Here is a 43723-nt window from a genome sequence, read left to right as displayed (position 1 = left end):
ATGCCGAACACGGAAGTTAAGCGCTTCAGCGCCGAAAGTAGTTGGGGGTCTCCCCCTGTGAGGATAGGACGTTGCCAGGCCAACGCGAAAGACGATCAAGCATCCGCTTGGTCGTCTCTTTTTGTATATATATGTCGTATTTAATTCGGATGGGAAGGTGTCTAAATGACTCGAAAACCTAAACATAATCCTTTTACATTTATGGAGACGCTTGAGCAACATGTGCGAGAAGGACGGGTTTCTTTTCATGTACCTGGCCATCACAATGGAACGGTGAGAGATGAAAAGCTTCCGACGGCCTTCCAAAAAATTATGCCATATGACTTAACAGAGCTTGGTCACTTGGATGATTTACACCATGCGGAAGGTATTATTTTAGAAGGTGAAAAGGCATTAGGATCCCTTTACCAGAGTAAAAGCAAATGGTTGGTAAATGGCTCTACTGCAGGGAATTGGAGTCTATTAGCAGCAACCGTAAAACGGGGAGAACGAGTGTATGTACAACGTAATTCCCACAAATCGGTTTGGAACGCCATTGAGTGGCTTGGTCTAGAACCGATTTTACTCACACCGGAATTAGACAGAGGAAGTAGTCTGCCTACTGTCATTTCACTAGAAACAATTCAGGATGCTGTCTTGCAGTATCCTGGAGGAAAAGCGCTCCTCCTAACGTCTCCCACTTATTACGGAGACATGGCAAACATTCAGCAAATCAGTGCTTACTTGCGTCCGTTAAATATTCCCCTATTAGTAGATGAAGCACACGGCGCTCATTTGATTCATCCTACATTTCCAAAGCGATCAGCTATCTTCGAGGGGGCTAGCGCAGTCGTACAATCAGCCCACAAAACATTGCCCGCTCTCACGATGGGGGCATGGATTCATTATAAAGAAGAAATCGATGAAAAACGTCTCTTTCATGCGCTTTCATCTTTCCAAACATCTAGCCCATCTTACTTGATTATGGCCTCGCTTGATTACGCCCGAGAGTACCTCGAAAACTTGAGTGACCGAGACTGGACTCATATTCAAACGAGTCATTTTTCATTCATCATGGAAATGAGACGTGTTGGGTTTTCAATCAAAGTGGGCGATGACTTCACCAAGATGACTGTGTTAACATACCCTAAAAATGGTCTGATCTTTAGCCAGCATTTAGCGTCAATCGGTATTGACGTGGAACTGGCTGCAGAAGATCACGTGTTATTCTGCTTGCCGTTAAGGGAATTAAAAAGCCAAGAGATTCAACATTGGGTCAAACTGATTAAAAATGCATCGCAGCACGTCCCGCTCATTGTTGAAGATGAGACAATCTATCCTTACCCGATGACTGAACGCGTTTCGTTGTTGCGTTCTATATCGGACGACGCTGATATTGAACGTCTACCGTTTGAGCAAGCGATTGGTTCTGTTGCGGCAGAGACCGTTATTCCGTATCCGCCTGGGATTCCTTGGATTCTAAGAGGAGAAGTCATCACAGACGAGAAAATCCGAGTTTTGAATGAATGGATTTCATTAGGACGGAACCTGCAGGCAAGTAGACATGTTATGATGAAACAAATTGATGTTATCGTAGAGGAGTTTTAAGCGTGAAAGGTATGTTTATTACTGTGGAAGGACCAGATGGTTCTGGGAAAACAACACAGCTACAATTGTTAGTTCAGTCATTGACTGAACAAGGGTATGAAGTGGTCGTCACCCGAGAGCCAGGGGGAACGAAGGTCGGAAACAGTATTCGAGAAGTCTTGCTCTCGCCAGAACATGATGAGATGACGCCTCGAGTCGAAATGATGCTCTATGCCGCATCCCGAGCTCAAAACATTGATCAAGTGATTCGACCGGCTCTCCACCGTGGAGCAGTTGTCGTATGTGATCGATTTGTGGATGCCTCGATTGCGTATCAAGGCTATGGGCTCCAATATGATTTGTCACAAATTTTGTCGTTAAACGACTGGGCGACTGCTGGGATCAAACCAGATTTGACGTTTCTCTTTGACTTGACCCCGGATCAAGCGAGCCATCGCATGAAAGATAGAGGCCAATTAGATCGAATCGAGAGCCGTGATGAGTCTTTCCATCAACGCGTATATGAAGGATTTCAAATATTATTAGAGCAACATCCAGAACGAATGGTACGTATTGATGCGAACGCATCGATTGAAACCATTCAGGATGAAGTGTTAGATATTACGTTAGAACGATTAAAAGAAAGAGGAGTGATGCAATGATGAAGATGGTAATCGCGATTGTACATGATAAGGACAGTGCCCGCTTATCAGATGCTTTGATTGAAGAGGACTTCCGTGCAACGAAATTAGCCACAACGGGAGGTTTTTTGAAAGAAGGAAACACCACGTTTATGATTGGTGTACCGAAAGAGCGGTTAGATGACCTACTTGCGTTAATCAAATCAAACTGCTCGAGCAGGGATCAAATGATTACGCCGATTTCACCGATGGGTGGACACGCTGATTCATACATTCCTTATCCTGTAGAAGTCCAAGTTGGCGGAGCGACTGTGTTTGTCTTGCCGATTGAAGGATTTCATCAGTTTTAATGGGGACGGTCACGAACATGAGTTTTCAGGAGTTGTCAAAATCTCAAACGGTTATTGCGAAAGTGATTGAAAACTCGATCGTTGCTCAAAAGGTCGGTCATGCATATATCTTTTCAGGTGACTATGAACCGTACTTGATTGAAACGGCACAGCTGTTTGCGAAATCCCTTTTTTGCGAGTCGCCTGACGGGGTAGAATCCTGCGGTAACTGTCGAAACTGTAGACGAATGGATTCGGGAAACCTTGTCGACTACATGGAAGTCGAACCGGATGGAGCCAGCATTAAGAAAGAACAGGTGCAACAGTTATTGAGTGACTTGTCTTTACGTGGTGCAGAAGGTGACCGTCAAGTGTATGTGATTCACCAAGCCCATAAGATGACACCACAAGCCGCCAACAGCCTATTGAAGTTCTTTGAAGAGCCAGGTGTAGGGAAACTAGCCATCTTGGTAACAACTCAGCCACAACTTCTCTTACCGACGATCCGTTCGCGAGCTCAGCATTTAGTATTCCGACCGATTGATCGAGAACGGCTTGTGGAAACGTTGGTCGCAGACGTGCAATGTACGAGCGATTTAGCGCGTCTTGCTTTAGAGACATATCCGAAATTCGAAGACGCGCGTGAGGCGCTTCACAACGACTGGTTTGTACAGGCGTATGGGCTAGTGGTACAATTAGTTGAAGTATTGACAAAACGCCCGCAAGAATTGCTTTTATTCGCCCAAGAAAAATGGCTCGGTCATTTTAAAGGGCGGAATGAATTGCGAGTCGGTCTCGAGCTGTTCGGAAATTGGTTGGAGCAAGCGCTCCACTTCAAAGTGCGAACAGACTATGTCCCGGAGTTGTTTACGAAAGAACAAGCGCTATATACCGCGTTTGTAAAAGATCGTCCGGTTCATAAAATCGTCCATGCTATTGAATCTGTCCATGAGGCGATTCGACGACTAGAGGCAAACGTCAATCCTCAATTAACGTTCGAACGGTTAACGTTCGATTTGCAGAAAGGATAGGAGAGCGTGCTTGAAGTAGTCGGAGTCCGTTTTAAAGAAGCGGGAAAAATCTATTACTTTTCACCAGGCGAAGCAACGCTTGAACGTGGGGACCATGTCATCGTAGAGACGGTACGTGGCATCGAGTACGGTGAAATCGTCCAAGTTGGTAAACAACTAGGTGAAGACGAAGTGGTTTTACCGCTAAAGACAATCCTTCGTGTCGCTGATCAAAAAGATGCCGAAATCGTACAAGATAATCGATTGGCCGCTTTTGACGCTCACGCCGTCTGTGAAGAAAAAATTCGTGAACATCGACTTGAGATGAAGTTAGTAGATGTTGAGTATACATTCGATCGTAATAAAGTCATCTTTTATTTCACGGCAGAAGGCCGTGTTGATTTCCGTGAGCTCGTTAAAGATTTAGCGAGTGTGTTTCGGACTCGAATCGAGCTTCGCCAAATCGGGGTTCGAGATGAAGCGAAACTGCTGAGCGGAATCGGACCTTGTGGTCGTGTGTTGTGTTGCTCCTCGTTTTTAGGGGAATTTGAGCCGGTATCGATTAAGATGGCCAAGGATCAGAACTTATCCTTGAATCCGAATAAAATCTCCGGTGTGTGTGGTCGTCTCATGTGCTGTCTGAAATACGAGAATGATACGTATGAAGAATTAAAGCGGGATTTGCCAGACGTCGGAAAACGAATCAAAATTCCAGAAGGTGACGGACGTGTCATCGGTCTCAATATCTTGGATCAATTGATTCAAGTCGAGTTGAATGATCGGACCCGTGTTGTGACGTATACAATCGACGAGCTCGTCGAGGTCGGTGCAGTCAAACGAAAACCGTCGAAACAGTGATGGGGTGCTGAGCAGTGGAAAGAATGGATAAAAAGGAAGTCATGATGCGGGTCGATGCGATCGAGCAACAAATGCAATTGTTGACGGAGCATTTAGGGGTGCTCAAAGAGCAACTCGCCTATTTGCTCGAAGAAAACCAACACATGTATCTCGAAAACCATCATTTGCGTGAAAAAGTGGAGCAACTTGCAGAAGTCGAGACGCCTGATGGGGATCCCCAAATTGCGTTGTCCGGAAAAGGACAGAACAATCTGGCGGCGCTATACCAAGAAGGATTTCACATTTGTAATTTGCATTATGGACAAGTTAGAAAAGACGGAGACTGTCTCTTCTGCATGTCGATGCTAAATAAACATTAATAAGGGGCGATAGACGGGGGTATTCCCGTCCGTCGCCTTTGTACGTTATGTAGGAGGGAAATGGCGTGACTGTTAAACAAGGTGAACGTCTTGATGATTTGTTAGGGCGTCCCGGCAAGATCATTCAAAGTGATGACGTTTTTTCATTTTCATTGGATGCCGTATTACTCGCCGAATTTGTATGGGTGCCGATTCAAAAAGGGAAGCTCGTCGATTTGTGCGCCGGCACGGGGGCTATTCCGCTCTTTTTATCGTATCGGACGAAAGGAACGGTGACAGGACTTGAAATCCAGCCCCGTCTCGTTGATATGGCGAATCGAAGCATTGCCGTTAACGATTTAAGTGACAGACTGCACATCCTTGAAGGCGATGTGAAACATGCGACCAGCGTACTAGGGCATGCTCGTTATGACGTTGTCACGTGCAACCCACCTTATTTTTTAGCAAACGAAACTTCGCTCCGTAATCAAAATGAACATCATACGATTGCACGTCATGAAGTGCTTTGCACGTTAGAAGACTGTATCCGCTCAGCCAGTCAACTCGTCAAACCGGGTGGGAAGGTAGCCTTCGTCCATCGACCGGAGCGATTACTCGATATTCTAACGCTCATGCGAGCGTATCGGATTGAACCGAAACGAATGCAACTCGTTTACCCGAAACAAGGCCGAGACGCAAATACACTTTTAATAGAGGGGTCGAAAGATGGAAAAGCAGGGCTCACAATCTTACCTCCGTTTGTCGTTTATGAGAAAGATGACACGTATACGAGCGACATGCGGGCCATCCTCGATGCGTAAGCACTTTGCCTATATTCTCGAGTGTAGCGATAGCACATACTATACCGGATATACGACGGATGTAGATAAGCGGATGGACGTGCACAACAGCGGTAAAGGTGCGAAATATACGCGAGCGCGTCTCCCGGTGACGTTACGATATGTCAGGTCGTTTGCGACCAAACGTGAAGCCATGCAGTACGAATGGTCCATCAAACAACTCACGCGGGCTCAAAAACAGCAATTGATGGAGGGAACGAGTAATGAACTCACAGAAAAGTTATCAGACTGATGGGCCCACGCTCTATGTTGTGCCGACGCCGATTGGAAATCTAGAAGACATGACGTATCGAGCGGTTCGAATTCTAGGAGAAGTTGATTTGATTGCGGCCGAAGACACACGCCAAACGATGAAGCTCTGTCGCCATTTCGGCATTGAGACGAAACTAGTCAGCTACCATGAGCACAATAAGCACGTGAGTGGCCCGCGCTTAATCGAAGATATCGAGGCCGGCAAATCAGTCGCCGTCGTCTCAGACGCGGGCATGCCGGGGATCTCGGACCCGGGGAGTGACCTCGTGCGGTTGGCCATTGAAGCGAAGCTCCCTGTCGTCGTGCTCCCTGGAGCGAACGCCGCGTTGACGGCTCTTGTCGCCTCTGGTCTTGCGACCGAGCGGTTTTTGTATTACGGATTCTTGCCACGTAAAAAGAAAGAGCGGCTCGATGTGTTATCTTCTTTGCAATATGAACCGGGCACTATCATTTTTTATGAAGCGCCACATCGGTTAAAAGAGATGCTGACCGGGATTCAGGACGCGTTCGGCAATCGGCAACTCGTTCTCGGACGAGAGTTGACGAAAACGTTTGAAGAGTTTTTACGCGGGACGGTAGAAGAAGCGCTTGTTTGGTGTGAAGGTGAGGTACGTGGTGAGTTCGTCGTCATGGTGGCTGGTTCGACGGAAATAGCACCGACACACGATTGGTGGGAGGCGTTATCGCCGCTCGAACACGTCGATCGTTATATCGAAGACGGATTGAAGCCGAACGCCGCTATCAAACAAGTCGCTAAAGAGCGCGGTTTATCACGTGGCGAGGTGTACGACGCCTATCATCAAGTCGACAAAAAAGAGTAAGCAAGGAATTCCTTGCTTACTCTTCGCTGTAGTAGTTTTCGAGCATGTTTTTCAACTCGACGAGAACGCGTTGTGCGCCTTCTGGTGAAAGGATCAATTTACCGTCAGCCAACTTGAAGTTGTCATCCGATACTTCGCCCGTCACTTGGCAAGTCATGTTCGGTTTGTATTTTTTCAACACGATTTGATCGTTGTCGACGTAGATTTCAAGAGCGTCTTTCTCAGCGATCCCGAGTGTGCGGCGCAATTCGATTGGAATGACGACACGCCCGAGCTCATCAACTTTCCGTACGATACCTGTAGATTTCATTTTGTGTTTCCTCCTCCAATGGTGTCGAAATCTCTTGGTGACATGAGTCGTCAAAATTCGACAATGTTACTACAGCAAAAAGCATACTAAACTTTCCAATTGCAGTCAACTGCTTACTATTGGAAATCTACATTTTCGAAAATTGGCGATATGAGAACGATATATACCTAAAATTCCCCGAAAGTTAGGACATGAAACAAAGAAAGGGTTTTTTTGGAACATTTTTTATGAGGTAATAACAAAATAATTCCAAACAATTGGTTTGGAAATTCTTTTGTCGAACCGTGTATAATGGAAATTGCAAATGTCGAAAGGATGGAGAACATACAATGGCGAAGCCTACTTTTTATATTACGACTCCGATTTACTATCCGAGTGCCAAACTACACATCGGTCACGCCTATACGACGGTGGCTGGCGATGCAATCGCACGTTATAAGCGTCTGAAAGGATTTGACGTCCGTTATTTGACGGGAACAGACGAGCACGGTCAAAAAATTCAGGAAAAAGCGAAAGAAGCTGGCGTGACGCCGCAAGCGTTTGTCGACGAAGTCGTTAAAGACATCAAAGTGTTATGGGACCGTCTTGAAATCTCATACGATGATTATATTCGTACGACCGATGCCCGCCACAAGGCCGTCGTCGAGCACGTATTCGAGACGCTTCTGAAAAACGATGACATCTATCTCGGTGAATATGAAGGGTGGTATTCGATCCCTGATGAAACGTATTACACGGAGTCACAGCTCGTTGATGGGAAGAGCCCTGACAGCGGTCACCCGGTCGAGCTTGTACGCGAAGAGTGCTATTTCTTCCGTCTCAGCAAGTACGCCGATCGTTTAATCGAGTACTTCGAGTCGCACCCTGACTTCATCTTGCCAGAATCGCGCAAAACCGAGATGATCAACAACTTCTTGAAGCCGGGCCTCCAAGACTTGGCCGTCTCACGGACGACGTTTGACTGGGGTGTCCAAGTGCCATCGAACCCGAAACACGTCGTGTATGTATGGGTCGATGCTCTCACGAATTACATCTCTGCCCTCGGCTATGGGTCGGACAACGACGAGTTGTTCAACCGCTATTGGCCAGCCGACGTGCACTTGGTCGGAAAAGAAATCGTCCGGTTCCATACGATCATTTGGCCGGCGTTGCTCATGGCGCTTGACCTTCCATTACCGAAACAAGTTTTCGCCCATGGTTGGTTGCTCATGAAAGACGGCAAAATGTCGAAATCGAAAGGCAATGTCGTCGATCCGATTCCACTCATCGATCGCTACGGACTCGACTCACTCCGCTACTATCTTCTTCGTGAAGTTCCATTCGGAGCGGACGGCACGTTCACACCGGAAGCGTTTGTGGATCGCTTGAATTTTGACCTTGCCAATGACCTCGGAAACCTGCTCAACCGGACCGTGGCCATGATTAAGAAGTATTTCGATGGCGAGATCCCTGCCTACGCGGGCAATGTAACAGCGTTTGATGCCTCGTTGCTTCAAGTCGTCAACGAGACGACAGAGAAGACGGAAGCGGCCATGGAACACATGGAGTTTTCCGTCGCGCTCACAAGCATTTGGCAACTCGTGAGCCGTGCCAATAAATATATCGATGAGACGCAACCGTGGGTCCTTGCGAAGGACGAAGCGAAGCGTGGCGAACTCGCATCCGTGATGACGCATCTGGCCGGCGTACTTCGCCATGTGGCGGTCATGATTCAACCGTTCATGACACGGGCACCAAAAGAAATGTTCCGCCAGCTCGGTCTTGAAGGAAAAGACATGTCATGGGAAGCGCTCGATACGTTTGCGGCCTTCGATGGAGCGGTCGTCACCGACGGGACACCGATTTTCCCACGTCGTGATGTAAAAGAAGAGATCGATGCAATTCAGGAAATGATGCGTCAAGCATCGAAAGCACGTGTCGAGGAAGCCGAAGTGGAGACGAGCGATGCTGAGGATGAGGACGTCCGTCCAGAAATCACAATCGACGTCTTTGACCAAGTCGAGTTCCGTGTCGGTCAAATCGTCGAGGCCGATAAAATCAAGAAGGCGAAGAAGCTGTTGAAGCTTCAAGTCGACCTTGGTAGCGAGACACGTCAAATCGTCTCAGGCATTGCCGAATGGTATGCGCCGGAAGACTTGGTCGGGAAGAAAGTCATCGTCGTCGCCAATTTGAAGCCGGTCAAACTACGTGGCGAGTTGTCACAAGGGATGATTTTAGCGGCTGATAAAGACGGTAAGCTTGAGCTTGCGACCGTATCTGAGAATATGCCGAACGGGGCCGTCGTCAAATAATCGTTTGGGGGAGACTTCGGTCTCCCTCTTTGTCTATATAAGGAGGAAGCACCATGTTGATTGATACGCATACCCATATCAATGCCGAGCAGTTCAATGAGGATGTCGAGGCGACGATCGAGCGGGCTCGTGCCGCGGGCGTTTCCCCGATGCTCGTCGTCGGATTCGATAACCCGACCATCACGCGGGCAATCGAGCTCGCGGAAACGTATGAGGATATCTATGCCATCGTTGGCTGGCATCCGGTTGATGCCGTCGATTGTACGGATGCTGATTTGAAGAGAATCGAGACGCTAATGGCTCATCCGAAAGTGATGGCGCTCGGGGAAATCGGTCTCGATTACCATTGGGACAAGTCGGAGAAAGATGTCCAACAACGCGTGTTCCGGCAACAAATCGCTATCGCGAAGCGGACGAACATGCCCATCGTGATTCATAATCGGGAAGCGACAGCCGACGTGCTCGATATTTTAGAGGAAGAACATGCCGAAGAGGTAGGCGGCGTGTTCCATAGTTACAGCATGTCCGTCGAATTGTTGGAACGCTGTCTGCGCTTGAACTTCTATATCTCTCTCGGAGGACCAGTGACGTTCAAGAATGCGAAAGTACCGAAGGCGGTGGCGCAACAAGTCCCGCTCGATCGGCTCCTTGTCGAGACGGACTGCCCGTATTTAACGCCGACGCCGTTCCGTGGTAAACGGAACGAACCCGCTTACGTCACGTACGTCGCCGAAGAGATTGCATCGCTACGTGACATGTCCTACGACGCGCTCGCTGAAGCAACGACAGCCAATGCGAAGCGCCTATTCCGTCTCCCATGATGTTCAGGCGCATCATCTTGAGTATTGGTGTGGTAGCGACGGCAGTGTTCGCCTATATGGCGATGCAGCCTGAACCGATCACCATCGTCGACGACGGCGTGACAACCGTGCATGAAAGCCGCGGCGATTCGGTGCTAGAAGTGCTTAACGAGACCGGTATCGTGATCGACGAGGCGGATATGGTGACTCCCGCCTTAAGTGCCGACGTCCCGACGGATCGAGTGATTCATATCGAACGAGCTCGTACCGTGTCGCTTCAAATCGGTTATGGCCAGGTCGAGACGATCGAGACGCGTGAACGGACCGTCAAAGACGTGTTGCTTCGTTATGGAGTGAGTGTACGCGAAGGGGACGACGTGTACCCGGGCGTACGTGCACCGGTCACATCAGGGATGACGATTCGCTACCAGCCTGTCGTCGCCCTCGATGTCATCGTCGGGGACGAGGCGAAGACCTTGTATACGATGGCTCAAACTGTCGAACAGGCGTTACGGGAGGCGAATGTGACGGTTTCTGACCAAGATACGGTCGTCCCGGCTCTCACGACACCGGTACGGGATGGAATGACCATCAGCGTCAATGTGAGTCGAGACGTCGTACAATATGAGAGTCGTCTCATCCCGTTTGAAATCGTCATGGAAGAGGACGATACGCTCGAACTTGGAGAGACCGAAGTCGTGCAAGTCGGCATCCCGGGACTCGAACGGACGCGGTATGCACTGACAGTGGAAAATGGTACAATTACAAATCGGACCGAAACGAGCGTGGAAACGCTACAAAGCGTACGCCCTCAAATCATTAAACGTGGGACGAAAGTCGTGGCCGAACCAGAGATTGAACCGGCAACGAATCAAGAAACGACCGCCACGACCGAACCGTCGAGTCCGTTTCGAGACGAGGCGGAGATTAAGATTGAAGAGACACCTCGTGCCGAGGATGCGCTGGACTTCACTTCCGCGAAACAACTTCTCGTCGAAGCGACCGCGTATACGAACAATGCAGAAGACACGGTCACATTTGATGACAGGGTTCTGACTCGTAGTGGTTATGATGTGACGGATACGATTTTGTATGAAGGGATGCGAATCATTGCTGTCGACCCCGCTATTATTCCTCTTGGCACACGTGTGTACGTTGAAGGGTTTGGCATGGCGATTGCTTTAGATACAGGCAGTGCGATCAAAGGTCATAAAATTGACTTGATGATGGACACGAAAGAAGAAGCGGTAACGTTTGGGCGTCAGCCGCTCACGATTTGGGTTATCCCGAAGCAAGAAGAGAAAGAAGGAAACGATGATGCGTGAAAAAATACAAGAGGTGATTGTCGTCGAAGGTCGAGATGACACGACGCGGCTTCAAGAAGTATATGACGTCGATACGATTGAAACGAACGGATCTGCCGTCTCGAAACAGACGATCGAACGAATCAAACGCGCCCAAGAAACGCGCGGCGTTATCATTTTGACGGACCCAGACTACCCGGGTGACCGAATCCGGGCCATCGTCGAGGAGCAGGTTAAAGGATGTAAGCATGCCTATTTACCTCGGGCCGAAGCGAAAGATAAACGTGGCAAGATTGGGGTCGAGCATGCTTCACCGGCAACGATTCGCCGTGTACTCGAAGCGGTGTATGAACAGCGAGTTGAGACTGACATGCCGCTCGTCACCCGCCAGATGGTGCTCGAAGCCGATTTGATTGGCGGAGCGGACGCTGCGCGCCGTCGTAAACGGCTCGGCGTGTTACTCCGAATCGGTGAACCGAACGCCAAACAGTTTGTAAAGCGCGTGGAAGCGTTACGGGTCACGATTGAGGAATGGGAACGGGCACTGGCTCAGTTAGAGGAGGAAAATCATTGAAAGACATTGCAACAATCCAACGCACGAAATCAATTCTAGAACGTCACGGCTTCTCTTTCAAAAAGTCGCTTGGGCAGAACTTTTTAATTGATTTAAATATTTTGAATAAAATCGTGGATGCCGCGGAGCTGGGAGAGGCGAGCGGGGTTCTTGAAATCGGTCCCGGCATCGGGTCATTGACGGAACAGTCTGCCAAGCGGGCTAAAAAGGTCGTCGCCCTCGAAATCGACCAACGTCTGCTTCCGATTCTGGAAGATACGATGTCTCCTTATCCACATGTGCATGTCATCCACGGCGATGCCCTCGAGCTCGATATTCAAGACATCGTCGAGCGTGAGTTTTTCAGTCAAGGAATCGAAGACATCTCGGTTGTGGCGAACTTGCCGTATTATGTGACGACGCCGATTATCATGCGCTTACTGGAAAGCCAAATCAAGTTCCGTTCACTCGTCATGATGATTCAAAAAGAAGTTGCCGAGCGCATTGGAGCGAAGCCTGGGACGAAAGCATACGGCTCTCTCTCGATTGCGATCCAATATTACGCGGAGGCGAACGTGAGCTTTATTGTTCCAAAAAGCGTGTTTATGCCGGCCCCGAACGTCGATTCAGCGGTCATCACGTTGAAGATGCGTCCCAAACCGGCGGTCGACGTAAAAGATGAAGCCTTCTTCTTCGAGCTTGCCCGAGCCAGTTTCGCACAACGTCGAAAAACGATCTTAAATAACTTGACGAATCACCTCGGGAAAGACAAAAAAATGGAAATCGAACAGTTTTTAGGTGAAGCTGGAATTGATCCGAAACGGCGAGGCGAAACGCTTTCGCTTGAGGAGTTCGCACGGTTAGCTGACACAATTTTACCATTTAAAAACAGTTGACGACCGGATAACGAATCGATATAATATTAATCTTTATTTTTGTTTTTGAATGTGTTATACTTGTAACAGTGAGGTGAAGCGTATGCCAAAGACGTTGCAAGAAATCAGACAGAAACTCGAATCGCATGTTGGAGAACGATTGACGTTGAAAGCAAACGGCGGTCGTAAGAAAGTCGTTACTCGGTTTGGAACGCTCGTTGAGACGTATCCCGCGGTGTTCGTCGTCAAATTGGATGAAGACCATCATAACGTGGAACGTGTCTCATATAGCTACGCTGATGTCCTAACGGATACAGTTAAAATTGAATTCAGTAATTGAACGATAAATGAGGGGCGGATGCATTGGCAGCTGCTTCTTTTTTTGTGCGCTCGTTTACGGTACAATGGCGAACAGGAGATACATGGGAAGGGTGAACGATATGCGCACGATCAGTGTGAAAGCGCCGGCAAAAATCAACTTGACGCTCGATGTCCTTGGGAAGCGGACAGATGGCTATCATGAAGTGGAAATGGTAATGACGACAGTAGACTTATCGGACCGGTTAGAATTGACTGTGCTCGATACAGATGAGATTCGGATTCAGTCCGAGCATGCCTACGTGCCGAACGACCATCGAAATTTGGCTTATCGTGCGGCTGAGCTGTTACGGAAGCGATTCAATATCAAACAGGGTGTCGAAATTGTATTAGATAAGCAAATCCCAGTGGCGGCAGGGTTAGCTGGCGGCTCGAGCGATGCGGCGGCTACACTTCGGGGTATGAACGAATTGTTCGACCTTGGCCTCTCGTTAGAAGAGTTGGCCGAACTCGGAGCCGCCGTCGGATCGGACGTATCGTTTTGTGTCATGGGAGGAACTGCCATCGCGCGCGGACGCGGCGAACAGCTGGAGACGATTCCGTCACCGCCGCCGTGCTACGTCGTATTAGCGAAGCCGAAAATCGGAGTGTCGACGGCTGACGTCTATCGTGCCGTGCAGATGGAGAAGATTGTGCATCCGAACACCGAGGCGATGGTCACGGCGATTCGGGAGCGAAATTTCGCTGGCATCTGCTCACATCTCGGAAACGCCCTCGAGGCGGTCACGCTCGAACTTCATCCGGAAGTTCGCCAAATCAAAGAGACGATGCTGCACTGCGGAGCGGATGGTGTCCTCATGAGCGGCAGCGGTCCAACGGTATTCGCATTGATTGAGCACGAGCAAAAAGCACATCGTGTCTATAATGGACTGAAGGGATTTTGTTCTGAAGTGTTCGTCGTTCGGATTCTCGGCAAAAAACATTGAACAAAGACGAATGAGAATGATATATTCTGTTTAGAACATTCGTCTATTATTGAAGAAGTGAAGGGGAATCCGTATGAAAATTCGTAGAAGTGGTCGTCTAGTCGATATGACCCGTTATTTGCTGGACCATCCACACCAGCTCGTCTCATTATCGATGTTTTCGAGTCGTTATAAAGCAGCTAAATCATCCATCAGTGAAGATTTGGTCATCGTCAGTGAAATGCTTTCGCATGATGGCACGGGAAAACTCGTCACAGTGCCAGGGGCAGCCGGCGGCGTCATGTTCATTCCAGGCTGGAGCAAGGAAAAGTCGCTCTCGATGATTGACGGCCTATGTGAGCAATTGTCGAAACCGGAACGGTTGCTTCCGGGAGGCTATCTCTATTTGACAGATGTCCTCGGGAACCCGCGTCAAGTGAAGCCGATGGGGCAAGTCTTCGCCTCTGTGTTCGCCGATCGTAAAGTTGACGTCGTCATGACGATCGCGACAAAAGGGATTCCGCTCGCGTACGCTGTCGCCGAGCAACTCGGGGTACCGTTTGTCATCGTTCGGTCCGATAGTCGTGTCACCGAAGGTTCGACTGTGAGTATCAACTACGTCTCTGGTTCGTCGAAGGCGATTCGCACGATGGCGCTCGCGCGTCGCAGCTTGCCGCGTGGCGCGAACGTCTTGTTGATTGACGATTTCATGAAAGCGGGCGGTACGATTCGCGGGATGATGAGTCTCTTGAACGAGTTCGAAGCGAACCTCGCGGGTGTCGGCGTCCTCATGGAAGCAGAAGGCGCCGAGAAGAAAATGGTGAGCGAATACGTCAGTTTAATGAAATTGACGAACGTGGACTCGGATGAAGGTCTCGTCACGATTTCGCGAGGAAACGTCGAACAGTTCTTAAAGTGATTGGCAAAAAATTGATTTCGTTTTATGATGAAAGGGTATAAGATTCGTACGAAGTCAATCGGTTCGCTTGGAATCATCTCAACCTTTTAGAAGGTACACCACGGTCTAGACAACGATGAAAAGGGGATGCGAAACATGCAGATCACAGACGTAAAAATTCGCAAAGTCGCGACGGAAGGTAGAATGAAGGCACTGGCCTCCATTACACTCGACCATGAATTTGTGGTACACGATCTTCGAATCATTGAAGGGAGTACCGGTCTGTTCGTAGCGATGCCGAGCAAGCGGACGCCAGAAGGGATTTTCCGCGATATCGCTCACCCGATTAATGGAGATATGCGTCAAAAAGTCGAGGCGGCTGTTCTAGAGGCGTACGGCCAAGAGGACGTCGCTATTGCCGAGACGCAAGCACGATACAATGCCATGAATGAGTAATCTTTGACAGCGGATGGGGACCCTTCCGCTGCCTTTTTACGTTTCATTGGTTACGAATGGTTACAACGGTTGAAACCACGTCACGGTTTCGATATAGTAGATACGGTGTAAATAAGATTTGAATGTAGAAGAAAATAGAAGAAAACCGAACAATTGAGTACATTACAGTTGATATGAGATAGGAGCGAATCAAGAATGGATCGTTTTGCAGTCATTTTGGCAGCAGGTAAAGGGACCCGCATGAAGTCGAAGCTATATAAAGTGCTTCATCCGGTCCTCGGAAAACCGATGGTCGAACACGTCGTCGATCAACTCGACAAAATCGGGGTCAGTCGTCAAATCGTCATCGTCGGCCATGGGGCTGAAGCGGTACAAGAGACGTTGGGCTCACGCGTGGAATATGCGGTCCAAGAAGAACAGCTCGGGACAGGTCATGCAGTGCAGATGGCAGAAAGCGAACTCGCAGGCAAACCGGGCGCAACGCTCGTCGTTTGCGGCGACACACCACTGTTGACAGCGGAAACGCTCGAGGCGCTGTTGGCTCATCATGAAGCCCAGCAAGCGAAAGTGACAGTACTGACAGCCATCGCTGACGATGCGACAGGATATGGTCGCGTCATCCGTGGGGAAGACGGAAACGTCACAAAAGTCATCGAGCATAAAGATGCGTCTGACACTGAACTAGAAATTCGTGAAATCAACACAGGCACGTACGTGTTCGATAACGAGCTCTTGTTTGATGCATTGAAGCAAGTCGGGAACAACAACGCTCAAGGTGAGTACTACTTGCCAGACGTCATCTCGATTGCGAAAGAAGCAGGCGAAGTCGTGGCAGCACACACGGCGCCGACATTCGATGAAACGATCGGCGTCAACGACCGTGTCGCTCTTTCACAAGCTGAAGCGGTCATGCGCAAGCGGACGAACGAACGTCTCATGCGTGAAGGTGTCACATTCATGGATGCAGCTTCGACATACATCTCACCAGATGCCGTCATCGGTTCGGATACGATCATCTATCCAGGGACGGTCATTCTCGGGAAAACGATTATCGGTTCAGAGTGCGTGATTGGTCCAAATTCAGATATCCGCAATAGCGTCATCGAAGACGGTGCGACGGTTCGTCAATCGGTCGTGAGTGACAGCCGTGTCGGAACTGAAGCACAGGTCGGGCCGTTCGCCCACCTTCGTCAACAAGCAGTCCTCGGCGCGAATACGCGCGTCGGTAACTTCGTGGAAATCAAAAAATCAACGTTCGGAGACGGTGCGAAAGCATCACATCTCAGCTATATCGGAGATGCTTCGATCGGGGAACGAGTCAACCTCGGCTGTGGCTCGATCACGGTCAACTATGACGGCAAGAACAAGTTCGAAACGGTCGTCGAAGCCGATGCATTCGTCGGCTGCAATGTGAACTTGATTGCTCCGGTGAAAGTCGGGAAAGGCTCAATTGTAGCAGCCGGTTCGACGATCACGGATGACGTTCCTGAAGAGGCGCTTGCGATTGCACGCGAACGCCAAACAAATAAAGAAGGTTACACGAAACGATAAGTTGCTGCCTATTATTATGGAAAACGATGGAGGAGAATCCTAAACATGTCTACTGTATATGAACGTGAAATTCGCCTATTTAGCTTAAACTCAAACCGCCCACTCGCCGAAGAGATTGCCAAGGAAATTGGCATCCCGCTCAGCGATTGCCAAGTGAAGCGGTTTAGCGACGGAGAACTTTACATCAACATCGAGGAGAGCGTGCGAGGCGATGATGTGTACATCATTCAATCGACGAGCTCACCGGTGAACGAAACGCTCATGGAGTTACTCATCATGATCGATGCGTTGAAACGAGCATCAGTTCGGACGATTAACGTGGTCATGCCATACTACGGTTACGCTCGCCAAGACCGCAAGGCGCGCTCACGGGAGCCGATCACAGCGAAACTTGTCGCTGATTTATTGACGGTTGCAGGTGCCACGCGTTTAATCACGATGGACTTGCATGCTGCTCAAATCCAAGGTTTCTTCAATATCCCAGTAGACCAATTATTAGGTGTTCCACTCATCTCGACGTATTTTGAGACAGATGAATTTAAAGCGAAAGACATTGTCGTCGTTTCACCGGACCACGGTGGCGTCACGCGTGCCCGTAAGCTAGCCGAACGTTTGAAGGCTCCAATCGCCATCATCGACAAGCGTCGTCCTGAAGCGAACGTGGCTGAAGTCATGAACATCGTCGGCAGCGTTGAAGGCAAGACGGCCATCTTGATCGATGACATCATCGATACAGCTGGAACAATCACGCTCGCGGCTGATGCCATCGTCCAAGCTGGTGCAAAAGAAGTGTACGCCTCGTGTACACACCCAGTCTTATCTGGACCGGCGATGGAACGGATCGACAACTCGTCAATCAAAGAACTCGTCGTTTTGAACACGATCGATTTAGAAGGTCGCGAATGTTCGAGCAAAATCAAGCAGATGTCGGTTGCCCGTTTGCTTGGGGAAGCGATCATGCGTGTCCACGAGCACAAATCGGTGAGCACGCTGTTCGATTAAAAAAACGAGGCCCGAAGGCGTTCGCCTTTGGGCTTTTTTGTTCAGGAGGAATAAGATGAAATGTATCGTCGGCCTCGGGAATCCAGGCAAAAAGTATGAAATGACCCGTCACAACGTCGGTTTTTTAGCGATTGATCGCTTAGCTGACAAACATGGGATTCAACTTGATGAAGCCAAGTTTAAAGCATTGATCGGAACGGGAAGAATCAATGGAGAACGTGTCGTCCTCGTCAAACCGCTCACCTACATGAATCTATCAGGGGAGTCGGTACGTCCGATTTTAGATTATTATAAGATTGAGATTGATGACTTGCTCGTCATTTATGACGACTTGGACATGGTGCCAGGGAAACTGCGATTCCGTCCGAAAGGCAGTGCCGGTGGACATAACGGCATCAAGTCGCTGATTCAACACCTGGGAACCCAAGATTTCAAACGTCTGAAACTAGGCATCGGTCGTCCGCCGCATCCGATTAAAGTCGTCGATTGGGTGCTCATGAACTACCGGAAAGAAGATATGCCAGAATTGAATGATACGCTCGATCAAGCGGTGTCCGCCGCGACTGATTTTGTGGACACGGAATGGATCGCGCTCATGAATCGATATAACTAAAGGGTCAACGTACCCTTTTTTGTCGTATGAGGTGGAGGAAATCAAAATGAATGCTTTAGAGAAATTCATGTTGGCATTGCCTGAGACGAATGTGATTCGGGAGCGGTTGCCAAAAGTTGATTGTCAACTCGTCACCGGATTGACGACGAGTGCCAAAGCGCTCGTGTTGGCAGGTTTGGCGAAAAATTCGCCCCGACGTCTCGTGGTCGTCACACATAACATGTACCAAGCCCAAAAAATGTACGATCAGCTCGAGTCGCTCGTCGGCCCGAGTCAAACATTGCTTTATCCGATCGATGAGACGCTCGCTGGAGAACTGTCACTCACATCGAGCCCAGAACTTCTTGCCGCACGGATTGAAGCTCGAACACGTCTCCTTGACGAAACGGGAGGCGTCCTTGTCGTGCCACTCGGTGGGTTACGTCGCTTTATGCCGAGCCCGACGGACTGGCGGACAAGCCATCGAGTCATCAAACCAGGTCAAGAGCTTGATTTGAAGCCGTTTGCCGAGACGCTGATCACGCTCGGATATGAACGAACGGCTACCGTCACCGCACCGGGTGAATTCTCCGTCCGCGGTAGCATTTTAGATGTCTATCCGCTCACGGAGGCGCGTCCGTATCGCATCGATTTGTTCGACACCGAGGTCGATTCGATTTTTACGTTTGATGCTGAGACACAACGCTCACTAGGGGTCGTCGCCGAAGCGGTCATTCCCCCGGCGACCGAGTTTATCGCTTCGACAGAACAATTGAAAAAAGCTGGACAGGCACTCGAACGTCAATATGATCGGACGCTCTCGTTGATTGAGACGGAGACGATTCGTCAAGCACTTGAGGACGGGATTGCCCGGGACATCGAACAGTTCGGTCGAGGTGAGGCGCCCGAAAAAGTTGGAAAGTACACGCCGCTGCTATATAGCTCGACACTCCTCGACTATGTCGGACCGGATGCTGTCTTGATTTTAGATGAAGTGGCCCGGATTGAAGACGCCGCCGATGTGCAAGATCGCGAGGAAGCCGAATGGTTCTCGTCGCTCATCGAACGCGGGGAATCCGTCAGCAACTATACGCTTGCCGTTCCGATGCATAAAGTGTTTCGTGATTTGAAGCAAGTGGCGTTCTCGCTCCTACCGTCGAGACGGTCGGGGATTCCAGAAACGAACACGGTCCACCTCAGTTGCCGTCCGCTCCCGGCGTTTCACGGGCAGATGCACTTGCTGAAGCAAGAAGTCGAACGTTGGCAACAAGGTGACCATCGTCTCGTCTTCTTAGCAGGGGATCAAACGCGGGCCGACAAGGTGGTAGCATTGCTTGAAGACTATGGCATCTCGTCAACGTTCACAAATGTGGACGGCGAGTTGTTGCCGCGTCATGTCCACGTCATGATCGGACAAATCGAGGGCGGATTCGAGCTCTCGACGAGTCGCCTCGTCGTCGTCTCCGAAGAAGAGCTGTTCAAACGTGTCACGAAGCGAAAACGTCAGACGAAGAATTTGACGAACGCCGAACGGATTAAAAGTTACCAAGAGTTGAAGCCGAACGACCACGTCGTCCACATCCATCACGGGATCGGGAAGTACCTAGGCATCAAAACGATTGAAGTCGGCGGCATTCATCAAGACTACTTACATCTCGTCTATGCCGGTGACGATGCGCTCTACGTTCCGGTCGACCAAATCGATCTCGTCCAAAAGTACGTCGGGGCGGAAGGCAAAGAGCCTAAGATATATAAACTCGGTGGGACCGAGTGGAAGAAGGTCAAATCGAAAGTCGCCAAATCGGTCGAAGATATCGCCGACGAGCTGATTAAGTTGTATGCGGCGCGGGAAGCGTCCGTCGGTTATGCGTTCCCGACCGATGACGAGGAGATGAGTCAGTTTGAAAGCTCGTTCCCGTACGCAGAGACAGAAGACCAGGTCCGTTCCATCGCCGAGATCAAAGCCGATATGGAACGATCACGGCCGATGGACCGTCTCCTTTGTGGCGATGTCGGTTACGGAAAGACGGAAGTGGCGATTCGAGCCGCGTTCAAAGCTGTGCTTGCTGGGAAGCAAGTCGCGTTCCTCGTGCCGACGACCGTACTCGCACAACAGCACTACGAGACGATGCTCGAACGGTTCAGTGAGTTTCCAATCAACGTCTCGGTCATGAGCCGTTTCCGCTCAAAAAGCGAGATGGCGGCAACAAAGAAAGGTCTAAAGGAAGGGACGATTGACGTCGTCGTCGGGACGCACCGCGTCTTGTCGAAAGATGTGACGTTCGCCGACCTCGGACTCGTCATCATCGATGAAGAGCAACGTTTCGGGGTTAAGCATAAAGAACGGCTCAAACAGTTGAAGACAAATATCGACGTCTTGACGCTGACGGCGACACCGATCCCGCGGACGCTCCACATGTCGATGATTGGGATTCGGGACTTGTCAGTGCTTGAGACACCGCCGGAGAACCGCTACCCGGTGCAGACGTACGTCATGGAATACGACGGTATCGTCTTGCGTGAGGCACTCGAGCGTGAACTCGCGCGAGGCGGGCAGGCGTTCTTCCTCTATAACCGGGTCGAAGGTATCGAGCGGAAGGCTGAAGAGATTCGCGCTTTGTTACCGGAAGCACGGATCGCGACGGCACACGGTCGGATGACCGAGACTGAACTCGAGAGCCAGCTTATCAGCTTCCTCGAAGGAGAAGCCGACGTGCTCGTCTCGACGACGATCATCGAGACCGGCATCGATATTCCGAACGTGAACACGCTCATCGTCCACGATGCGGACAAGATGGGACTGTCACAGTTGTACCAGTTGCGCGGTCGTGTCGGTCGTTCCAACCGAATCGCCTACGCCTACTTCACGTATCGGAAAGATAAACGCTTAACCGAGGTCGCGGAGAGCCGGCTACAGGCCATCAAGGAGTTCACGGAGCTCGGGAGCGGGTTCAAGATTGCGATGCGCGACTTATCGATTCGCGGTGCCGGCAATCTGCTCGGGGCTCAACAGTCCGGGTTCATCGATTCGGTCGGATTCGACTTATACTCGCAAATGTTGTCCGAAGCCATCGAAGAACGGAAAGACCGGATGCGCGGCCAGGCGAAACAAGTCGTCTTCAAACCGGAGATTGCGTTCCAAGCGGACGCGTATATCCCGGACGAGTATTTGTCAGACAGCGAATTGAAAATCGAGATGTACAAACGCTTCAAATATGTCGATACACCAGAGGCGCTGTTCGCCCTCCAAGACGAGTTGATCGAACGGTTTGGGGAATTCCCGGAGCCTGTCGCCCTCCTCATCCAACTGACGCGTCTGCGCATTTATGGGGAAATGGCGAAAGTGGCCCGCATCAAACAGACGCCGGGTCGCATTGAGATGGTATTGTCGCTCGAATCGACGACAGCGCTCGACGTGCCATCGTTCATGGAGTGGACGATGCCGCTCGGTCGGAAACTTGGCGTCGGTCAAGACAACGGTGCTCTCAAGTTGTCGCTTAGCGGCAGGATGCCGGTCATCGAACTGTTGAACGATGCCGATACGGTACTCGAGGAGCTTGTGAAGAGGTTGGCCCATGCGGTCGCCAAGTAAATTTGCGACCGGGGTCATCTTATTTGCGCTTGCGGGCTATCTTTCAAAATTCATCAGCTTCGCTTATCGGGTCCCGTACCAAAACATCGCGGGAGACTTTGGCTTATACGCCTATCAGACGGTATACCCGTTTGCTGCGATCGTCGCCTCGCTCGGCATGTATGCGATGCCGGTCGTGATTGCGAAAATTGGTGTCGGGGCCCAAGGGCCAAGACGCAAGCTCGAGGTGTTGTGGGGGAGTTTTTATGTCTTACTCGGCCTCGGCTTCGCCCTTGTCGTCGCGATGTGGATGCTCGCACCGGCGATTGCCCGTCTTCTCGGTGACATGCAGCTCGCACCGACGTTACGCGTGATCAGCCTCAGCTATTTGCTTATGCCCGCGTTGGCGGTGCTCCGCGGTTCGTTCCAATCGGTCGATGACTTAAGGCCAAGCGCCATCTCGCAAGTGCTTGAGAACCTTGTCCGTGTCACAGTTCTGCTCGTCGCTCTGTTGATTGGTGTCCGCTTTGGACAAGACGCCTATACGCTGAGCCGGTACGCGTACGCGGCGACGCTCGTCGGAGGTGTGGTTGCGATTATCATCTTATCGTTATGGGCGAAGAAGCTGCGGGTCGTCCCGGTCCAACGTGCGACGTTGCGGTCTGTCCTTCGTATTTTACTGACGACCGGCTTTGCCGTTGGCTTCGCCTCGCTCGGGATTTTATGGATGCAACTCGTCGACTCGTTCACGATTGTCAATTTGATGGGCGGGGATTATGCGGCGAAAGTCGGCAAAGGGGTATTTGACCGAGGCTATCCGCTCGTTCAATTCGCGATTCTTTTCACGACGGCGCTCGGGATGGCAAACGTCCCGAACTTGGTGCGGCATTATCGTGCCGGTCGTATCGAAGCGACCTCTTCCGGACTCAGTTCGATGATTCGCGTGACGACAACGGTCGCCGCAGCGGCCACCATCGGCTTGATGGGTGTCATGCTTCCATTAAACATTGCCTTATTCGAAAATGCCGCTGGGACAATGGCACTCGTTCTGTTGGCGACAAGTACGTTTGCTGCTTCGCTTGCCGTGGCGAGCATGACGTGTCTACAGGCGATTGATCGGGAACGCACAGCTGCTGTCGGTATGATTCTTGCGATCGGTGTCAAACTCGTCAGCAATCTGTGGCTCGTCCCTCCCTATGGCATCGAAGGGGCTGCCCTCGGGACATCCCTTGCCTTTTTAACGATGGCCGCGTTCAATTTCAATCGGCTTGATCAAATCATTCCGCTTGGCATGCTCCGATTTCGACACTATGGGCGTATCATCAAAACGGTGGCGCCAATGGGGGGTGTCTTGTTCGGTTTGAATGTCATCATAATGAACTGGCTGCCAAATCGTCTCGATGCCCTCATCTGGCTCGTCTTCATGCTCGTGCTCGGGGCCGGCATTTATGTCTGGCGGTTATGGAAAGAACAAATCTTGACGATAGACGAGTGGGAAATGATCCCGTTCGGAGGTCGTCTCATCAATCTGCTAGAAAAAAAGGAGAACTGATATGAGTTACGGAATTACGGTCGTCGGCCTCGGGTCTGGCGAACTTGATCAACTACCGCTCGGTGTCTATCGTCATTTGAAGCAGCAACCACTCGTTTGGTTGCGCACGAAAGAACACCCTGTCGTCAGCGAACTTGAGGCGGAAGGCGTGACGTTCGAATCGTTTGATGCGATTTACGAAGCGAGTGACACGTTCGAGGACGTCTACCGACAAATCGTTGAGACGTTGCTTGAAAAGAGTGAAGAGCTAGCCATCACCTATGCCGTACCGGGACATCCGTTCGTGGCGGAGCGGACGGTCGAGCTACTCGTCGAACAAGGTGCGGACGTCACGTTCCTCGGCGGTCAGAGCTTTTTGGACGCCATGTTCCAAGCCCTCCGCATCGATCCAATCAACGGCTTCCAATTACTCGATGCGACCGCGCTCGATGTCGAACGGATTCAAGTGACTCAACACGTATTGATTGGTCAAGTGTATGACGGGTTCGTGGCCGGAGACGTGAAAGTCCAGTTGATGGAACGTTATCCAGATGAGCACATCGTTAAACTCGTGACGGCCGCCGGGACGAAACGCGAGCGGGTCAGTGAAATCCCGCTCTACGAGATGGACCGCGTGGCAGAAGTCGACAACTTGACGACGCTCTATGTGCCGCCGCTCATGGATGAGACGCATTTGGCGCGCGAGTTTTCGACGTTGAAGCATATCATTGCGACGCTCCGCGGACCGGACGGGTGCCCATGGGATCGGAAGCAGACGCACGAGTCGCTCCGCAAATATTTGCTTGAAGAAGCATATGAGTTGATTGAAGCGATTGACGCGGAAGACGATGATGCCATTGTCGAAGAGCTCGGTGACGTTTTGCTTCAAGTCATGCTCCACGCCCAAATCGGGGCGGACGAAGGCTATTTTGATATCCGGGACGTCATTGGCGCCGTCAGCGAGAAGATGGTCCGCCGTCACCCCCACGTGTTCGGTGACGTGACAGTAAACGATGCCGATGACGTCGTGACGAATTGGAATGCGATTAAACAAGTGGAAAAAGGGGAAAAAAGAAAATCGCAGCTAGATGGTGTCCTCATGACTCAACCCGGGTTGATGCGGGCCGAGCAGTTGCAGAAAAAAGCTGCACAAGTCGGTTTCGAATGGGACGATGTTCAAGGTGCGTTCGAGAAGTTGGAAGAAGAACTCCGCGAGTGGAAAAGTCAGCCGGAAGATGAACGAGAACTTGGCGATGTCCTGTTCTCAATCGTCAACGTGGCGCGCTATTTCAAGTTGAACGCTGAGCAGGCGCTCGAACGGACCAACCAAAAATTTAAGAGACGATTCGAATACATTGAAGCGAACGGCTCCCTCGACGAGATGACGCTCGACGAGATGGATCGGCTCTGGGATGAAGCGAAGGAGAAGGGATTATGAGATTAGACAAGTTTTTGAAAGTATCCCGTTTGATTAAACGGCGCACATTGGCGAAAGAAGTTGCCGACCAAGGCCGAATTCAGTTGAACGGACAAGTAGCGAAAGCGAGCACGGACGTCAAAGTCGGTGACGAGTTGCAAATTCGCTTCGGAAACAAGCTCGTCACGGTTGTCATCGACTCGATTGCCGAGCATGCTCGAAAAGAGGACGCGAAAGAAATGTACCGCTTGCTCAAAGAAGAAAAGGTGAACAGTGGTACGGAAGCGTAAAAAAAAGGTATACTGAACGTAACAGGACAGGAGGAAGGTGATTCGATGAATGGACGTAACCCGATGGAACGCAAACAGCGGATTCGGGCTCTTGATGAACGAAGAGAACAGCTGGAAAAAGAACAGAACCGGCAACGTATCCATCTTCGACGCCGCCTGGCTGCAGCCTCGCTTCTCTTTTTGTTGATGATTGTCTTCATCGGTCAGAGTTACTTCTCGAAAGTCGGATATGTGTCCGAGCAAGAACGGAAACAAAATGAAGCGCAAGTCGAACTTCGGGAAACGAAGGACGAACAGTCAGAACTAAAAGAGCAGGTCGAGCGTTTACAAGACGAAGAATACATCGCCAATCTAGCGCGCAACGAGTTGTTGTTCTCGAAAGATGGCGAGATTATTTTTTACTTCTCACCAGAGGAATAAGTGGGTTCGTTGACCGTTGACGAATCGACTCGTATAATTGTAGGGAATCAATCAAAAAAGGAGTACATTATTTTATGTCAATTGAAGTAGGAAGCAAGGTACAAGGTAAGGTTACAGGGATTACGCATTTCGGAGCGTTCGTAGAGCTTCCAAATGGCAAAACGGGTTTGGTGCACATCAGTGAAGTGGCAGATTCTTACGTCAAAGACATCAATGAGGTTCTAACGGTCGGTCAAGAAGTGACGGTCAAAATCTTGAACGTCGAAAACGATGGCAAAATCGGGTTGTCTATCAAAAAGGCCGTCGATCGTCCTGTCAGTGAACGCCCAGAGCGCCCAGCCGGCGAGCGTTTCTCTCGTGGCCCACGCCCAGGCGGCCCGGGTCAAGGCGGCCCACGCCCAGGTGGTCCAGGACAAGGTGGCCCACGCGGTGGCGGCGGTCCTCGCGGTGGCGGTCCACGTGGTGGCGGCGGACGTCGTGAAGTACGCCGTGAACCAGAAACGTTCGATACGTTGATGAGCAAGTTCTTGAAAGATAGCGACGAGCGCTTGACAACGTTAAAACGTCAAACCGACTCAAAACGCGGTGGACGTGGAGCCAAGCGCGGGTAACCCTTCGTAAACCATCAGCTTCTACTCGTAACGATAGACGGTCTTCCTCAAGAAGACGACGAACCACAGACTTTTATAGTCTGTGGTTTTTTTTGATTCTTTTTTTGTTATGAAAAATAACTAAAAAGGGTTGCATTTTTTCGGAGAAGCGAGCACAATAGGGAACATGAAAAAATAGTTATGTTTTATAAGTGAAAGGTGAGAATGAAAATGAATGGATGGAAACTGTGGTTGGCGGAATGGAGAAGCATCGGGAAGAATCCTCGGGTCTGGGTCCCGATTCTCGCGGTCGCACTCGTCCCGCTCATGTATGCCGGGATGTTCTTATGGGCGTTTTGGGATCCGTATGGACAGATGAAAGACTTGCCGGTGGCGATCGTGAACGAAGACCAGGGAGCGACGTTCGACGGGGAGCAACTTGCCGTCGGGGACGAACTCGTTGAGAAGTTAAAGACGTCTGAGGCGTTCGAATTTATCGAGACGACGAAACAAGAAGCCGAGTCAGGGTTGAACGATCATGACTATTACATGGCGATTGAGATTCCGGCAAACTTCTCAGAAAAAGCGACGACGGCGCTCAGCGAACAACCTGAGAAGCTTGAACTCAAATATATCGCCAATGAATCGTATAACTTTTTAGCGGCTCAAATCGGCGGTTCCGCGATGGAGCAAGTGAAAGGTGAACTGTCGACCGAAGTCGCGAAACAGTACGTCAGTGCGATGCGTGACGGGATTCAAGATGCCGCTGCTGGACTCGATGAAGCGGCGGCTGGGGCGGGAAAACTAGCAGATGGATCGCAGACGGCCGAACAGGGGGCGACCCAATTGGCCGACGGGACCGCATTGCTCGCTTCAAAACAACAAGAATTGGCTGACGGGGCGAGTCGGCTGAATGAAGGTGTGGCCCAACTCGAGACAGGGACGACGGAGTTGGCGAAGGGAAGCCAGCAAGTTTATGCAGGTAGCGCCGCCTTATCAGACGGGGCACGTCAAGTGAATGACGGGGCGTCTGCCCTTCAAGACGGAACGAGCCAACTTGTCGAAGGGACAGACACGTTCGCCTCGAAGTTGGAGGAATTGCACAGCGGGACGGCTTCTCTCAATCAAGGCGTTCAACAACTCGCGGCCGGGATTCAGCGTTCGAAGGACGGCAGTGAGCAATTGAGTGCCGGTTCAAATGAATTGGTGGCCGCGATGACGGCGGCGAAAGAAGGGAATGCCGCCTTGATGGCAGGAGAGACGGAACTCGTGGCCGGAATCGGTCAGATGAAAACAGAAGTGTTGGCCAGTCAAGATCAGTTGATGACCCAGCTGTCAGCACTCGCCGAGGCAGGGCAACCTGCTTCACCAGAGATGCTACAGGCGATTGTGGCCCAATTGGCGGAAGGTCAAACAGCGACAGCCGCTGGATTCGATGCACTGTCCGCGGGAGCGACGCGTGTGAAAGAAGGACAGGCCGCGCTCGGTGACGGATTGACGCAAGCAGAGGCTGGTGCCAATGAACTCGCTTCGGGACTGGTGACGTTACGTGACGGACAAGCCGAACTCGCAAGCGGGGCACAGGCGTTGGCGGATGGGTCGACCCAAGTGGAACAAGGGGCGCAAACGGCAGCCGTGAGTTCGAAAGAGTTGGCTTCGGCAAGCAATCGCTTAAACGCCGGCGTCGGAGCGTTGAAAGACGGGACCGCCGAACTCGCGTCCGGCAGTACGCAGTTGACCGAGGCGACGGGCGCCTTGTCAGAGGGGAGTTCGAAACTCGCAGACGGGGCGAAGAGCGCCGGCGCGGGCACGAATACACTCGCGAACGGGGCTGTACGTTTGGCAGAGGGCGGTAAAGACCTCCAGTCAGGTAGCGACCAGCTCGCAGACGGAGTGTCCGAACTTGCGGCTGGTAACAGCAAGTTACGGGACGCGCTCGCCGATGGGGCCGAAGCGGCCGCGATCGACATCCGAGACGATAACGTCGACATGATGGCCGGACCGGTCACGGTCGTCAACGAATCGATTCACAAGGTCCCGAACTACGGAACGGGTTTTGCACCGTACTTCATGTCACTCGGACTATTCGTCGGGGCGCTCTTGCTCTCGATCGTCTATCCGCTGTACGATCCGGCTGGAAAACCGAAACGTAGCCTGTCATGGCTCGTCTCAAAATCAGGTGTGTTGCTCGTTATCGGATTTATTCAAGCGCTCGTCTTGGATGTGGCGATGGTCATGTTGCTCGGACTTGAAGTCGAGGCGCCGCTCCAGTTCTTCGGATTCAGTTGGCTCGTCAGCATCACGTTCCTCTTAATCGTGCAGCTACTCGTCACGACGCTCGGAAATCCGGGCCGTTTCGTAGCCATCGTCTTATTGATCCTTCAATTGACGACGTCGGCTGGAACGTTCCCGCTCGAACTGATTCCGAGCGCCCTCCAACCGTTTAACGCCTGGTTGCCGATGACATACACCGTATCGGGCTATAAAGAAATCTTGTCAGCGGACGGCTGGAGCTACCTGCAACAAGCAATCATCTATTTGGCGTTCGTCTCAACCGCTTGCTTCTTCCTGCTATGGGGATATTTCCGCATCGCTTGGAAGAAAAAATATCGGCTGACGACGTCAGAAGCGTGATGCACAACGAACTGAAAATCGTGTATAGTGGATAAGACGACACTATACACGATTTTTTTGTGAAAAAACTTTTAAAAAAGAATTGACACTGGCGTGGGTACTGGTTATTATAGAAAATGTGCTTAGGACACAACAATAACATGGCGGTGTAGCTCAGCTGGCTAGAGCGTACGGTTCATACCCGTGAGGTCGTGGGTTCGACTCCCTCCGCCGCTACCATTTTATTTAGGCCCGTTGGTCAAGCGGTTAAGACACCGCCCTTTCACGGCGGTAACACGGGTTCGAATCCCGTACGGGTCACTTACCTAAGCGAAAAGAAGCCATCTCACTCGAGATGGCTTCTTTTGTTATATCAAGGAGGCGGACGGATGACGAGAGTATTGGTTGCCGTGTCCGGTGGAATCGATTCGGTCGTCTTGTTGGATCGGGTCATTCGGAACGGTATGGAAGTGGGCGTGGCCCATGTCCATCATGGACTGCGTCCCGAGTCGGATGAAGAGTATGAATTTGTGCGACGTTTGGCCGACAAGTACGACGTGCCATTTCATGGCAAACGGCTCGCTTTCCCGAACGGCGGTTCGCAGGCGAGTTACCGGACGGCACGATATGCGTTCTTTGAACAGGTTATGCAGAAGTTCGACTATACACAACTGATGACGGCCCATCACGCGGATGACCAACTCGAGACCGTCCTCATTCAACTGCAGCGTAACGTCGTCGAAGTGACGGGGATTCCTGAGCGTCGTCCGTTCGCAGGAGGAGAACTCGTTCGTCCGCTCTTATCGGAACCGAAGCGGGAACTGATTGCCTATGCCAAACGATACGGACTTGAATGGAGGGAAGATGCGAGCAACGCCACGACCGAATATTTGCGCAATCAAGTGCGGCATCAGATCGTGCCCCAGCTCCTCGCGTCGCAACCGGATCTTGTTCAAGTTGTGAGCGAAACAGCTCGGCATCAACGCGAATTGTGGCGGACCCGCTACCGACAGATGGAGAATTGGATCCAGGACAACGTGCGACTCGAGATGAAAGCGTTTCACGTGAAATCGGATAACTTGATGTGTCTAAATCCTGTCGAACGATACACCGTCGGGCGCCTGCTATCAATGCGCTACGGGGTAGAGGTGGGGACCGCGATCGACCGTCTGTTAACGAGTGCCCAAGGTTCTGGCCACTTCGACTTAGAGGGGTCATGGGGCCTGCGGAAACAAGACGGGCTCTTATCATTACAGGCAACTGGTCAATCGCTCCTAGCCCCACACAAACAAGTGGTAACGACCTTCCCAGCGCATGTAGTGTTCGGGACTTCATTATTCTCACTAGACGTTGAGGATGATACGGACGGCATCCCGCTCGAGGCGATCGAGTTGCCGTTGATCATCCGCTCTGTCGAGGCTGGGGACGCGATGAAACTGTCCATCGGGACGAAAAAAGTCGCCCGCATCTTCATTGACGCGAAGATTCCGCGAGAAAAACGGCCTTTTGTCCCATTGGTAGTTGACGCAACGGGACGGATTATCGCTATAGTAGGGGTAAGAGTTTCCGATTTTCCGGATAAGTCGGGTGCGATGTGCCCACGATTAATGGTAAAATGATGATTGTGTCGGATAAGAAAGAGGAGGATTTTAAGATGTCATTAATGAACGATATGGAGAAAGTACTGATTTCAAGCGAAGAGATTCAAGGTAAAGTGAAAGAACTCGCTACAACACTTAGCGAAGAATATAAAGAAGAGTTTCCACTCCTCGTCTGCGTGTTAAAAGGTGCGATGCCATTCATGTCAGACCTCGTCAAAGAAATGGACATCCATTTAGAAATGGATTTCATGGACGTGTCGACGTATCATGGCGGAACGTCATCGACGGGTGAAGTTAAAATTGAGAAAGATTTAAATACATCTGTAGAAGGACGCGACATCTTGATTGTAGAAGATATCATTGATAGTGGACTCACGCTCGGCTATCTCGTCGACCTGCTCAAGTACCGCAAAGCCAAATCGGTTAAAATCGTGACGCTTCTCGATAAACCGACGGGCCGCAAGAACGGATTGTCGGCAGATTATAGCGGTTTCGTTATTCCGCACGAGTTTGTTGTCGGCTATGGTCTCGATTACGAAGAGAAATATCGTAACCTTCCGTACGTCGGTGTGCTCAAGCCGAGCATTTACGGGGGCTAACGTTTTTCTTTTGAAAATGCGTCGTGTTAAGATAAAAGAAATACCCAAAGTATACACATATACTGAATGGGCGAGAACATCGTTTCTCGGAATAGGAGGCAGAGAATGAATCGTGCAGTGAAAAACACCTTAGTTTTCGGTGTGATTTTCCTAGCCTTGATCTTGTTCCTTCAATATTTACAAAACCCGAATAGCCAGAGCGAGACGCTTACGTATTCGAAGTTCTTGGAATATGTGGAAGAAGGTCGGATTGAAACGGCAACCGTACAAGAAATTCCGGGAGCTATCTCAATTACAGGAGATCTAACAGGAGACGAAGATCAGCGTTTTGAAACGAATATCCCGGCCAACGAGGCCGAATACGCCGAAGTGCTTTCGTCACTTCGCGCGGATACTGACATCCAAATCGAAGAGGCGGAGTCGAGTGGGAACTGGTTTAGCATCGTGTTTGCGATCTTACCGTTCATCATCATCTTCATCTTATTCTTCTTCTTGCTTAACCAAGCCCAAGGTGGCGGAGGTGGCGGTCGTGTGATGAACTTCGGGAAATCGAAGGCAAAACTATACGATCAAGAGAAGCGCCGTGTGACGTTTGAAGACGTTGCCGGAGCGGATGAAGAGAAGCAAGAGCTCATCGAAGTCGTTGAATTCTTGAAAGACCCACGTAAGTTCTCGAAACTCGGGGCACGGATTCCGAAAGGTGTCTTGCTTGTCGGTCCTCCGGGAACAGGTAAAACATTGCTCGCTCGTGCAGCTGCAGGAGAAGCCGGTGTACCGTTCTTCTCAATCTCAGGTTCTGACTTCGTCGAAATGTTCGTCGGTGTCGGGGCGTCACGTGTACGTGACTTGTTCGAGAATGCGAAAAAGAACGCACCGTGTATCATCTTTATCGATGAAATCGATGCGGTCGGACGTCAACGTGGCGCCGGCCTCGGTGGTGGCCATGACGAGCGTGAACAAACGCTTAACCAACTTCTTGTCGAGATGGATGGATTCAGTGACAACGAAGGCATTATCATGATTGCCGCGACGAACCGTCCGGATATTCTTGACCCGGCCCTTCTTCGTCCAGGCCGTTTTGACCGTCAAATCACGGTTGATCGTCCGGATGTTAAAGGCCGTGAAGCGGTACTCAAAGTTCATGCGCGCAACAAGCCACTTGATTCGACAGTCGACTTGAAGTCGATCGCGCAACGGACACCTGGATTCTCAGGTGCCGACCTTGAAAACTTATTGAACGAAGCAGCGCTCGTCGCAGCCCGGTCTGACCGTTCAGCGGTATCAGTCGTGGATGTTGAGGAAGCGATTGACCGCGTCATCGCCGGTCCTTCTAAGAAGAGCCGTGTCATCTCGGAGAAAGAACGCCAAATCGTCGCCTATCATGAAGCGGGTCATACGATTATCGGGATTGAACTTGAGAATGCAGATGAAGTGCATAAAGTGACGATCGTTCCTCGCGGTAACGCAGGCGGCTATGTCGTCATGCTTCCAAAAGAAGATCGCTACTTCATGACGAAACCTGAGCTTGAAGATAAAATCGTCGGTCTCCTCGGGGGCCGCGTGGCGGAAGACGTCATCTTCGGTGAAGTGTCAACAGGAGCAAGCAATGATTTCCAACGTGCGACTGGTATCGCCCGGAAGATGGTCATGGATTACGGGATGAGCGACAAGCTCGGGCCGCTCCAACTTGGGTCGAACCATGGTGGACAAGTCTTCCTTGGCCGTGACTTCCAAACGGAACAGAACTACTCGGATGCGATTGCACAAGACATCGACCTCGAGATTCGTGATATCATCAACCGTTGTTACGCGAAAGCGAAACAAATCTTGACGGATCGTAGAGACGATCTCGAACTCGTCGCGAAGACGTTGCTCGAAGTCGAGACGCTCGATTCGAAACAGATTCGTCACTTGATTAAGACGCGCGAATATCTTCCGCACGAACCGGAAGAGCCGTCTGAACCATCGAAAGATGATGCAAGCGACGAAGCGAAGAAAGATGAGGCGGCCGTCAAGCACGGACAAGTCATCGATCAGCCTGGAGTCGTTCAAGAAGCGAAGCCGGATGTTGTCCCTGAAGGCGATAAGCCGGAAGCGACACCGACGGAACGCCCGAACAACGAATCACGGTAAGTGTAAGAGACGAATGCCCTAAACAAGGCATTCGTCTTTTTTCGTGTTATAATTCGAGCGAACTGTAATTGACAACAAAGTGAGGAACGCTATCATGATTTTAGTGATTGATGTTGGGAATACAAATATTGTCCTTGGGATGTATGACGGCGAGACACTCGTCCATCATTGGCGCATCTCGACAGACCGCACGAAAACGACCGATGAATACGGCATGCTCGTGAAATCACTGTTCGATCATTCGAACGTCTCATTCGATCAGATTGACGGTGTGATTCTGTCTTCGGTCGTTCCGCCGGTCATCTTTCCGCTCGAGCAGATGTCGCAGCGCTACTTTAACGTCCGACCGATTGTCGTCGGTCCCGGCGTAAAAACCGGTCTCGACATTCATGTTGATAATCCGCGTGAAGTCGGAGCGGACCGCATCGTCAACGCGGTTGCTGGAATTGCCAAGTATGATGGACCGCTCATCATCGTCGATTTCGGAACGGCGACGACGTACTGCTATATTGATGAGAACCGCCGTTATCACGGAGGCATCATTTCACCGGGGATCATGATTTCGGTCGAGGCGCTCTATCAACGGGCGGCCAAGCTGCCGCGCATCGAGCTCGCGACACCGCCTACGGTCGTTGGGAAAAATACAATTCAAGCGATGCAGTCCGGGACGTATTACGGCTATGTCGCACAAGTCGATGGCATTGTCGGTCGTATGAAGCGTGAAGTCGGAGAAGCGACCGTGATTGCCACGGGCGGTCTCGCGCGTTTGATTAGCGAGCATGCAGAGACGATTGATGTCGTCGATTCATTTTTGACGCTCGATGGGCTTCGTCTCATCTATGAGCGCAACCAGAAATAAACTTAAAGGAGTTACTCGATATGATTCAACCAGAACAACAAGCATTACTTGACCAAATGAAAGCCGATTACCTCGTCCGTGCCCTCGGGTTCAACGGGGAAGTCCGCGCGTTTGCCGTCCGGACGACAAAAACAATCTTTGAAACGCAACTCCGTCACCAGACGACACCGGTCGCTTCAGCAGCGCTCGGTCGCACGATGACGATCGGGACGATGATCGGTGCGATGCAAAAAGGCGCCGCTCGCGTGACGCTCAAAGTCGAAGGCGATGGACCAATCGGGAAAATCATCGTCGATGCCGATACGGCGGGAGACGTGCGCGGTTACGTGTCACATCCTCGTGTCGAAGGCGGCACGTTTGTGAATGATCACGGTTTGACAAAGTTGAAAGTCGGTGAAGCCGTCGGACGCGGGACGATCTCGGTCATTAAAGACCTCGGTTTGAAAGACTTTGTCGGCGGCTCGTCTGAGATTCAAACGGGTGAGATTAGCGAAGACTTCACGTACTACTTCGCGACGTCAGAACAAGTGCCGTCAGTCGTCGGTGCGGGTGTGCTCGTCCTCCCGGAAGATGAATCGATTCTTGCGGCCGGTGGCATTATCGTTCAATTGATGCCGGATGCGTCAGAAGAGACGATTCAAGCGCTTGAACAGGCGCTCAAGACGTTCCCGCCAGTGTCGGTCCTCATCGGTGAAGAGAAAACACCGGAAGAAATGCTCCATATGCTCCTTGGCGACAGCCTCGAAGTGTTGGATCAAAAACCGGTCCAATTCAATTGCACATGTGGCCGCGACCGTATGGAAAGCGCGATTATCGGGCTCGGTGCCGAAGAGATTCGTCACATGATTGAAGAGGATGGCGGCGCTGAAGCGGTTTGTCACTTCTGCGGCGAGAAATACCACTTCTCGGCGGAACAATTAGAAACGATGAAACAACAAGCACGTTGACCGCTTTACTCCAAATTGCATATTTTGAATCTGATAGGGTATGATTACAATATCGGAATAGTCGGAATTATGGAGGAGGAAATGAAATGCGTATCGTAGATTCAGTAACAGACTTGATTGGAAAGACACCGATTGTGAAGTTGAACGGATTGACTGGCGCTGAAGATGCCACGGTTTACTTGAAATTGGAGTATATGAACCCGGGCTCTAGCGTAAAAGACCGGATCGCGCTCGCTATGATTGAAGCGGCTGAACGAGAAGGGGTCTTGAAACCAGGAGATACGATTATCGAACCGACCAGTGGGAACACGGGAATCGGTCTCGCCATGGTCAGTGCGGCCAAAGGCTATAAAGCGATTTTGGTCATGCCGGAAACGATGAGCATGGAACGTCGCAATTTGCTTCGTGGCTACGGTGCCGAACTCATTTTGACGCCGGGTCCTGAAGGGATGGGCGGAGCGATTCGCCGTGCGACGGAAGAGGCTGAACAAAACGGTTATTTCCTCCCGCAGCAGTTTAACAATGAAGCCAACCCGAACGTGCACGAGATGACGACGGGACCTGAAATCGTCGACGCGTTCGATGCGTCAGGTCTTCAAGTCGATGCGTTCATCGCCGGCGTCGGGACAGGCGGAACAATCACGGGAGCGGGTAAAGTGTTGAAAGCCCACTATCCGAACGTTCAAATCCTAGCGGTCGAACCGGTCGATTCACCGGTCTTGTCGGGTGGTAAACCAGGCCCGCATAAAATCCAAGGGATCGGGGCCGGGTTCATCCCGTCGATTCTCGATACGGAGATTTATGAAGGTGTCCTTCAAATCACGACCGATCAGGCGTTCGAATACGCACGTCTTGCGGCCAAAACGAACGGCGTGCTCGGAGGCATCTCGTCAGGTGCGGCCATCGCAGCCGCTGTCGATACGGCCAAACGTCTCGGCAAAGGCAAAAACGTGCTGGCAATCATCCCGTCAAACGGAGAACGCTACCTCAGCACACCGCTCTATCAATTCGATGAAGAATCAGATAGCGTTCGCTCATAAGCAAACGGCAGTTACCGGGAGACAACTTCTTTCGGTAACTGCCTTTTCTTGTGTACAATTAAAGGCATGAATCAGTGGAACGGGGGAATGTGGCGTGAGACGAACAGCGTTCAAAACCATGAGCATGACAAAAGAGAAGATGTACGACACATATATGACATTGACGGAAGGAAAGAACAACTACGCGTGGCTAGAGAGTGGACGAGTCGGTCGCTATACGATGGCCGGGATTGAACCGTTCGCTACGCTTCACCTGAAAGATGGGGTCGGAACGTTCGTCACAGTAGAGGCGACGGAAACACTGTACGGTGACCCGCTCGACATCGTCGAAACAATCCGGACCCGGTACGCCACCGAGCGGCCAGCTGGCGCTCCCCCGTTTTTTGGCGGGATGATCGGCTATGTGAGCTATGATGTAGCCCGTACCCTCGAACGTTTACCACGGCAGGCAGCAGACGATTTGGCGACACCGGACGTCTCGTTCTTGCTGTTCGATGAAGTAGCGGTCTTCGATGAAGAAGAGTCACTTTTATATATGCTCGTTACGACGGACGATCAGTTAGAAGTGAAACTCGATCGCTTTGTCGCCCTCTGGCACACTGAGACGCACTATGCGTTCCCACAGGTCGCGAGCGGAACGGTCGAGCGATCCCGTTCGCTGTCACAGGATGAATTCGTTGCGGCCGTTCAAAAGATTCAAGACTACATCGTCGAGGGCGATGTGTTCCAAGTGAATTTGAGCGTCCGGCAGTCGGAACCGCTGCTCGCACACCCGCGTCACATCTACGACACGCTCCGGAAAGTGAACCCTTCACCGTATATGGGTTATTTCGTTGACGACTCGCTCACGATGGTGTCGGCTTCACCAGAACTGTTGATTGAAAAACATGGCGCCGCCATCTCGACCCGTCCGATCGCCGGAACGAGACCGCGAGGCCGGGATGAGGCGGAAGATCTGGAACTGGCTCGGACGCTGCTCGACAATGAGAAAGAGCGGGCCGAACACGTCATGCTCGTCGACCTTGAACGAAACGACTTGGGCAAAGTCGCGGCTTACGGGACAGTGCATGTCGATGAACTGATGGTCATCGAGAAGTACTCGCACGTCCAACATATTGTCTCGAACGTGCGCGGTTTGATGCGGGACGGCGTATCGGGAGCCGAAGCACTCGGCGCGATGTTCCCGGGCGGTACCATCACCGGGGCGCCGAAAATCCGGACGATGGAAATCATCGAGGAACTCGAACCGGTCCGGCGTGGGATTTACACCGGCTCATACGGCTGGCTTAGTTGGGATGATAACCTCGTGTTCAACATCACGATTCGGACGATGGTCGTGAAGGACGGAATCGCCCATGTTCAGGCGGGTGCCGGGATTGTGATCGATTCGGATCCTGAAGCGGAGTACGCCGAATCACTTTCCAAGGCGAAAGCGCTATGGACGGCGAAAGAAATGACGGAGGCGACAGTATGATTTTACTCATCGATAACTATGACTCGTTCACATACAATTTAGTTCAATACTTTGGGGAGCTCGGTGAACAACTCGTCGTCCGTCGTAACGATGACATCACGATCGAGGAAATTGAAGCGCTCGCCCCAAGTTATCTCGTCATTTCGCCTGGCCCGTGTACACCTAACGAGGCAGGCGTCAGTATCGACGCGATTCAGGCGTTTGCCGGTCGCCTTCCAATCCTTGGCGTCTGTCTCGGACATCAAGCGATTGCTCAAGCGTTCGGCGGAAAAGTCGTCCATGCCGAGCGGCTCATGCATGGCAAGACGTCAGCGATTCAACATGACGGAAACACGCTGTTTAACGGCATCCCGCAACAGACAATCGTGACACGCTACCATTCGCTCGCAGTCGAACGAGACTCGCTGCCATCGTGCTTGCAAGTCACGGCCGAGACGAGCCTAGGAGAGATTATGGCACTCCGGCATGAAACGTTACCGATTGAAGGGGTGCAGTTTCATCCGGAAGCGATTTTGACAGAACACGGCAAAGACATGATTCGTAATTTCGTCGAGGTGTATCGTCATGTGGCTTTGGCATAACGGGGAACTGCGGGGCAACTCTGAAGTAACGATTCCGGTGGAAGATCACGGATTTTTATATGGGATGGGCCTGTTCGAGACGTTTCGAACGTTCAATGGCATCCCGTTCTTGTTTGATCTTCACTGGGAACGTCTCGAAAAGAGCTTAGCGGAACTATGGATTGATTTACCGTATACGAAACAAGGGATGGAGCAGGCGATTCAAGACGTCGTTCGTCAAAACGGGACCCCGAACCTGTATGTGCGCTTGAACGTGTCCGCGGGGGTGGCGCCACTTGGACTCTACGACGGACGCTACACTCGTCCGAACGTGACACTGCTCGTCAAGCCGTTACCGGAATCGTTCCAGCCCACGGAAAAACGGCTGGAAGCCATCCCGTTTCCGAGAAGTCGGCCCGAAGCAGCATTCCGCTTAAAATCCCATCATTATATGAACAATATATTAGGGAAGCGCATGCTCGTTGATCGGGAGGCGGAAGGACTGTTCGCCGATGACTCAGGACATGTCGTAGAAGGGCTCGTTTCGAACGTCTTTTGGGTCGAAGCTGACCAACTTTGGACGACGCCGCTCGCGACGGGACCTCTGGCTGGGGTCACGCGACGTTGGGTGATGGATACGTTTGATGTGAAGGAACGTGATGTGACGTTTGCTGAACTTACACAGGCAGACGAGATTTGGTTGACCAATTCGGTTCAACAGATTGCTCCGGTCACAGACTATGCCGGGAACAGTTATCCAGGAAAAGACGGAGCAAAATTTAAAGCATGTTGGTCTGTCTTGTTGCATGCGATTGAAAGGGAAGGAACGCGATGACAAAAATCATGGGAATTTTAAATGTGACACCGGATTCGTTTTCGGACGGAGGACGGTATACGGCGCTCGAACAGGCGGTCGCTCACGCCAAGCAACTCGTTCAAGACGGAGCGGACGCGATTGATATCGGCGGGGAATCGACACGGCCGGGAGCCCGGTTCGTCTCGGCGGAAGAAGAAATCGAGCGAGTCATTCCTGTCATTCGTCAACTGAAGCAAGAGCTCGACGTGCTCATCTCGATCGATACGTACAAACCGGTGGTGGCAAAGGCAGCATTAGAAGCCGGGGCCGATATCATCAATGACGTCTGGGGCTCGAAGTGGGGTGATCAATCGATGGCACAAGTGGCACGGGCGTTTAATGTTCCTATCATTTTGATGCACAATCGCGACAATCGAAATTATGGACATTTCATCGAGGAGGTCGTCGGTGACTTGTATGAATCGATTGAAATCGCTCAAGCGGCAGGTGTGCCGGATGAGATGATTTGGTTAGACCCGGGAATCGGCTTTGCGAAAGACTATGCGCAAAACATGGAACTGATGAATCGACTCGACGTGATCACGAACCTCGGTTATCCGGTGTTACTCGGGACGTCGCGGAAATCATTCATCGGGCAAGCGCTTGATCTACCGACCGAAGAACGACTGGAAGGGACACTGGCGACGACGTGTCTAGGTATCATGAAAGGCTGTGCGTGGATTCGGGTCCATGACGTACGAGAGAATAAACGAGCGTCACTCATGATGGACGCGATGCTGGGAGGCGGACAAATTGGATAAGATGTTTGTGGATGGGATGCGTTTTTATGGCTATCACGGTGTGTTTGCAGAAGAGAATCGACTCGGTCAACGGTTCAACATCGATTTAATGTGTGAGTTGGATTTGGCGCCGGCCGGACAATCGGACGATTTGGCAGACGGCGTCAGTTACGCGGGACTCTATCAATTGACGGAAGACATCGTCACTGGGGAGCCGGTCAATCTGCTCGAGACGCTGGGCGAGCGCATCACGACGGCTGTCTTGGCCCACAGCGACAAGATTCAAAGCGTCACCGTCAAAGTGATCAAGCCGGACCCGCCCATCCCGGGTCATTATGACTCAGTCGCAATCGAGATGACACGGAGACGGAACGTATGATGTACGTAGCGCTGGGATCGAACATTGGGGAGCGTGCCAACTATCTGGCAGAAGCGATTCAAGCGATGGCGGCAAACGGTCTTCAGGTGATGAAAGAGTCGTCCGTATATGAGACGGCTCCGGTCGGATACACAGATCAGCCATCTTTCTACAATATGGTCGTCGAAGTCGAGCCGTCCTTTTCTGCGGAAGCGGCCTTGCTTCAACTCCAACAGATTGAACGGGACCTAGGGAGAGAGCGGTTATTTAAAAACGGACCGCGTACAATCGACCTTGACATCTTGGTCTATAACAGCGAAGATATACAATCGAAGCAGTTAACTGTTCCGCATCCACGGATGCATGAACGCGCTTTTGTCCTTGCCCCGTTCGCGGAGATTGCTCCGGTGGTCGAGGTAAAGGGAATGACGGTGCGGGCATTACTTGAAGCCCTCCCTGAGTCGGAACGGCAAGATGTCGTCCGTCTCGGACCGTTACAATCATTGGTCAACTCGGTTTAACGTTAGCAAAGGAAGTGGAGAAGTGTCAGGGTTCAAAATTGGTAATATCGATATAAAGAACCGCGCCGTCCTTGCCCCGATGGCCGGAGTGACAAACCCTGCGTTTCGTTTGATCGCTAAAGAATTTGGCGCGGGACTCGTCTGTGCTGAAATGGTCAGCGATAAAGGGATTTTATTGGAGAACGCAAGAACGCTCCGGATGCTCTACGTCGATGAACGGGAAAAACCGCTTAGCCTTCAGATTTTTGGTGGTTCGAAAGACACACTCGTCAGAGCGGCCCAGTACGTGGATCAAAACACGAATGCGGACATCATTGATATCAATATGGGTTGTCCAGTCCCGAAAGTCACGAAGTGTGAGGCGGGTGCCAAATGGTTGCTTGACCCGGATAAAGTTTATGAGATGGTGAACGCCGTGTCGCAAGCGGTCGATAAGCCGGTCACGGTCAAAATGCGCCTCGGTTGGGACGAAGACCATATTTATATTCTCGACAATGTTCGGGCGGCTCAATCTGGAGGAGCGGCGGCGATTGCGATTCATGGTCGTACGCGGTCTCAACAATATGAAGGAACAGCGAATTGGGATTGGATTGGCGAAGCCAAGAAGATTGCGACGGTTCCGATTATCGGTAACGGCGATATCTCGACACCTCAAGAAGCAAAACATGCGATTGATCACTACGGTGTCGATGCCGTCATGATCGGGCGGGCAGCACTTGGTAACCCATGGATGCTGTATCAAACGGTGCAGTATTTGGAAACGGGTGAACTTCCGCCAGAACCAGCGGCGCGTGAAAAAATCGACATCTGTATGTTGCACCTCGATCGCTTGATTGCCATCAAAGGAGAAGTGACGGCCGTTCGCGAGATGCGTCAACATGCGGCGTGGTACTTGAAAGGGTTGAAAGGCAGCGGCCCGGTTCGGAAGCAAATCAACGAAACGGAATCGCGAGATGCTTTTGGCATCGTGTTGTATCATTTTGTGGAACAGCTCGAGCGACAAATGCAAGAAGTGTGAACTAGTGAAAAAAATTGATTTGTGGTAAGCTTGTTTGGCGAAAAAGTGAACCACACAAGCAAACGGTTTAGGCTGTGCTGTTGGCCGTGAGGCTGACAGTTTTTTATTAGACATCCCCAATACGTATAGAGGAGTGAATGGAGTAGTGAGTCACGAGTTGGAAATGAACGATCAAATGCAGGTTCGGTTTGAAAAAATGACCGAGATGCGTGAACAAGGGCTTGACCCGTTCGGACGTCGGTTCGAACGTTCTGCCCACGCCGGTGAATTACATGAACAATATGAGGCGATTGAAAAAGAAGCCTTGGCCGAACAAGACGTCGAAGTGACGCTTGCCGGACGAATCATGACGAAACGTGGAAAAGGGAAAGTCTTTTTTGCCCACATCCAAGACGTCACAGGACAAATCCAAATTTACGTTCGTAAAAATGACGTAGGTGACGAACCGTTCGATTTATTCAAATCATCTGACCTTGGTGACATCGTCGGTGTGAAAGGGAAGTTGTTCAAGACGAACGTCGGCGAATTGTCGATTCATGTTGAAGAGTTCGATCTCTTAACAAAAGCACTTCGTCCGCTTCCTGATAAATACCATGGCTTAAAAGATGTTGAGCAACGCTATCGTCAACGTTATTTGGATTTAATTACGAATAACGATTCGCGTCAAACGTTTATTCTGCGTAGCCGCATCATCTCGGAAATTCGGAATTTCTTGAACCATCGCGGTTACTTGGAAGTCGAAACGCCGATGTTGCATACAATCGCAGGTGGAGCGGCGGCCCGTCCGTTCTTGACGCACCATAATGCACTTGATATGGAATTATATATGCGGATCGCCATCGAGCTTCATTTGAAGCGCTTGATTGTCGGTGGTCTCGAGCGCGTGTATGAGATTGGCCGTGTCTTCCGTAATGAGGGGATCTCAACACGTCATAACCCAGAGTTCACGATGATTGAATTGTATGAAGCGTATGCGGACTATAATGACATCATGGATTTGACGGAAGAACTCGTAGCTCACGTAGCCCAAGAAGTGCTTGCCACGACGGACGTTCAATATGGAGAAGATACGATTCATTTGGCTATCGGTTGGAAACGTGCGCACATGGTCGACTTGGTTAAAGAAGAAACAGGCGTCGATTTCTGGCAACAGATGTCTGATGAAGATGCACGTGCGCTTGCAAAAGAGCACGGTGTCGAGATTCAAGACCACATGACATTCGGTCACATCGTCAATGAATTCTTTGAGCAGAAAGTCGAAGAAACATTGTTACAACCGACGTTTGTCACAGGTCACCCTGTCGAAGTATCGCCATTGGCGAAAAAGAACGATACAGATCCACGCTTCACGGATCGATTTGAATTGTTCATCGTTCGTCGTGAACATGCGAACGCCTTCACGGAATTGAATGATCCGATTGATCAGCGTGAGCGTTTCGAAGCTCAACTTCTTGAGAAAGAAGCAGGGAATGACGAAGCCCATGAATTGGACAACGATTTCCTTGAGGCGCTCGAATACGGAATGCCACCAACGGGTGGTCTTGGAATCGGAATCGATCGCCTCGTCATGTTGTTGACGAATGCACCATCGATTCGTGATGTTCTATTGTTCCCGACGATGAGACACCAACAGTAAAGAATCGTTTTAACCTCTCGCTCTTACGGGCGAGAGGTTTTTCTATGGAGAAGGTTGCCAGTTTAAAGAAGCTAAAAACTTTTTTAGAAAAACTTTTGCAAAAACTCTTGCGTTCTATTTAGGGATGCGGTAAAGTAATAAACGTTGCCGCTGATGGCAGCGGAAAAGAATAAAAAAAGTGGTTGACAACTGTGTCGATGACTTGTATTATTTTAAGAGTCGCCAATGAGCGACAGACGAACTTTGAAAACTGAACGATGAGGCAAAAATAAGTTTTACAATTTTTGAATGAAGCGCAAGCTTCGTCATTTTTAAAGAGCTATATCAAATTCTTTGGAGAGTTTGATCCTGGCTCAGGA

General features: G+C 50.9%; 43 protein-coding genes, 2 tRNA genes and 1 rRNA gene. 45 read left to right on the top strand and 1 reads right to left on the bottom strand.

The window, feature by feature from the left end:
* From rrf to rsmI, 10 genes are all read left to right on the top strand, one after another.
* Nucleotides 1-80, top strand: a 5S ribosomal RNA gene (rrf, locus tag KNP02_RS15120); the annotation flags it as partial.
* A gap of 85 nt (nucleotides 81-165) precedes the next feature.
* Nucleotides 166-1587 carry an aminotransferase class I/II-fold pyridoxal phosphate-dependent enzyme gene (locus KNP02_RS13500; RefSeq protein WP_251130747.1) on the top strand — a complete coding sequence of 474 codons (1422 nt, stop codon included), beginning with the start codon at nucleotides 166-168 and terminating at the stop codon, nucleotides 1585-1587.
* 2 nt (nucleotides 1588-1589) lie between these two features.
* The gene (gene tmk / locus KNP02_RS13495) at nucleotides 1590-2228 is read left to right on the top strand and encodes a dTMP kinase (protein WP_034781763.1); all 639 of its coding nucleotides are present in this window, start codon (nucleotides 1590-1592) and stop codon (nucleotides 2226-2228) included.
* A complete protein-coding gene (locus tag KNP02_RS13490) occupies nucleotides 2228-2557 on the top strand; it encodes a cyclic-di-AMP receptor (protein WP_029594397.1) in 330 nt (109 codons plus the stop codon). The genes tmk and KNP02_RS13490 overlap by 1 nt, the downstream gene beginning before the upstream one ends.
* Nucleotides 2558-2574: 17 nt before the next feature.
* A complete protein-coding gene (locus KNP02_RS13485; RefSeq protein WP_214709868.1) occupies nucleotides 2575-3567 on the top strand; it encodes a DNA polymerase III subunit delta' in 993 nt (330 codons plus the stop codon).
* Nucleotides 3568-3573: 6 nt separating this feature from the next.
* Entirely contained in the window at nucleotides 3574-4404 is an 831-nt protein-coding gene (locus KNP02_RS13480) for a PSP1 domain-containing protein (RefSeq protein ID WP_034781766.1), read from the top strand.
* Between the two features lie 23 nt (nucleotides 4405-4427).
* Complete coding sequence (gene yabA / locus KNP02_RS13475) at nucleotides 4428-4763, top strand: DNA replication initiation control protein YabA (RefSeq protein WP_021065760.1); 336 nt, start codon at nucleotides 4428-4430, stop codon at nucleotides 4761-4763.
* Between the two features lie 65 nt (nucleotides 4764-4828).
* Nucleotides 4829-5563 carry a tRNA1(Val) (adenine(37)-N6)-methyltransferase gene (locus KNP02_RS13470; protein ID WP_214709870.1) on the top strand — a complete coding sequence of 245 codons (735 nt, stop codon included), beginning with the start codon at nucleotides 4829-4831 and terminating at the stop codon, nucleotides 5561-5563.
* On the top strand, nucleotides 5556-5834 hold the full coding sequence (locus KNP02_RS13465; protein WP_214709872.1) for a GIY-YIG nuclease family protein: 279 nt from the start codon (nucleotides 5556-5558) through the stop codon (nucleotides 5832-5834). The genes KNP02_RS13470 and KNP02_RS13465 overlap by 8 nt, the downstream gene beginning before the upstream one ends.
* The gene (rsmI, locus tag KNP02_RS13460; protein ID WP_214709874.1) at nucleotides 5806-6675 is read left to right on the top strand and encodes a 16S rRNA (cytidine(1402)-2'-O)-methyltransferase; all 870 of its coding nucleotides are present in this window, start codon (nucleotides 5806-5808) and stop codon (nucleotides 6673-6675) included. Before KNP02_RS13465 ends, rsmI begins: the two co-directional genes overlap by 29 nt.
* 16 nt (nucleotides 6676-6691) lie before the next feature.
* Here rsmI and KNP02_RS13455 read toward each other — a convergent pair whose 3' ends face one another.
* Nucleotides 6692-6985, bottom strand: coding sequence for a transition state genes transcriptional regulator AbrB (locus KNP02_RS13455; protein ID WP_012727742.1), 294 nt, complete (start codon nucleotides 6983-6985; stop codon nucleotides 6692-6694).
* 329 nt (nucleotides 6986-7314) lie between these two features.
* Here KNP02_RS13455 and metG point away from each other — a divergent pair, with 329 nt between their 5' ends.
* From metG to lysS, 35 genes are all read left to right on the top strand, one after another.
* Nucleotides 7315-9276, top strand: a complete 1962-nt coding sequence (metG, locus tag KNP02_RS13450) for a methionine--tRNA ligase (protein ID WP_214709876.1) — start codon at nucleotides 7315-7317, stop codon at nucleotides 9274-9276.
* Between the two features lie 53 nt (nucleotides 9277-9329).
* A complete protein-coding gene (locus KNP02_RS13445) occupies nucleotides 9330-10097 on the top strand; it encodes a TatD family hydrolase (RefSeq protein ID WP_034781781.1) in 768 nt (255 codons plus the stop codon).
* A 17-nt stretch (nucleotides 10098-10114) separates the two neighbouring features.
* Nucleotides 10115-11401 (top strand): 3D domain-containing protein, encoded by a 1287-nt coding sequence (locus KNP02_RS13440; RefSeq protein WP_251130540.1) that lies wholly within the window; start codon nucleotides 10115-10117, stop codon nucleotides 11399-11401.
* Complete coding sequence (gene rnmV, locus KNP02_RS13435; protein ID WP_034781784.1) at nucleotides 11394-11954, top strand: ribonuclease M5; 561 nt, start codon at nucleotides 11394-11396, stop codon at nucleotides 11952-11954. The genes KNP02_RS13440 and rnmV overlap by 8 nt, the downstream gene beginning before the upstream one ends.
* Nucleotides 11951-12829, top strand: a complete 879-nt coding sequence (gene rsmA / locus KNP02_RS13430; protein WP_214709880.1) for a 16S rRNA (adenine(1518)-N(6)/adenine(1519)-N(6))-dimethyltransferase RsmA — start codon at nucleotides 11951-11953, stop codon at nucleotides 12827-12829. The genes rnmV and rsmA overlap by 4 nt, the downstream gene beginning before the upstream one ends.
* Nucleotides 12830-12911: 82 nt before the next feature.
* Nucleotides 12912-13148: a Veg family protein gene (locus KNP02_RS13425; RefSeq protein WP_021065751.1), complete on the top strand. Its 237-nt coding sequence runs from the start codon at nucleotides 12912-12914 to the stop codon at nucleotides 13146-13148.
* Nucleotides 13149-13248: 100 nt separating this feature from the next.
* A complete protein-coding gene (gene ispE, locus KNP02_RS13420; protein WP_214709882.1) occupies nucleotides 13249-14112 on the top strand; it encodes a 4-(cytidine 5'-diphospho)-2-C-methyl-D-erythritol kinase in 864 nt (287 codons plus the stop codon).
* A 73-nt stretch (nucleotides 14113-14185) separates the two neighbouring features.
* Nucleotides 14186-15010, top strand: coding sequence for a pur operon repressor (purR, locus tag KNP02_RS13415; protein ID WP_114165389.1), 825 nt, complete (start codon nucleotides 14186-14188; stop codon nucleotides 15008-15010).
* Between the two features lie 135 nt (nucleotides 15011-15145).
* On the top strand, nucleotides 15146-15445 hold the full coding sequence (gene spoVG, locus KNP02_RS13410) for a septation regulator SpoVG (RefSeq protein ID WP_034781793.1): 300 nt from the start codon (nucleotides 15146-15148) through the stop codon (nucleotides 15443-15445).
* A gap of 195 nt (nucleotides 15446-15640) precedes the next feature.
* The gene (gene glmU, locus KNP02_RS13405) at nucleotides 15641-16996 is read left to right on the top strand and encodes a bifunctional UDP-N-acetylglucosamine diphosphorylase/glucosamine-1-phosphate N-acetyltransferase GlmU (protein WP_214709884.1); all 1356 of its coding nucleotides are present in this window, start codon (nucleotides 15641-15643) and stop codon (nucleotides 16994-16996) included.
* A 45-nt stretch (nucleotides 16997-17041) separates the two neighbouring features.
* On the top strand, nucleotides 17042-17998 hold the full coding sequence (locus KNP02_RS13400; RefSeq protein ID WP_214709886.1) for a ribose-phosphate diphosphokinase: 957 nt from the start codon (nucleotides 17042-17044) through the stop codon (nucleotides 17996-17998).
* A 55-nt stretch (nucleotides 17999-18053) separates the two neighbouring features.
* Entirely contained in the window at nucleotides 18054-18611 is a 558-nt protein-coding gene (pth, locus tag KNP02_RS13395; RefSeq protein ID WP_034781796.1) for an aminoacyl-tRNA hydrolase, read from the top strand.
* A gap of 46 nt (nucleotides 18612-18657) precedes the next feature.
* The gene (gene mfd, locus KNP02_RS13390; protein ID WP_214709888.1) at nucleotides 18658-22182 is read left to right on the top strand and encodes a transcription-repair coupling factor; all 3525 of its coding nucleotides are present in this window, start codon (nucleotides 18658-18660) and stop codon (nucleotides 22180-22182) included.
* Nucleotides 22166-23713 (top strand): polysaccharide biosynthesis protein, encoded by a 1548-nt coding sequence (locus KNP02_RS13385; RefSeq protein ID WP_214709890.1) that lies wholly within the window; start codon nucleotides 22166-22168, stop codon nucleotides 23711-23713. Before mfd ends, KNP02_RS13385 begins: the two co-directional genes overlap by 17 nt.
* A gap of 1 nt (nucleotide 23714) precedes the next feature.
* A complete protein-coding gene (gene yabN, locus KNP02_RS13380; RefSeq protein WP_214709892.1) occupies nucleotides 23715-25130 on the top strand; it encodes a bifunctional methyltransferase/pyrophosphohydrolase YabN in 1416 nt (471 codons plus the stop codon).
* Nucleotides 25127-25399: an RNA-binding S4 domain-containing protein gene (locus KNP02_RS13375; RefSeq protein WP_021065741.1), complete on the top strand. Its 273-nt coding sequence runs from the start codon at nucleotides 25127-25129 to the stop codon at nucleotides 25397-25399. Before yabN ends, KNP02_RS13375 begins: the two co-directional genes overlap by 4 nt.
* 45 nt (nucleotides 25400-25444) lie before the next feature.
* Nucleotides 25445-25819 carry an FtsB family cell division protein gene (locus KNP02_RS13370; protein WP_034781803.1) on the top strand — a complete coding sequence of 125 codons (375 nt, stop codon included), beginning with the start codon at nucleotides 25445-25447 and terminating at the stop codon, nucleotides 25817-25819.
* Nucleotides 25820-25893: 74 nt separating this feature from the next.
* Nucleotides 25894-26430, top strand: coding sequence for a S1 domain-containing RNA-binding protein (locus KNP02_RS13365; protein ID WP_034781804.1), 537 nt, complete (start codon nucleotides 25894-25896; stop codon nucleotides 26428-26430).
* A 210-nt stretch (nucleotides 26431-26640) separates the two neighbouring features.
* Nucleotides 26641-29043, top strand: a complete 2403-nt coding sequence (locus tag KNP02_RS13360; protein ID WP_214709894.1) for a YhgE/Pip domain-containing protein — start codon at nucleotides 26641-26643, stop codon at nucleotides 29041-29043.
* 142 nt (nucleotides 29044-29185) lie between these two features.
* Nucleotides 29186-29262: transfer RNA gene (locus KNP02_RS13355), tRNA-Met, on the top strand.
* Between the two features lie 9 nt (nucleotides 29263-29271).
* Nucleotides 29272-29343 (top strand) — tRNA-Glu (locus KNP02_RS13350).
* A gap of 68 nt (nucleotides 29344-29411) precedes the next feature.
* Nucleotides 29412-30641, top strand: coding sequence for a tRNA lysidine(34) synthetase TilS (tilS, locus tag KNP02_RS13345; RefSeq protein WP_058765137.1), 1230 nt, complete (start codon nucleotides 29412-29414; stop codon nucleotides 30639-30641).
* Nucleotides 30642-30676: 35 nt separating this feature from the next.
* On the top strand, nucleotides 30677-31222 hold the full coding sequence (gene hpt, locus KNP02_RS13340) for a hypoxanthine phosphoribosyltransferase (protein ID WP_021068188.1): 546 nt from the start codon (nucleotides 30677-30679) through the stop codon (nucleotides 31220-31222).
* 105 nt (nucleotides 31223-31327) lie between these two features.
* Nucleotides 31328-33355, top strand: coding sequence for an ATP-dependent zinc metalloprotease FtsH (gene ftsH, locus KNP02_RS13335; protein WP_214709896.1), 2028 nt, complete (start codon nucleotides 31328-31330; stop codon nucleotides 33353-33355).
* Between the two features lie 94 nt (nucleotides 33356-33449).
* Nucleotides 33450-34214, top strand: coding sequence for a type III pantothenate kinase (locus KNP02_RS13330; protein ID WP_021068190.1), 765 nt, complete (start codon nucleotides 33450-33452; stop codon nucleotides 34212-34214).
* A gap of 20 nt (nucleotides 34215-34234) precedes the next feature.
* The gene (gene hslO, locus KNP02_RS13325; RefSeq protein ID WP_051627654.1) at nucleotides 34235-35161 is read left to right on the top strand and encodes an Hsp33 family molecular chaperone HslO; all 927 of its coding nucleotides are present in this window, start codon (nucleotides 34235-34237) and stop codon (nucleotides 35159-35161) included.
* Between the two features lie 86 nt (nucleotides 35162-35247).
* Nucleotides 35248-36201: a cysteine synthase A gene (cysK, locus tag KNP02_RS13320; protein ID WP_021068192.1), complete on the top strand. Its 954-nt coding sequence runs from the start codon at nucleotides 35248-35250 to the stop codon at nucleotides 36199-36201.
* Nucleotides 36202-36295: 94 nt separating this feature from the next.
* Nucleotides 36296-37675, top strand: coding sequence for an anthranilate synthase component I family protein (locus KNP02_RS13315; RefSeq protein ID WP_214709898.1), 1380 nt, complete (start codon nucleotides 36296-36298; stop codon nucleotides 37673-37675).
* Nucleotides 37672-38256, top strand: coding sequence for an aminodeoxychorismate/anthranilate synthase component II (gene pabA / locus KNP02_RS13310; protein ID WP_214709900.1), 585 nt, complete (start codon nucleotides 37672-37674; stop codon nucleotides 38254-38256). Before KNP02_RS13315 ends, pabA begins: the two co-directional genes overlap by 4 nt.
* Complete coding sequence (locus tag KNP02_RS13305) at nucleotides 38240-39070, top strand: aminotransferase class IV (protein WP_214709902.1); 831 nt, start codon at nucleotides 38240-38242, stop codon at nucleotides 39068-39070. The genes pabA and KNP02_RS13305 overlap by 17 nt, the downstream gene beginning before the upstream one ends.
* Nucleotides 39067-39852 (top strand): dihydropteroate synthase, encoded by a 786-nt coding sequence (folP, locus tag KNP02_RS13300; RefSeq protein WP_214709904.1) that lies wholly within the window; start codon nucleotides 39067-39069, stop codon nucleotides 39850-39852. Before KNP02_RS13305 ends, folP begins: the two co-directional genes overlap by 4 nt.
* Complete coding sequence (folB, locus tag KNP02_RS13295) at nucleotides 39845-40210, top strand: dihydroneopterin aldolase (protein WP_214709906.1); 366 nt, start codon at nucleotides 39845-39847, stop codon at nucleotides 40208-40210. The genes folP and folB overlap by 8 nt, the downstream gene beginning before the upstream one ends.
* Nucleotides 40207-40710, top strand: coding sequence for a 2-amino-4-hydroxy-6-hydroxymethyldihydropteridine diphosphokinase (gene folK, locus KNP02_RS13290; protein WP_214709908.1), 504 nt, complete (start codon nucleotides 40207-40209; stop codon nucleotides 40708-40710). Before folB ends, folK begins: the two co-directional genes overlap by 4 nt.
* Before the next feature lie 79 nt (nucleotides 40711-40789).
* Nucleotides 40790-41728, top strand: coding sequence for a tRNA dihydrouridine synthase DusB (gene dusB, locus KNP02_RS13285; RefSeq protein ID WP_233005531.1), 939 nt, complete (start codon nucleotides 40790-40792; stop codon nucleotides 41726-41728).
* A gap of 145 nt (nucleotides 41729-41873) precedes the next feature.
* A complete protein-coding gene (gene lysS / locus KNP02_RS13280; RefSeq protein ID WP_214709912.1) occupies nucleotides 41874-43364 on the top strand; it encodes a lysine--tRNA ligase in 1491 nt (496 codons plus the stop codon).
* The last annotated feature ends 359 nt before the right edge of the window (nucleotides 43365-43723 follow it).

This window comes from Exiguobacterium sp. s40 (genome assembly GCF_018617905.1).
GTDB classification, from domain to species: domain Bacteria; phylum Bacillota; class Bacilli; order Exiguobacteriales; family Exiguobacteriaceae; genus Exiguobacterium; species Exiguobacterium mexicanum_A.
This window is presented reverse-complemented; position numbering and strand designations above follow the sequence as displayed.

What these genes read in the sequence shown, in the direction of transcription:
- KNP02_RS13500 (WP_251130747.1), top strand. Translation starts at nt 166, where the DNA reads ATGACTCGAAAACCTAAACATAATCCTTTTACATTTATGGAGACGCTT.
- KNP02_RS13490 (WP_029594397.1), top strand. Translation starts at nt 2,228, where the DNA reads ATGAAGATGGTAATCGCGATTGTACATGATAAGGACAGTGCCCGCTTA.
- KNP02_RS13485 (WP_214709868.1), top strand. Translation starts at nt 2,575, where the DNA reads ATGAGTTTTCAGGAGTTGTCAAAATCTCAAACGGTTATTGCGAAAGTG.
- yabA (WP_021065760.1), top strand. Translation starts at nt 4,428, where the DNA reads ATGGATAAAAAGGAAGTCATGATGCGGGTCGATGCGATCGAGCAACAA.
- KNP02_RS13465 (WP_214709872.1), top strand. Translation starts at nt 5,556, where the DNA reads ATGCGTAAGCACTTTGCCTATATTCTCGAGTGTAGCGATAGCACATAC.
- rsmI (WP_214709874.1), top strand. Translation starts at nt 5,806, where the DNA reads ATGAACTCACAGAAAAGTTATCAGACTGATGGGCCCACGCTCTATGTT.
- KNP02_RS13455 (WP_012727742.1), bottom strand. Translation starts at nt 6,985, where the DNA reads ATGAAATCTACAGGTATCGTACGGAAAGTTGATGAGCTCGGGCGTGTC.
- metG (WP_214709876.1), top strand. Translation starts at nt 7,315, where the DNA reads ATGGCGAAGCCTACTTTTTATATTACGACTCCGATTTACTATCCGAGT.
- KNP02_RS13445 (WP_034781781.1), top strand. Translation starts at nt 9,330, where the DNA reads ATGTTGATTGATACGCATACCCATATCAATGCCGAGCAGTTCAATGAG.
- rnmV (WP_034781784.1), top strand. Translation starts at nt 11,394, where the DNA reads ATGCGTGAAAAAATACAAGAGGTGATTGTCGTCGAAGGTCGAGATGAC.
- KNP02_RS13425 (WP_021065751.1), top strand. Translation starts at nt 12,912, where the DNA reads ATGCCAAAGACGTTGCAAGAAATCAGACAGAAACTCGAATCGCATGTT.
- ispE (WP_214709882.1), top strand. Translation starts at nt 13,249, where the DNA reads ATGCGCACGATCAGTGTGAAAGCGCCGGCAAAAATCAACTTGACGCTC.
- purR (WP_114165389.1), top strand. Translation starts at nt 14,186, where the DNA reads ATGAAAATTCGTAGAAGTGGTCGTCTAGTCGATATGACCCGTTATTTG.
- spoVG (WP_034781793.1), top strand. Translation starts at nt 15,146, where the DNA reads ATGCAGATCACAGACGTAAAAATTCGCAAAGTCGCGACGGAAGGTAGA.
- glmU (WP_214709884.1), top strand. Translation starts at nt 15,641, where the DNA reads ATGGATCGTTTTGCAGTCATTTTGGCAGCAGGTAAAGGGACCCGCATG.
- KNP02_RS13400 (WP_214709886.1), top strand. Translation starts at nt 17,042, where the DNA reads ATGTCTACTGTATATGAACGTGAAATTCGCCTATTTAGCTTAAACTCA.
- pth (WP_034781796.1), top strand. Translation starts at nt 18,054, where the DNA reads ATGAAATGTATCGTCGGCCTCGGGAATCCAGGCAAAAAGTATGAAATG.
- mfd (WP_214709888.1), top strand. Translation starts at nt 18,658, where the DNA reads ATGAATGCTTTAGAGAAATTCATGTTGGCATTGCCTGAGACGAATGTG.
- KNP02_RS13385 (WP_214709890.1), top strand. Translation starts at nt 22,166, where the DNA reads ATGCGGTCGCCAAGTAAATTTGCGACCGGGGTCATCTTATTTGCGCTT.
- yabN (WP_214709892.1), top strand. Translation starts at nt 23,715, where the DNA reads ATGAGTTACGGAATTACGGTCGTCGGCCTCGGGTCTGGCGAACTTGAT.
- KNP02_RS13375 (WP_021065741.1), top strand. Translation starts at nt 25,127, where the DNA reads ATGAGATTAGACAAGTTTTTGAAAGTATCCCGTTTGATTAAACGGCGC.
- KNP02_RS13370 (WP_034781803.1), top strand. Translation starts at nt 25,445, where the DNA reads ATGAATGGACGTAACCCGATGGAACGCAAACAGCGGATTCGGGCTCTT.
- KNP02_RS13365 (WP_034781804.1), top strand. Translation starts at nt 25,894, where the DNA reads ATGTCAATTGAAGTAGGAAGCAAGGTACAAGGTAAGGTTACAGGGATT.
- KNP02_RS13360 (WP_214709894.1), top strand. Translation starts at nt 26,641, where the DNA reads ATGAATGGATGGAAACTGTGGTTGGCGGAATGGAGAAGCATCGGGAAG.
- tilS (WP_058765137.1), top strand. Translation starts at nt 29,412, where the DNA reads ATGACGAGAGTATTGGTTGCCGTGTCCGGTGGAATCGATTCGGTCGTC.
- hpt (WP_021068188.1), top strand. Translation starts at nt 30,677, where the DNA reads ATGTCATTAATGAACGATATGGAGAAAGTACTGATTTCAAGCGAAGAG.
- ftsH (WP_214709896.1), top strand. Translation starts at nt 31,328, where the DNA reads ATGAATCGTGCAGTGAAAAACACCTTAGTTTTCGGTGTGATTTTCCTA.
- KNP02_RS13330 (WP_021068190.1), top strand. Translation starts at nt 33,450, where the DNA reads ATGATTTTAGTGATTGATGTTGGGAATACAAATATTGTCCTTGGGATG.
- hslO (WP_051627654.1), top strand. Translation starts at nt 34,235, where the DNA reads ATGATTCAACCAGAACAACAAGCATTACTTGACCAAATGAAAGCCGAT.
- cysK (WP_021068192.1), top strand. Translation starts at nt 35,248, where the DNA reads ATGCGTATCGTAGATTCAGTAACAGACTTGATTGGAAAGACACCGATT.
- pabA (WP_214709900.1), top strand. Translation starts at nt 37,672, where the DNA reads ATGATTTTACTCATCGATAACTATGACTCGTTCACATACAATTTAGTT.
- KNP02_RS13305 (WP_214709902.1), top strand. Translation starts at nt 38,240, where the DNA reads ATGTGGCTTTGGCATAACGGGGAACTGCGGGGCAACTCTGAAGTAACG.
- folP (WP_214709904.1), top strand. Translation starts at nt 39,067, where the DNA reads ATGACAAAAATCATGGGAATTTTAAATGTGACACCGGATTCGTTTTCG.
- folK (WP_214709908.1), top strand. Translation starts at nt 40,207, where the DNA reads ATGATGTACGTAGCGCTGGGATCGAACATTGGGGAGCGTGCCAACTAT.
- dusB (WP_233005531.1), top strand. Translation starts at nt 40,790, where the DNA reads ATGGCCGGAGTGACAAACCCTGCGTTTCGTTTGATCGCTAAAGAATTT.